This window comes from Natronomonas amylolytica (assembly GCF_037031205.1).
Taxonomy (GTDB): domain Archaea; phylum Halobacteriota; class Halobacteria; order Halobacteriales; family Haloarculaceae; genus Natronomonas; species Natronomonas amylolytica.
Window position 1 is genome coordinate 1 of sequence record NZ_JAYEZM010000013.1, and the last position, 57,671, is coordinate 57,671.

The following is a 57,671-nucleotide window of genomic DNA, read 5'->3' on the forward strand; positions in this document are numbered from 1 at the left end:
GTGAAGGTTTGCTGGAGGTGTTGGCCGAGTTCGTCGGGATGGTCGAAGTCCCAGTGGGGGTAATCAGAAGCGAACATCACCGACTCTGTCCCGAGGATATCGATCATCTCCGGCATCTGGGTAGGATCGTTGGGTTCGCCGAGCGGTTGGCTGGCAAAGTAGAACTGATCACGGATGTACTCTTCAGGACTCTTCTCAAGGAGTGGTGCTTCACTCCGCCGGATCGAGTATTCCTTGTTGAGTCGCCACATCATATAGGGCACCCACGAGATTCCGGCCTCGAGAAACACGAAGTTGAGGTCAGGGAACTTCTCGGGGACGCCTTCGACGACGAGACTTGTCAACGCGAGCGTCTGACTCCACAGATGCGTCAGCGTGTGCACCTCCAGGAACTGTTCGAGCCCTTGGTTCTGAATCGGGAACTGGTACTGGAACGAGGTAGCGGCACCCGCATGGAATGTGATGGCGAGATCGTTCTTTTCGGCAGCCTCGTATATGACGTCATAGGAGGAGTCGCCAAGCGGCGTGTCTGGCGTCGTCGCGTAGATGAACAGACCGACAATCTGGTCTTCGTCGCCCACCCGCTCGATTTCCTCGGCGGCCGCCTCAGGATCCTGAGTGGTGATGAGTGCACAGCCGTGGAAGTCGGTCGGATCGAGGAACTTCTCGATCAGGACATCATTGTAAGCCCGCATCAGCTCGACGGCTAAATCGGTGCTGGGAAGCCGACTGATACCGGAGATAGTATTGAGAATCGGGTAGTCGATATGAAATGGTTCGACTAGTTCCGTCTCGATTTGTTCCGGATGGGTGAGTCGACGGGTGTCGATTTTGCCGCCCATCATCGGATCCCAGTCGGCGCCGGCCGATGCTGGGTAGCAGTACTCACTTAGGACCCGACTCTCGTACGGCTCTTCAAGATGAGCTGCCAGCTCCTCCGGTGCGATGGAGAGGTGGACGTCGGCGTCGACGGTAGTTGTCTCTTCAAGGATCTGCGTGGTATTAGCTTGCGGTGACATGGTTCGTCACTTACTAACAAAACTTTCTACCCGTATTATATTTGCGGTAGAGGGTCTGTACCGGGCGGGTGACAACCGATTCATTTGAACGATACACATGGCTGCGTGCATCAACCCGTTACTGGTTTCGTGTCTGACCAGCGCTCGTAAGCGAAACCCACTCTTGTGCGCCCCTTAGATTTCAGTCGTGATTCTCACGAACCCAGATACGACGAAACAAGTAGAGACAGAGGTTAGAGATCAAGTCCGAACGCTTCGATAGCGTTCTCGTGCAACAACTTATTCCGGTCTTCTTCGGAGAACGTCTTCCGGAGGTGCTGATCAACGCCGTCTGGGTGATCGAAGTCCCAGTGTGGATAGTCAGTCGCGAAGATGATTGAATCGGTCCCCACGAGTTCAATCATTTTTTGTATCATCTCGGGGTCATCCGGTTCACCAATCGGCTGTGTGCCGAAGTAGAACTGGTCGCGGACGTACTTCTCGGGACTTTTCTTCAGTAGTGGCGCTTCGCTCCGCCGAATCGAATACTCCTTGTTGAGTCTCCACATGGTGTACGGTACCCACGAGACTCCCGACTCTAGGATGGTAAAGTTGAGATCCGGGAACTTTTCAGGAACACCGTTGACGAGCAGGCTGGTCAGGGTCATCATCGCACCCCAACTGTGGAACAGCGTGTGGGCCTCGAGAAACTGCTCGAAGCCCTGATTCTGCCGCGGGAACTCGATCGCACCGCCGTTCACCGAGCCATGATAGGCGACTTGGAGGTCGTTGTCTGCAGCGGCACGATAAATAACGTCGTAGCGCTCATCACCAATCGGTGGATTCGCACCGACGGTATCGAGCAATATACCGACGACCTGATCCTCGTCGCCCACCCGCTCGATTTCCTCGGCAGCCGCCTCTGGATCCTGAGGCGCGAGCGAGATAAGGCCGAAGAAGTCCTCGTTCTCGTCGAGGAACCGGTCCAAGAGCAGGTCGTTGAAACCCCGCATCAGGGCGTTCGCGAGATCGGTCTGTTGGATCCGTGCGAGCATTGGGAGCCCATTGACGATCGGGTGATCGACGTGAAAATCCTTACAGAGTGTGTCTTCGATGTCGGCTGGCGACTCGACCCGGTCGCTCTGTATCTTACCTCCCATCTCCCGGTTCCATCCGTCGAAGGGAACTGGTGTGTAGGTTGGATTCTCGATGAAGCTCTTATATGGCTCATCGATATACGCGGCCGCCTCACTCGGTGGGATGGTGAGGTGGACGTCCCCATCAATGACGAGCGTCTCTTCTAGTGCCTTTGGTGGCTGGCTCTGTGCCATATGCTATGTGTGCTAGAAACAGTCATCAAACTTTCGCCGCTCTCGGACGTCTATTGGTACGAATTCGGTTCTTACTCGAAGGGACTGGAGTTATTCACCGGTTGTTCAGGGGATACGATTTTACCGTCCCTTTACGATACAGATGGTTATGAGAATCGCAGTCATCGGTGCAGGTGCCCTCGGCTGTCTCTTTGGTGGACGACTAGCCGCCAGCGGACACGACGTCTGGCTGCTCCATCATCGTCAGAAGTACGTTGACCGTCTCCGTGCGGATGGAATTAATCTCTTCGACGACGGAGACGGCCCTCTCGAAATTGATGTCCCTGTAACAGCCGACGCAGAGGATGTCGCCCCCGTCGACCTTGCTCTCGTGCTTGTGAAGGCCCACCAGACGTCGCATGCCATGAAGCAGCATCGAGCCTGCCTCGACGAGCGGACGCGCATACTCACACTACAGAACGGGCTCCGGAACAGGGACCGGTTGATGTCGTTTGTCGATTCGAATCGGGTTCTGGCTGGCGTCACCTACGAAGGGGCGATGATCGAAGCGCCGGGCGATGTCTATCACACAGCTGCTGGAGGTTCCATCGTTGGAGGCCCTGATCGGACGTTCGCTGAGGAAGTGGCGGCTGTGTTCGACGATGCGGGCCTCGGCGTCACGGTGGTAGACGACCCGGAGCCCGTTATTTGGGACAAACAGCTCGTCAGTCTCGCAGTCAAACCGTTCGCTGCCCTGACTCGTCTGCCGAACGACGAATTGCTGAAGCGGGACGACCTCTGGTGGGCCATGTCGTGCGTGCTGGAGGAGGCCGTCGCAGTCGGAACTGCACGCGGTGTCGACTTTCCACATGACGAACCGCAAGCAGCTGCTCTAGAACGACTCGCCAAGATTCGCAAGCGCGCGGACGGCCACCGATCAAGTATGCTACAGGATGTTGAAAGCGGCCGTCGTACCGAGATAGATGAAATTAATGGAGCTATCGTCTCGTTCGCCGAGGATTGCAGTGTTGAGGTACCGTTCAATCGGGTACTGACTGCACTTGTCCGTGGGCTGGAATACGGATACAGTGCCCGCTGATTGGTTTTTCCCGGCTACTGACTACAGATTACTGTCCGTTCACAGGCGATTTCAAAACTGAGGAATATAGAACCGAAACGAGCCCCCGAGGTCGGTTTCCGTTCAGATGTTGATGCCGAAGGCTTCGGCAGGGGTATCACCCAGAATCTGCTGGCGTTCCTCAGCGGTGAAGGTTTGCTGGAGGTGTTGGCCGAGTTCGTCGGGATGGTCGAAGTCCCAGTGGGGGTAATCAGAAGCGAACATCACCGACTCTGTCCCGAGGATATCGATCATCTCCGGCATCTGGGTAGGATCGTTGGGTTCGCCGAGCGGTTGGCTGGCAAAGTAGAACTGATCACGGATGTACTCTTCAGGACTCTTTTCCAAGAGGGGAGCCTCGCTCCGCCGGATCGAGTATTCCTTGTTGAGTCGCCACATCATATAGGGCACCCACGAGATTCCGGCCTCGAGAAACACGAAGTTGAGGTCAGGGAACTTCTCGGGGACGCCTTCGACGATGAGACTCGTCAACGCCAGCGTCGACTGCCACAGATGCGCCAGCGTATGAATCTCCAAGAACTGTTCGAGGCCCTGGTTTTGAATCGGGAAGTCATACTTAAAGGTGGTGGCTGCGCCGCCATGGAAGGCGATTGTGAGATCGTTCTTTTCGGCGGCCTCGTACATGACGTCATAGGAGGAGTCACCAAGCGGGGGGTTTTGGGCGAAACTCTCTACGAAGAGGCCGATGATTTGGTCTTCGTCGCCGAGACGGTCGATTTCCTCGGCGGCCGCCTCGGGGTCTTGGGGTGCGATACAGGCGAGTCCGTAGAAGTCGCTGGGATCGAGGAATTTTTCGAGGATGACGCGGTTGTTCGCGCGCATCAGTTCGACGGCGAGGTCGGTGTTGGGTGATTTGGCCGCCCCAGAGATGGTATTGAGAATCGGATAATCAACGTGGAACCCATCGACCAGATCTTCTTGTACCGTCTCCGGACTGTCGAGCGCTCGCCCTTCTATTTTTTCTCCCATATATGGATCCCAGTCACTGCCGGTTGAGGCTGGATAGCAGTATTCGCTTAGGACCCGGCTCTCGTAGGGCTCGTCCATGTGGGACGCCACCTCGTCGACCGAAATCCCCCGCGAGAGGTGGACGTCAGCATCGACGATAGTCGTCTCTTCCAGTACGTTCGCACCGCTAATTTGCTGTGACATCTTCTAGCATGGGGTGGATTCTGGAGCACAATTATCATTGGGGTTCCAGAATTATGTGCCGTTACTAAGCACACATCGACCACGTTTTTTGCGTGAAAGTCAGCCTCTACCTGCCCACGCGTGTCCGAAACGGCACTGTCATACACCGTGTTACTAGTTCTTTGTAACTGGTTTAACCGGGCGTAGGAGCTGTCTCTAACCGGTTCCAGCTGTCGGTCAGAACATAAACGTGACCAACAAGTAGGTTATTCCGCTTATAATTAGGAGATAGACACCGACGACCCCGATCGGAAGCAGGCCAGCTTCACGCATCTCTCCCAATCGAATCTCGAACCCTAGTCCGGCGAAAGCAACTAGGAACAGTACATTTGAGGCCACCCCGATCGAGTCGAGGACAGTCGCGGAGAGTACGCCCGTGTTCGCGACTGCCGCGAGTGCGATAAAGCCGACGAGGAATTTCGGAAAGTCCGTCCAGAGCCGTTTCATTGAATGTGATGATTCCGTGTCGTCTTGATTTGTGTACCAGACCGAGAAGCCCAGAACAACAACCCCGATTAGTGCGTTCCGAGCGAGTTTCGTCATCGTCGCCCATTCACCTGCCGCCGCTGAATGAGCGAACCCGGCAGCGGCGACAGGTCCTGTAGAGAACATCGAAAGCCCGATCCAGATCCCGTAGAAGCGGGCCCCAAGGTCGAGAGAGCCTCCGACGATGGGGAAGGCGACCAGCGTGACCGCATCGAAAAGAAGAATCGTCGCGGCTGCATGCGCGATTTGGTGTTCACGAGCTTCACAGACCGGTGCTACCGCCGCAACAGCCGAGATGCCACAGATGCTCGATCCTGCCGCTAGAAGTGAGCCGGTTCGCTCGTCCAAATTAACGAGACGAGAAATGACAATGACCAACACGACCCCGAAGACAACCACGAAAAGAACGAGTGCCACGACCACGGGGCCCGCAGCGACGATAGAGTCCAAAGAGAGACTGGCACCTAAGAGGACGATTGCTGTCTCTAGAAAGAGCGAATGTTTCTCTATGCCCGGCTTCGCCCAGTTTGGGAGACCAGCCACATTGGCGATGACAGCTCCCAGCGCGACGGCGAGGATGAGCGGCGTCAAAAACGGGATAGCTGACCCGAGGAGTCGTGCGGCGGCAGCAACGACAGCGAGTAAGCCGAGGCCCGGGATGACTTTCCATATACCCGTTTTCATAGAGTGTAAACGAAGGTTCCAGCAATGATTACTGCTGCCAGCAGACAGGCCTGCCAGCCTCGTTCGAACGACCCGAAGTACGCTAGCAAATCGGACATCGGTTTAATACACCACAACCCTCACTATTTATATCATAGATAGGGGAATTCTATGCCGATAGCATAACTTTACTTTGCTCAGGGTATTTTGTCAGTTAAGGTGTTCTTCCCTAGTAGGCCCTTCTCCATTTACAAGGGAGTTCCAATTGGCGGAGTTCGAAATGCCGTAAACCACGCCGACCACCTGTACCAACCTAGTTAATTTCCGACCGCTTGGAACATACAGGTTCTGGAGGTCGTGGACGTATAGGGTCAGTCGGAGCGTCGGCTGATTTTGACGGTTCCGCTGGGTCGATACTGTTCGAACAGGGTGGCGAACAATCGGTAGTCGCGGGGATCGATACCCAGCAAACAAAGCAGGGTAACGAACACTGCCACTCCCACTGCGGCTCCGACGACCAGCAGGACGACCCCCTCCAACAGGGGACGAAAAGCGACCATCGCGGCGGCCATCCCGACTGCAGCCACCACCGGCTTGAGGTACTTGCGGGTAAATGGTTGGAGATCCTCTAAGTACCATAACTGTCCGAGGCGAAGGACGTTGATGAACGCTAACGACCCTGCCGTTCCGAGAGCGGCACCGACAAGGCCGAGTCTGAGGACGAGGTAGTAGCTCAACCCGATATTCAGAATCCCCAGTCCCCAAGAGTTCACCATCCGGAGGTACTGGTGATCAGTCATCAACAGCAGCCAGCCAGTCGCACCTACCGCCGCTGCAATCACCCGTCCGATGACGAACACCGCCACCACCATCGACCCGTGGGTGAAGGCGGACCCGAACACGCCGAGTAGCTCAACCCGATATATGAGCAAAATAAGAGCTATCGGAAGTGTTACGGTGACGATCCAGCGGGTAACCGCGCTATACATTGACTGGAGAACGGCGTATTCGCCGTCGGTGTAGAGATCTGAGGCGACCGCGGGAAGTAGAGAGTTGAACGCAATCAGCGGCAGGGTAATAAACCCCGTCAGGAATAAAGCGATATTGTATATGCCGGCGGCTTCTGCTGTCAGAAGCCAGCCGATCAGAAGGACGTCAACGCGGCTGCGAAGCACCAACCCCACTCGCGAGGCTGCACTCGGGACAGCGTGGTTGTAGAACTCCCAAGACTCCCCGAGTGTCGGCTGGCCGGCACGGAGATCGGTCTGTTGGAGGATCAGTCCGAAGGAAAGGGCCGCCAGCACAGTCGTCGTCAAGGTGATTGCACCCACGATACCAAACACTGAATAGCCGAGGACGAATGCGACCAAAACTGCGACAAGGCGGGCCGCCGGAATTCCCACCCGTAACAGCAGTGTCTGGTACTCAACGAGTTCGAGGGTTCGAAAGATATTGGCGAACAGTCGGATGAATGTAAACGCCGGCAGCATCAGCGCGAACAGCCGAATAACGCCGACAAAGGAGGGGTGTTCGAGGGTAACTGTGTTGATTATCGGCGCCAGCACGAACATTCCGGCTGCAATGAGGCCACTGACGACTCCCGCGGTTACGTAGGCGATGCCAATGATGTGGTTCCGCCGGGTAGAATCGTCGTACTCTGGGAGGAACCGGACGACTGACTGGTCGGAACCGAGTGGAGAGAATCGAGAGAGGAGGCGGATGATACGATCGCCCAACGAATAGACGCCGAACAGTGCTACGGGAAGACCTTGGGTGAGCGCAAAGTTCACTATGAACTGGAGCATCCGTTGTGTGAACACGCCGCCACCGTTGACGACGGCACCGTGGGTAACCGACTCAAGGGAGTCGAAGACGATTTCGTCGGTGTCGTCCGATGGCTCAGCCACTAAATATCACCTGCCGCCACTGGGACTGCCAGCACTTGGAGAGACTGCTGCTAGCGGGGAATTAATTCTATTGGTTCCAAGTTAGCTTGACTGCAGGTTGGTAACAAAAATACACATTTCTAAGTTGATTGTTCGGAGACGAACCGAATTCCTTAGGACTGGGCAGCAAACTCAAGTCGACGAACCAACACTAACAATGGAGTGATTGTTACAAATTGGCCGCCAATTGACTCACTGAAACAATAATTATTTGTGAGTGCTATACTCTAGCAAGAACTGGTGAACCTATGAGCTCTAAGCCATCCCCTGTCAACTCATCAGCAGTCAGTTGCTTCTCGGAATGCCCATATTTCGAAAGTGTTGAGGGATCATGCAGCCACGAGTTCGATCAAATGCTTATTCAACAATTTCTCGATAATCCCGATACGAGTTGTCCGGTGTATGCCGAATGGCGGGCAGAGCAGATGGCTGCGCTCGCCCGTCGACTTGAATCGGAGTGGTAGCTATTCCTGAAGCCTCCGCTCCGAAGTAATGACGAATATTATGGACGGTGTTACCCTCCGTCAGGTCTGTCCCCTACGGATGTGAAAACGTCCCCTCTACTATAGCCGGTAGCGAGGCGAAATCCCACCGTTAACGGATGGAATAATCTAACTGAGAATCTTCCCCGCTCATAGCCATAGTGGGGTTGGATGTTTGCGTAACATCTTTACGGGGAAATCTCTGTCTCTATTGAACCCTTTTGCCGTCATGTAGCTTTGTGTAGCTACGTATTTCTCTTTCTTCAGCTACGAATGGGCCGGAGAGGTACGCGACTGACTTGAGGAACTCATTGAGGACAAAGCCAACGAACTCGGGTTAGAGATACTGGAGTTGGCGATACACCTAATCACGTTCACTTGTTTATAACAGGCGACTTGACGCTCGCTCCTAACAAGGTAATGCAACAGATTAATAGATACTCTTTGCGCCAACTCAGCGAGGGGTTCGACTTCAACCTGTCCTCGCTGTGGACGCATTCGTACTTCGTCTCTAGCACAGGGGCCGTGTCCAGCGAGATTATCGAGGGGCACACCGCCACACAAACTGGTGAGTAGCCATGTAACGGAACGTCTTAACCACATTACGGACAAACTCCACCCGCTGACCAACGGAATATCGATCTGCTTGTGCGTGGGAAGGTGTCAGTACCTCAGTAAGAATTGCCGTCCCATCGTTGATGTCGGATCGATAGTTCTGTGGAGGCCCCGACAGCTGTCAGCAAAACCCTACAGCTGAACAGGGTGATTGTCTCACCACAACCGGTATCATCGATCGCCACCCAATCTGCTTGTAGAACCCGTAACGCTAGGAATTCCACGGCACCACGACATCGAAGTTGATGAGACGGCAGTCGAGATTACTACGGCAGACTATCCGATTGGAGATGGTTACCAGTTCGGAGCGTTTCAATTTTCTTGGCGATGGCGGCGACCACCCAAAGGATAGGGTGCCGAGAGCCAGTTTCTTCGTAGAGATATTCAGTAAATACGTCGATGTCGCTGTCAATGCTTGGCCGCAGTTGCTTGTCGATGAACTGCTGTCGGTCAACAAGAAGCTGCTGGCATCGTTCCTCCAGTTCTTCGAGCGTCGACCACGCCTCGATGCGCTGCTCTATCGGCATGCCGGAGTCCGTCGGCGGGCGTACCGATGTTAGCTGTGACTCGATAGCCTGGATTCGTTCCTTGGCTTCCCGAAGGTGTTCGCACTCATCATCAAGGGTTGCTGCGTAGCGACGGTTCTGCTCGACTCGATCGCCGGTCGTGACCAGCAGGTTCCGTCTCGTTAGCGGACGTAGCCCGCCACCCGAGGACAGTTTCTCGGCGAGGTTTGTGCCGAATTCCGCCTGCAGGCTCTCATCAATAGTTTCACCGTACTCCTTGTCGTAGTTTGGGGTGTCCATCACAGTCTCCTCGTAGCGCCGACGGAGCGTCTCGACCCGCGTTCTATTTCGCTCACTTTCAGCACCGGCTGTCGCTTGCGCTGTCGACGTGGTTGAGAGTCTAACCGCCTTTAGGAATGATTTCCACGCACGGCATTCCTGCCGAGCCAGCGATCGCTCTTCCTCAAGGCTTTCTATCGCTTGTTGTAATCGTTTGACATTATCTTTCATCTGCCAATCTGCTCGTGACCCCCTCAATTGTTCAGTTGTCTGTGTTGGTACTTAACACTACCCACTAACAAAACCAACTTCGTCAATTACGGCACCCGAAAACTCAGACCGAAGTAGTGCAGCGATACCCATTGTGCGGGTTCAGTCGGAGGAATGGTCCAGTATAACCCTCCTGAAACGGGGTTGTTCGTTCAACTCTTTGGGGCGGCTGTTGTTGGCGTTTAGAACGAGCAATGTGGCGAACTATGGCGCCGTCATTCGCCGCTTAGACGTTCACCAGAAGCAACTCGCTTCCCGACTGTAAGTGCCCCGCAGGATTCGATTCGACGACTCGTTGCCAGAAAAGCAGACCAGCGAGCCATCGCTGCGATGGTGGAGTGACCTCCAGATTGACGACTTTTATTTCAAATAGAACCACTTTTGGAAGTAATTCGTGTAGTTGAGAATCGTGGGCAATCTCATGAGCACCACCAGCTACCGGTTGCCCTCACCGTTACCGATGACTCTATTATCGACAGCGGAGAAGCGACCGGTAGTGGACCTTGTCGAACGGCTGTTCGGAGCCAATGCCGGCATGGTCAGCGACCGCGATTTCCGGCTGTTGCTCGCAGCGAGCGCTACCGGCGCGCTTGGCACCGCGCTCGTCTCACCAATTCTCGACTCGCTGACCGGTCCATTCGGCGTCTCGCCGTCAGTCATTGGCCTGATGGTGACGGCCGTTTCGGCACCTGCGGTTGTTCTTATTCCGGTTCTCGGATACGTTACGGACCGACTTGGTCGGAAGCCAGTCATAGTCGGCGGTCTGCTGTGTTTCGGAACTGGTGGTGTCGCTATCGCTTTCACGACTGACTTCCGATTGGTTCTTTCCCTGCGAGTCCTGCAGGGAATCGGCTTTTCGGGCATCATCCCGGTAATTATCACGGTACTCGGCGACCGCTATGCCGATAACGACGAAGCAACAGCCCAAGGCCTCCGCTTTGCGACCAGTGGCGTCTCACAGGCAGTTTTTCCAGCTATAGCCGGCATCGTCATTGCCTTCACTTGGCAGTTCCCGTTTTTGCTTTACGGGTTGGCGATCCCCGTCGCGGTCGCGGTCGCCGTCACGCTCGAAGATGTCCCCGGGCGAACGAACAGACTTAACGCACTTTCGGATAGCGGCTACCTCGGCAGACTCCGCCGGCTGGCGATGCGACGAAAAGTCCTCGCTTACGTGCTGGCTCGTGGCATCGTCGTCCTCCCCTTCGTCGCGTTTCTCACCTACAACTCTATCATCGTGGTCTCATTGCAGGACGGAACGGTTCGGCTGGCTGGTCTCTATGTCGCGCTGTTTAGCGTCGTCTACGCGATGGCCGCCACGCAGGTTGGGCGCGTCGTCAGCACCTTCGACCGGACCGCCGTCCCACTCATAACTGCGAATCTCCTGCTCGGAGGTGGCCTTGTTGCCTTTGCAATGGCTGGCTCGTCGTCGACTGCCCTCACCGCCGTCTTTATGATGGGCATCGGAGTCGGCTTTGCTCTCTCTCTTTACCGGACAATTATCACTGGGCTGGCTCCACGAGAACTCCGTGGCGGACTGGTCAGCCTCACCGAGTCGTTCGGCCGACTTATTGGGACTTTGACACCGTTGGCTATTGGTTTCGTTCTTTCCCGTTTCGAACCGGCAATCGGCTTTGATGTCGCCCTCAGAGGCGTCGTCATTGTTGCCGGCTTGCTCTCAGTGGTGGTCGGTACCGCGAGCGTGTTGGTCGCTCGCGTCTCTGCGGTGCCAACGCAGACGACCTGAACAACAGGTGATGGTCTTCGATTCAAACTATACCGTCAGGGCGCGACGACGTAATAGAGATACCGATTTAACGCCGCCTCTAACATTGTATAACAGTTGTGTAGAATGTTGGGTCGAGGAGCATAATCTAGCTGGATGAATAAAGGAGGTCTCCAGTGAACTGACAGAGTGCGTTTGATTTCACTGTGCCATGGTGCGCTTGGTGTTATAAATACACACATCAGAACGATTTTACGAAGTTCGCCGTACCACGCTTGGGCACTTAATTGTCGAGGATATCTACTTCAATGACCTCACTAGGTATCCACTCGTGTTCTGATTACCTTCCTCTTAATATGACCGGAATTCAAGAGGAAGATTCCTTGTAGTGGTTGACTAGCTCCTGCATGGACTCTTTGGCATCGCCGAACAGCATACTGGTGTCCTCGTCAGCGAACAGCGGGTTCGTGATGCCCGAGAATCCGGGGCTGAGGCTGCGCTTGTTGACGATGACCGAGCGCGCGTCGGTGACGTTCAGGACTGGCATGCCAGCGATGGGACTGGAGTCGTCCTCGTTGGCGCGGGGGTTCACCACGTCGTTGGCACCCGTCACGATGACCACATCCGTTTCGGAGAACGTCGGATTGACCGCTTCGAGTTCCCGCATTTTGTCGTAGGACACGTCAGCCTCGGCCAGTAGCGCGTTCATGTGGCCGGGCATTCGTCCAGCGACGGGGTGGATGCCGAACTCGACGTCGACGCCGTTTTCGCCGAGCAGGTCGGCCAACTCGGCGACGGCGTGCTGTGCCTGAGCGACAGCCATCCCGTAGCCCGGCACGATAACCACGCGGTCAGCCACGTCCAGCAGCATCTCCACCTCTTCAGGGGATGTTTCGGTAATGTTCCCCTCATAGATATCGTCCATATCCTCGCCGCCGCTGGCGTCCTCGCCGAATCCACCGAAGAGGACGTTCGTCAACGACCGGTTCATCGACTCGCACATGATGACCGTCAGAATCATCCCCGAGGCCCCGACGAGCGTCCCAGCGATGATCAACACCGTATTGTTCAGGACGAAGCCGGTCGTTGCGGCTGCTAATCCGGAATAGGAGTTCAGGAGTGCGATGACGACTGGCATGTCAGCCCCGCCGATGGGGATGACCAGAAGCACGCCGAGGACCGATGCCGCCGCAACCAGCGCCCAGTAGGAAGGAACCCAGTTTGCCGTCGGCACTGAACCGAACAGTTCCGGCTGAACGACGAGTACGAGGCCGCTGAAAACGGCCCCCAGCAGGAAGAGGACTTTGACGACGTGCTCGCCAGTATACCGGATGGCACCGCCGATTATCCCGTGTAGTTTTCCCGCGGCGACGAGGCTTCCCCAGAAGGTGACGGCCCCGATGATGCCGGCTATCGCTGCGGCAGCGGTCACGTCGACAGGGAGCGTCCTAGTTCCGTTGAATAGTTGGGTCAGTTCAGCGCCAGCAACTAGTGCCGAGGCACCGCCGCCGAATCCGTTGAACACCCCGACCAGTTGTGGCATCTCCGTCGTCTCGACGGTTAGTGCCAACCACGTCCCGATGACGGCGCCGACGAGTAGTCCGCCGAACAGGACCAGCGGTGACAGGATATCGAACCACAGGACCGTGATGCCGACGGCTAGGGCCATCCCCGCCGCGGAGGTGGCGTTTCCACGCGTCGCCGTTCGGGGATGGGTCATATCACGCAGTCCCTGAATGAACATCACCCCGGCCACGAGATACGCGAGCGATAGCACCCACTCCGGGAAGCCCCCGAGGACGGCACTCATCGGTCCGATCCTCCCGTGCTGAACTGGTCGAGCATCAGGTGACTGACGAGGTAGCCGCCAACGACGTTTACCGTCGCCATCACGACCGCCAGAAAGCCGAGGACGGTCGCGAGCGAGTCCGAGCCCGACCCGGCGACAACGACCGACCCGATCAGTGTGATACCCGAGATGGCGTTGGCGCCGGACATCAGCGGCGTATGGAGGTTCGTCGGAATCTTGGTGATGATCTCATAGCCGACGAACGCCGCGAGGACGAACAACGTCAGGTTCCCGACGAGTGTCATCGCGTCACCCCCTCCGGATTACGCATCGTCATCCGCCTCCGCTTCGGTTCCGTCCTCCGTGTCGGCATCCTCGCTTGCGTCCGCTGCGTCCTCGTCGTCGCGGTGTGGTGCTCGTACCGTTCCATCGTGTGTGAGTAGCGTCGAATCGATGACCTCGTCCTCGAAGTCGAAGTCAAGGTCGCCGTCAGTCACCAGGTTTTCGAGGAAGTTGGTGACGTTGTTGGCGAACTGATCGCTGGCGGTGTGGCTGACGGTCGCCGGCAGGTTCGTGTGGCCGAATATTTTGACCCCTTCGTAGGTGACCGTCTCGCCGGCGACGGTGGGTTCACAGTTGCCGCCGGTCTCGGCGGCGAGGTCGACGATAACGGACCCGGAATCCATCTCGGCGATCATCTCTTCGGTGACCAGTTCGGGCGCGGGTGCGCCCGGGATGGCCGCCGTCGTGATGACGACGTCCGACTCCGGGACCACGCGGTTCAGTTCCTCCCGCTGGGCGGCGTAGAACTCCTCGTCCATCTCGCGGGCGTAGCCCTCGTCGTCGCCGGAGTCGTCGGTCTCCAGGTCGAGTTCGACGAAATCCGCCCCGAGGCTTTCGACCTCCCGTTTGACCTCGAGTCGGATGTCGTAGGCGCGAACGGAGGCGCCGAGGCGTTCGGCAGTCGTGATGGCTTTCAGTCCGGCAACGCCGGCCCCGATGACGAAGACTTCCGCTGGTTGGACGGTGCCTGCTGCGGTCATCTCCATAGGGAACATTTTGGGCAACTCTTCGGCGGCCATCAGACTGGCCTTATATCCGCCGAGGCTGGCTTGCGAGGACAGCGCGTCCATGCTCTGGGCGCGGCTGATTCGCGGCATCAACTCGAGGGCGAACGTGCTGACGTTCCGGTCGGCTAACTCGGCAAGTGTCTCGTCTTGGATATCGTACGGTCCGAGTAGTCCGATAACAATCTGGCCTTCCTGATAGGGATCGATTCCGGCGTCAGTAGCGCCGAGCGCTTGAACCTGAAAGATGACATCGGCCGCCTCGAACACATCGTCGCGGTCAGCGACAACTGTACAGCCGGCAGTTTCGTATTGGTTATCGCTCCAGTCGGCTGCCTCTCCGGCACCAGCAGCGACGTACACGTCGTGGCCTTGCTTGATGAGTGACTCCGCGATAGAGGGGACTAGTGCAACGCGGTTCTCACCGCTCTCGGTTTCACTCGGAACGCCGATATTCACTAAGCTTTCCCCCCTCTATTTTCTTCCAAAATAATACGTATCGGGTCAGTATCCGGTTTTGACCAACGCTTTTTTTAGCGGTTCGGGTGTTCATATCTCTGGGATACCCTGTCATAGGAATATTACGATTATTATATAAATATCTGGGTGTTAACAATATTTCTAGGAGTTGCGCTACGGAGACTTAGATTAATAAAATTTTATTTTAAATAATAATTAAAATTTATGTAGTAAAATTTGTATGTACTTTCTGTCAAAAATGAACTATGTCATATAGCGTCTAGAGATTATCAGATTACCTTAGTAGGAGTCGGATTAAGACACTTTTAGGGCGTTAAATGTGAGAAGTCGCCGTGCTGTTCTTAACTAAAACCATTGGGAGGAACCGTGTATTGAAGCGAAACGTGACGACTATGCACCCCACTTCTATACCGCTCCGCGCTCCCGCCATTATATTGACCTCTCCATGCTCTGCACGCATTACGAGCCGTCTCCCAGAATCGTTGCGACTAGAATGTTCTCGTGGCGGCTCGGCCTCTGTCGTAACGGGGAGAGGGTTTTCGCCATCAATCAAATAACCGGATTACATCGCTTGCCGACCACGCCAGCAGAAACTCACCATGAAATCACCACCGTCGCTGATGTTAACGAGGCGATCACCACCGGAATACCTACTACCCACAACCAGAATGCTACTATGACCGAGCGGGGTTTTCGTCCTATGAGGGTTCACGTCAATCAAATCACTTACTGGAGGTCAGCGAGATCGTCCGGTCGATCAAGGTCGCGGAACGCGTAGTCGATTCCCTCGCTACTGATTGCCAATTTATGGGATTTCTTACCTATATCTTTACAGTGCTGTATATTATCATAAATGATATGGAGTATCACGACTCCGAGAAAGCAAAGGAGGTTGCGGGCCGCGTAGAAGATTTTATTGACGAGGTTGTCATCCCCCGCGAGCGCGAGGCACTCGCCACGAGCGAAGAGATATCCATGGACGAGATCCACGACATGTGGGAGATGGCTAAGGAGCGCGACCTGTTCGCACCTCAGGTCCCCGAGGAGTACGGCGGCCAGGGACTGGACTTCAGCGACATGCTCCCGTCGTTCGAACAGGTCGGGCGCTCGCTGATCGGCGCGCTCGCGATTCGGGCCAACGCGCCCCAGGAGGGCAACATGCACACCCTCGAGTTGGTCGGCACCGAGGAACAAAAAGAGGAGTACCTGCGCCCACTCGTACAGGGCGAGATTTCCTCGGCATTCGCGATGACCGAGCCAAAGATCGGCGCCGGCTCCGACCCGAAGATGCTCCAGAGTACCGCCGTCAAGGACGGCGACGAGTGGGTCATCAACGGCCACAAGTGGTGGACATCCGACGGACTGGACGCCGACTTCTACCTGGTGATGGTCCGGACCGACCTCGACGCCCACCCCTACGAGGGCACTTCAATCATCCTTGTGCCGCGTAACGCCGACGGCGTCGAAGTCCAGCGGAACATCCCTCACCTCGGCGGCCACGGCATCACCGAGCGCGAAGGCGGCCACGCCGAGGTGAAGTTCGACAACGTTCGCGTCCCCGTCGAGAACACGATCGGCGAGGAAGGCGAAGGATTCCGCATCGCCCAACTCCGTCTCGGCGGCGGCCGCCTTACCCACTGCATGCGCTACTCCGGGATGGCCGAGCGTTCGCTTGACATCGCGAAGGCCTACCTGCAGGAGCGCGAGGCCTTCGGCTCGAAACTCGAGGAGAAGCAGGCACTACGCCACCGCATAGCCGACGCCGAGACCCAACTCCACGCCGCGCGAACGATGGTACGCCACGCAGCGCGCGAACTCGACCACAGCGACGCCCGCATCGAGGTCGCGATGTCGAAGATGTGCACCGCAAACGTCACCAACGAGACGATCGACCTCGCCCTGCAGTGCTGTGGTGGCAACGGGATCGGGAAGGACCTGCCGATTGCGCACTTCTACGAAAGCGTCCGCGCGTTCCGCATCGTTGACGGGGCCGATGAGGTCCACCGCCGTTCAATCGCCCGCTGGTCCTTCGAGGACGTCGACGAGGCCGAAATCGAGAACACCCTGCAGTTCGACGAGGATCTGCGGATCGAAGAACTCGACGAGTAAGGCGGGGCGTCAGCTTCGGGGGTTCGAGTTTGTTTTTCGTCGAGACTAGCGTCGCCACTGGTCTCTTTTGTCTATCTGGTGAGCATCGACAGAAGTGGACGACTATCTTTCTATGACATACTGCCCTCACCAAACTCGTACTATCTTCTTGCCTGCTACGCTGAGATTGACTAGTCGTGTATCAGAATGTCCAACACTGTGGGCCCCTCTTCGTTCATGCCGGCTGTGATTGCGCTCTCAATATTCTCGGGGTCGTCCACGAGTTCAGCGCTTGCACCGTGGCCACGCGCTGTCATCGGAATGTTCACGGGCGGTTCGAAGTCCATGCCGACGAACTCGTAGTCGGATTCCTCGCCACCCATGATGCGCAGCGCGTTGTCCTTCAGAATACGGTAGTTGCGGTTGTCGGCAACGACGCAGGTGAGGTCCACGCCATACCGCGCCGCCGAGTAGACGGCGTTCGAGTAGTAGAGATAGGAACCATCACCGATGAACGCCAGCACGTCCCGCGGGTCGTCGGTCTCGGATTCGGCGATAGCCGATCCGATCGCGGCTGGCATCGCCCAGCCGAGACCGCCACCGCGGTTCTTGAAGAAGTCGCCCCAACCCAAGTCACGGGCCTCGAGAATGGGGGCGGTAGTCGTCGGCGCCTCAGCGACAATGCGCGCGTCCGGTGCCGAGGACTGTATTGCTGCTGCCAGTTCATCCGCAGATGCACGCGGGTCGTTCTGGTCGCGCTCAACACCCTCGGAATCTGCTTGGTCTCTGCGTATTGCCTGAACCCGCGCGTTTCGGTCCTCGATGGTGGCCTTGGAAAGACGACCGTCGATTTCTTCGGCAATCTGGTCGAGACAGCGGCCCGGATCACCAAGCAACGCGGTGTCAGCAACCTCGTTCTTCCCGAGTTCCCAGGAGTGATCTGAGACGTGGATACTAGTGACAGACTCAGGGACGAGATCAATTTCGAGAGGATTCGTCGTCGTGTTGGAGACGACACCAGCGAAAACCACCACGTCAGCATCAAGGAGACTCGCAGTGAGGTCTTGGTCGCGGGGGAGACCACCTGCCCATTGATCGTGACCGGTGGGAAAGCTGACTTCGCTGCCCTTGAGCTCGCCATGAACACGCGCACCGGTCGCTTCGGCGAATGCGACAGCTGAATCGACAGCGTCCTGCCCCGACCGGGGAATTCCATCACCGACCACAAGGACGACGTCTGTAGCGTCTACGATGTGGTTAGCGGCCGCGGCTGCCTCCCGGGGGTCGCCCAGACCACCATCCGGAATCGACCCCAGACGCTCTGGGGTCGCATCGGTCTCCGCGAGCATCGTGTCAATGGGCAGCGAAAGGAAGACCGGGCCGGTCGGCGGTGTCATGGCGACGCGGAACGCGCGCCGGAGCAGTGCCGGTAAGGCGTCCGCAGAGGGCACTTCCGCGCTCCATTTCGTGAACTGGTCTGCCATCTCCACGAGATCGGCGCCAAGATTCGGCTCCCGCAGCTGGTGTTCCTGTGGGTGATTGCCGGCAGTTACGACAAGGGGCGCACCCGTCCCGATGAGACTGGAGTTGAACATGTTGCCCAGCCCGTGCGCTAGGCCAGGCGCCACATGGAGGTTTACGAGCCCCACCGGGAGGCTGTCATCGTCCTGATAGCCGCGAGTCTTTGCGTAGCCGGCAGCCATGCCGACCGCCACGTCTTCATGTAGCCCCAGAACATAATCGAGGTCGCTGTCGCTCAATGCCTCCATCACCGGGAGCTCCGTCGTCCCCGGATTGCCGAACAGATGCGTCACGCCATACGTCTCCGCGACGTCAACGAACAACTCCGCGCCAGTCAGTGTCATACCCTCACCACCAAGTCCCGTTCCTTAGCTCTTTTGCGGCGCTTCAGAGGAAGGGTTCATCCCAGCTATTCTTACTTATCAGTGAGTTCATCGAAGTGTCACCGGTCGCCGACATGTAGTTCGTGCTTGTAGCCCTCGCTCAGCGCGTCGCGGATCTCGGCCGGTGTCCGTCTCGCGACCGGATTGATCCGACGAGGCCAACTGTAGCGTTACGCCGGCCACGGTCGCCGCGATATCCCGGAGGTCGTGTGGCCGACCAGCGAGGCGTCCCACATTCCGGACGAGAAGCTCAAGGACAGGTGTGATAGTGACCCCCGACGGCAACGCGTCGCGACGACCACGGGTGGCTATCCCGATTCACCGACGGCCGCTGACGGCAAGTGCCGGTCTTGTGGGTCGGCAGTCCCAGACGGGCAGACGAAATGCCGGTTCTGTCTCATCAACCATCTCGAGAGTGAAGCCACCAACACGGACGAGTCGGCGTCGACGACGTTCCTCGGCATCGTCCACCTGGTCGTCGAGTCGACTACGTTCTACGGCACCGTCGCGAAGGGCGGCGCCGCGGCGAACCTCCTCTCTGCCAACGAGGCGGAGCCGGCCGTCGACGAGTACACGCTCCTCTACGATCTCGACGAGGCGCCGGCACGCCAGCTGGCCGAACATTGGCCCTCACTCCCCGACGCGGTACAGGTGTCGTCAGAGGAGGGAGAGCGGCTTCTCAGTGCCGCCTAGGCCCGGACAGGCTGGAACGCAGGGGGCGTGTCGGAGCGCCGGGAGCAAGCCCCGACGCGGCTCTACAACCAGCGTGGGAACGGCATCTGTGATGAGTCGCGTCTCGGCGCGGTCCTCGACGACGCCGACGACGCGGTGTGGCTGGTTCCAGCGATGGCGCTGACCGAATCTACTGGCGAAGCTGGGACTGATCGCCAGGCGTCGTCGGTACCGACGACGCAGGAACTCGACTGTCAAAACTGTGGACGGGCGACCGACCATCGGTTCAAGACCCACGAGTCGGTCCCGGATGAGGCGTGGACGGGACAACCGATCTGGGAGTGCCAGGTGTGTGCCTCGGCTCGCTACGGACCCAGCCTCGAGTAGCCCCAGTGCTGGGCGTCGATTAACCAACACCCTGCGAGTACCGTCCAGGTTCGTTGGTTAAGACCGCGAGCTCCTGCAAGCCCGACGCCAGTCTCGATGGTGGGTCTTTCCGCGCCGGCGAGCGTTGAGGCGCTTCCGATGGAGCAAGAGTTCAAACAGGGCTACCGGATGCATCGTATACTCAGCAATCTCAACCGACTCGACGTCGACCGGTTGGACGACGCGGATCGAGAGCGAGTCGAGACCGCGAGAGACCTCCTAGAGGAGGTGAGCCTTCTCACGCGGTCGGGCGACGGATCCGGGGCGGACGCCCACGCAGATTCCTAACTGGAGTCGCCGGCCACGCCCGGGGAGGCAGCTCTCGCGTCGGTTTATCGCCCCCAAAAGGGGTGCGGGGGCGACCCCGTGAAGTCCAGACATGGCGACACTGCAAGCTGCGACGACGTCGACCGGCGCGATCGTATCGGATCCACAGGCAGTCCGCGAGCTCTGTGAGAGATACTGCTTCGGGACGCTCGACTGGGAGGTTACCGAAGACGGAGAGCTCACCATCTGGGGGTACGACGACTTCGAGGTGTACGAGGCGCGGGAGAACGGCCTCCCGGACTACGAGGGCGGCATCGTGACCCACGAATTCCTGCGAGAACTCGCCGACCACCTCGAAGCCGACGAAGAGTTCGATATCCAGACGGCAGGGTTCACCAAGTGCCGCTTCCCAGTCCTAGCCAAGCGGTACGTCGTTCGCGACGGAGAAATCCTCCACGCGGACCTCAGTTCCCCCGACCCGATCGACGAGTAGCGTTGTTCGTCCCCCAGGAGGGGTGCGGGGCGATCCAGTCGCGGTCGCCCCGTGAGGTGATTGCTCGATGGGACACCGCGCACTCGTTGCGTACGAACGCACAGACGGACAGTACACGCTCCACTACAGCCATTGGGGCGCAGCGAACCTGAAGCTCAAGCACCGAATCTCGGCTGAGTCGCCGTTCGGTGGCGAGGACACCGACTCCAAGTGGGCGAAACAGCTGCTGGCGGAACTGGCCGATGGTCTCGAGGTAGATGCGGTCGACGGCTGCCTCGCCGGCAAGGACCGACCGTCGACGGTCGTCGAGCCGAAGCCCCGCGCTACCGGGCTCACCCTCGACGAGATCGTCGCGGACCATCTCGACTACCTCCACCACGAGGCGTTCTTCGTGGTGTCGACGACGTTCGAGGTGACCGCCTATCGGACGCTGTGGTTCGGGCTCCAGTACGACTCGGAGACGGTCGAACAGGGAGAGACAGTCGGGAACGGCGCGCTCGCGACGGTGCGCTGGTACGACGGCGAGCCGGTCGGCGACGGCCACCTGCAGGGCCAGTTCGCGGCCCTCAAAGACGTCGTCGGCGATATGCTCGACAAGGGCGTCTTCACGCCATCGACGGCGAGACAGTACCTGAAACGGAAGCTGGCCGAGCGAGTCGGAGACCGACAGGAGCTGCTCATTCCGACCGGAGAATCACCCTTCGAGAAGGCGAGCCTGAACCACTCCTAGGTCGATCTGCTTCGTGGCAGCTGCTGTTTTTCAGGGGTCGGAATGGGTGAGCCCCGCCATAGGCTCGTGATTCGATGACCTCAGACGACGACCCGTTTCACGACTGCGAATTGGATCCCGAGGCGATCCTCGGAACACACACCTTCAAAGACGTCCTGTTCACCGACGAGACAGAAACCCCGGTGAACGTGCTGACCGGCGAGACACCGGCACATTCGCAAGCAACCGTCGAGGAAGCGAAAGAGTTCGCTGCGAGTATCGACACGGAAACGCCCCAAATCGCGCTCCCCGCATCCGTCGAGTCGCAGGTCGAAACACAGAGCAAGCCCTACACGGCGGCCGCGTTCTTCCACTTCAAGGCGACAGGCTCGCTCGAACGCCACCGTGCTTACCACGCCGCCTACGAGTCGGACGCGTTCGCGGTCGACTTCGAGGCAGACTACGCGTCGGGCGACCTGACCATCACTGTCGAACGAGCGGACGAGTCCTGAGAATCCGCCGTCACGAGGAGAGTTTTTCGAGCGCCGGCGATGGGTGCCGGCGCAGCTGGAGCGAGCAACGATTCCCGGTGCGTCGGTGTTTCGAGGTGTTCGAGATGCATATGGTGATTTACGCACTGGTAGAGGCATCGACGCACGACGACGCGCTGGCCACCGGAAAGACGGTGTTCGACCGCCTGGTCGGCGCGGACCCACACGCCGGCGCCGTCTTCGATTACTATGTGCCCTTCGACGAGGAGGACACGTCCGTTGCGGGGAAGGCGCGGTGGGGCGAGCTCCCGACTGCAGCTCCCGTCGACTCCGACGACGGCCAGGATCTCCTCGAGCGTGGGTGGGAGGCGACGAAGGAAGAGTTCGAGCGTAATCTCGACCGGGTGAAGGAGGCCATCGAGGAGCTCTCCGACGAGGAGATCATGCGCGACGAGGACCTCGCCCGGCACGCCTTCCACAAGGTCGGTGCGTACGACGGCCCGACGATCTTTCTGTACACCGAACACGGAACCGGCATTCGCCACCGTGGACAGTTGGACCGACTCCTCGAGGAGAGTGAAGAGCTCTGGATCGTGCCCGCTGACGTCCACTTCTGAATAATGCCTCCCATCACCAATTGGCGACGCGAGAGCCGCTCGCCGACACTCGCGTATCGGAACACCGAGACCGGTGCGCGAGCCGTGCTGCATCGTGCGCCGGACTCCTACCGGTACAAGTGGCGCGGGGTGATTCTCGTCGACGGCTACCCGGTCTGGTCGCGGGGATACGAGACGAAGGATGCGACATCGTTCCGTGACGAGCTCCGGGAGCGGCCCGCACCGGACCTCAACTGCCCGAAGTGTCCGAACGACGACGTTCGCGTCGGCGAGAAGGCGGCAGACGGGGCGAAAGTCCAGCGGTGGTATGACTGCCCCGATTGTGGGTACGAATCCCCCTCACGCATCGTCTACGGCGCCGAGCGGTGAGTGGGTGAGCGCTGGGCGCTGTTTTTCGGCCGGGCACGAGGTGGTGGCCCGGTACGACCGGGTGAGTCAACCAATGACCCTCGAAGTACTAGATCGACACAGTGAGGCACTGTTCGAGTTCCTCTGGTGTCCCGTCTGCGGGCAGGAGGTCTTCACTCACATCCCCTTCGAGGGGGTGTTCTGCAAGAACTGCAACACCCAGGTCGAACTCCAAGAATCCCGAGAAACACGCGGTTACGAGGAGGCCGTGCTCGCCTGCTTCGATACAACCACGACCTGGAACCTCCACGTCGACGAGAAACTGCGTCGCGACCTGCCTGATGGGTCGGCCCGCGTGAAGATCCTCGGCGCACCGGGCGCCTACAAGGTCGACTGGTGGAGTCCAGAGCCGGGTGAGGACTGGGAACCTGTCGAGCGCGGCGAGTTCGACGACGTCGAGGAACCATCAGAGGTGTCGCACCTGGCGTAGAGCACGCGTTAAGGCGGTGAATTTACGCCTGACACACGTCGCAGGACCCGCATCCACGAGGGGTTCGCTCGTCGAAGTAGAGACGGCGCCATCGAGCAAACTGATCCGCATACGTGTCCTTGCTGTACGGGAATTGGTACAGATTGACCCCGTCCGGCAGGTCTGTGATTTCGGGCGCGTCTACGCCGGGGAATCCGTTACGAAACACGAGATCTTCTGTTTTGGACACCAGCTCAGGAGCAACTGTGGATGGGTCCGAGGCCTTCAAGAAGTAGAGTGATGGGATGAACTCTTTCGGGTCGAAGAATCCGTTGGCGTGCAGAATCCACCCACAGAGCCACAGATACGCCTTCTCACTGGAGAAGAAGACTCCGTAGTGGTTGTCCGATTGCCGGCGTTTATACACGAATACGGGGAGGCCATAGCTGAAGCCGACCCGCGTTGGTTCTGCGTGGATATAGCAGTCCTCACGGTCGATGTAGTGGACCAACGGAGCTTGACACAGCTTGCCCGGGTGCTCACCAGTACCGATCTGCTCCCACAGCTCCGAAACGGAGGCCACGTCCGCGCTCTCGTCCTCGAGAGTCGTATCATCGATTGCACGATGGACGGGCGCAGCAGACTGAATCTCCTCGGGGAGATCGTCGCTGGACAGCTTCGCCGTCTCTCGGTCAGGGAGTGTCCGATAGAAGTGTTTATAGAAGCCCTCACGACGCCGCTTATCGGCGAGCGCTTCGCACCGGGCGCAGTCCTCGATGAACATCGCTGGCACCACCCGGTCTGGATTCTCGGCGGCCTCCTCGTACAGACTACGCTGCCGTTCGGCCCGCCTGGCAATCTCATCTGGATCGGGGAGTGGTGAGCCCCTCTCAGACTCCGATGACATACGCATACCTTTGGGCTGGAACAGCATCAGTTTCCGAGCAAGGGTCCCACCCGACTGCAGTCTTGCGAATTTCGGAATCCATTTTTAACCGGGTTTAAGTTATCCAGTGACAACCCTTCGTCGAGATTCCAGCGACTCCATTCGATCCAGGAGAGGTTGTTTCTGCGCCGGCGATGGGTGCCGGCGCACAGGCGTCGGCGGTGATCGATGTCGACACGAAGTCAACTCCGATTCATCCAACGGAGCGAGACCGCAGGCGAACAGTCCGATACCGACCGCATCGCACAAATCTACCGACACTCGGACGGGTATCCCGATAGCGTCCTCCGTGACCTTAATCAGCTGAAGCAGCTGCTCGACGAGACACGAACAGAGCGCGGGCCTGCGTACGCCGCTGCCCAGTTCCTGTTCCTCGACACACTCTCGACGATGACCCTCTACGTGGACGAAGGGCGTGATCGGAGCATCCACGCTGACCAACCCTCGGATCTCCTCGATCCGGACAATATGGAGCACCTCAACCAGCCGATGTTCCTGCTGGGACACGGTGTCGAGAACCCGGCTGACGGCATCCACGGCGACGAAGAGTACCTCTACGTCGTTGAACTCCCGACCCGGAACCCATTCGAGGAGCCGTCCGAGTGGACGGTCAAGGTGAGTGGTCATTCCGCGTTCCCCCAGTGGGATGGTCCGACCGAGGACGCCTTCGAGCGGGCCAGCTGGCAGTTCCACGGCCCGCTTGAGCACGCGCTCGAAGAGCTGGTCGCTGAGCCGGCATGAACGCTTAGCCCGCTCAGATGATGCCGCCGATGACGAGTAGTCCGACGACGACCAGCAGCGTCGCGACAACGCTTCCCCCGGCCAGCCACTTGTTTTCCATCACCTTCTCATGGATCGGCATCGCGGCGTACTCCTCGCGGAACGCTTCGAGGTTCTCCTCGTCGTAGAAGTACTTCGTCTTCAGCGCGAACCGTTCCGTCACGGCACAGCCCGAACAGATCGGCTCGCCTTCCAGCCGCTCCGTTTTGATGTGGCTGGAGCAGGCGATGGCCCCGCAGTTCGGACAGTAGGTGTACGTCTCGTCGCCGCCGCTCGTGTCACAATGAACGCAGCGGTGGATGCCGTCCTCGGCTGTCACTCTTGACGGGCCTGCCGCGTAGTACTCGTAGGGGTAGGTGTACTCCTGGATGTCGGTGGTGTGCCGAACTTCGGGGAGGTACACCGGCTCAATCGACTGGACGGAGATGTCCGAGCGGTTCGGCTCGCAAGTCTTGTTGTACGTGACGTTGTTGTCGCCGGTGTAGGTGACCGTCGTCGTGTGGTGTTGCTGGAGTCGCTCGACGGCCCACTCCTTGTACTCCGTTTGGGTCTGTCCGAACCGGCGCTCCTCGACGGCGTCGAACACCTCTCCGAACTGCTCGGCATCGAGGTCGACCGTCGCGTGAAGGTTCTCGGTGACCAGCGTCCCGACGTCCTCATCGACGACCTGCGGCTGCCCGCGTTCGGCGTGGGCGACGAATCGGGTCCGGTCGTTGATCCGGTGGATGACGCCCACCGACGTCTCGAAGACAGCGTTCGTGTCCGCGGTGACAGCGACCACCGGGCGGAACGTCACCGATGAGTGTGGGTCTGGAAGGTCGGCGGCTTCAATGTTCTCGATGTCGCGGAACGCCTCCGTGACGGCCGCGTCGACGTCGGCGGCCGGGTCGTACGGGCGGAGCGTCTCGTCGCAGAGTATCTCGATGCGCCCGTTGTAGAGGTCGAGGCCGATCTCGTCGGCGATCTCCCGGAGGTCCTCGCCGTCGAGCAGTTCGATTAGGTGTGGGTCGTCGTTCTGCTGGAGGCGGTCGGCGTACTCCTGAGCGGGATTCGTAAACCGGCCGGTTGTGACGACCATCCCGCGTTTGGGGCCGTCGAAGTCGAAGGTCGCGATCGCCGAGTGGAGCTTCTGGACGACCGGCCGCCCGACCGTCCCCGTGTGCTTGCACTCGACGATGATCGCACGCCGCGTGCCGTCGACGACCTCCTCCATGATGACGTCGCGACCCTCGTCAGCCGTGCGGTCGGCCTGGCGGACGTTCTCGTACCCGAGGTTGCGGAACACGTCCTCCATCACGTCCTCGAACTCGAACCCCGAGAGCACGTCCAGTACAGCCATCCTCAATTATGTGGACAGTACGTTGCAACTGCCAAATACGTTGCCGAACGCTACGCCGTCCTGTTTGTGGAACCCCTGAGAGGGGTGCGGGGGTCACCGAACCGCCCGCGAGCAACGAATGAATGGGAATGTACCTGTAGCAAGTTCGGAATCGGTTCCAGAAGCATCGCCCGCACAGTCCCACCGAGACACAGTCGAATACGTCGGCTTCCGCGTCGACGGCCAAGCCGTCGTCCTGAACCTCTCGGAGCATCGGCGACTCTCCCTCGAGCGCAGTCTGGGCCTGGTCAACCACAGTCCGAGCGGGTTCGAGTGGGGGTACACCGGTAGCGGGCCCGCCCAGCTCGCGTGCGCACTCCTGCTCGACTACTACGACGACGAGCAGTTCGCCCGTGAGCACTACATCGCGTTCCGGAATCAGGTGGTCTCACAGTTGGAGTGCGACGGTGCAGCGGCGTGCTGGCACCTCACCGGCGAGGAGATCGACACCGCGATGGCGACCCTTACCGACGACGTCGTCGCCCTCGCCGACGGTGGACGGCCGTCACCGACGCTCCCCGAGAACTGGCGAGCCGTCTCCCGCCCTGATCGAAGAGTGTTCCAGCGCGCTGATCGCGACCACTACATCGTGCTCGGGGATGGAAGCGACGAGTGGCTGGTCGTGCTCTGCAGCCAGGGTGACCGGGCATATCCTGCCCCGCTCGCACATCGGGTGGTTACCGAGGAGGCTGACGTAGAACGGGTGATCCAGGAACTCGCAGAAGAGAGCAACAACCTCATCGAGCCCCCAGAGGGGGAGCACTGATGGAGATGCTTCGACTGGCGCGAGCCACCCACCAGCTCCTCGAACGTGGTGTCGAGGCGCTCGAGAAAATCGGGCGCGAACTGGAGCGATACAACGACCGACAGGAGCGCACCGACGACACCGACTCGTGACCGAAACTCACTCTCCTGACCAAATACGGAGTACCGGCTTCCAGTATACGCCTACCCCCGAGGGGTGCTCGTGTCCCATCCATCGGGAGGGGCAGCCGGTCACGGCGCCGCTCGGTTTGCGGTTCGCAGAGCGCGTCCATATCGAATCGATTCCGCGCCATGTCGCCGGCGCGATCTACGGAGCACATCACTCCTATATGGACGATGTCCCCCGGACGAATCTCGTCCATCACAGACTCTGTTACCAGGACCAGCTACTAGGTGCGATTACGTGGCGCTATCCGCTGATTCGCTCGCTGGAGTACGACGGAACGCGATTCGAGGGTGACGAAATCGTCGAGGCAGCAAGGATTTGCATCGGCGTCGATTTCCCCAATCTCGCCTCTGCCGCCCTCGCCCGGTCGATGGAACGATTCGTGCGTCGGCACGGTCGGCGACGAGGGGTTCGGCTCCTGCTGACGTTCGTGCGAGCCGACTTCGACGGCTCGATGATCAAAGCGCTCAGAGACAAGGGCTGGCACTGTGCTGGTAAAACGGACCCCGGCCAAGCGGGAAATCGCCCCGATAAGCAGATCCGAGAGCAGCCAAAGTGGCGGTTTCTCTGCGAAGTTCCAGCTGAGTCCGACCGGGAACAGGCCTCACTCGGGAGGTGGTCCCCGTGACCACGAATGCCAGTCTCGATGAATTCGGAGCGGAGGCTGATTCGGACAGCCAGACAGATGACGGCCCATCGGTCGTCGACCAGCTTTTGAAACCGGTATCGCCGTCGCTCGGACTACGGCTCGTCCCCGGCAGGGGTGACCCAATATACCTCCAAAACAGGGGGACCGAACGCTACCTGTTCCGAGATGACCACGAGCGATGGTTCATCCTCCAGCCCTCAGCCAAGAAATCGGTCGACGACTTCGTTCGCTGGGTGTATCTCCCCGAGGACAAGCCAACCGAGATCGCCCGAACAGCGATGGGGCAACGGACGGTTCTCGGCTACAGGTACGTTACGCGGAGCGAGGCCCCCGAGCCGGTGGCGACGACGGTGACAGCGATGTTCGTCAGCGAGCCTTGGCCCGATGCCACCTACGAGTGTGGATCCTGTAGTAGAGAGTTCGACTCACCGCATAGTCACGCTCGGCATTGCTGGGAAGCACACCCCTGGGTTCCAAATCCTGAGCAGGTCCGGGTACGGAGAGACGAATCTGAGTAGTTCCGACATCTGATCCGAGCCGTGGACTGGATCTGAATTAACCAACACTTCCCGCAATTCAGAGACGGGCGTTGGTTAACGTGGTGTTGTTTTTGCGCCCGGGAGAGGGGCGCAGGGCGCGAGACGATGCAGTCGCACGTCGACGAGGATTCCTCAATTGAGGTGACTGAGATGAAAGATCCAGAGTCCAGAACCATCTTCGCTGGCGTCGATGGGCGTACCGACACCGAACTACCAGAGTGGTACCGAGAGCGACACGGGGATGCAGACCCTGTGACCTTCGCCGAGGCGATTCGCGATCTTCCGCGGGCCGTCGAGACGACCGTGGCGTACCAGAATCCGTACACCGACGAGTGGGTTGAGACGGAGCGGTTCAACGCGCTCGTCGAGCCAAGTCGCGCTCGGGAGCAGGCCCGAGATGGGGCCGCGGAGGAGGACCCACTGTTCCACGTGCCCACCGACTCGTACGCGATCATCAACCCGGTCGACGTCTACGGGCCGTTGGAGGAGGTCCTCCGCGAGGAGACCATCGACGGGACGCCGCTGGGTGAGGTGATGTTCGGCGAGATTCGGCGCTACCGGGGTGGCGGCGAGGTCCATATGGACATCATGTTCGATGGACTCGAGGTGCGCCTCCCTGGCCGGTCGGACCCGATCACGATGGGGGTCACATCGGGCTACGACTTCTTCGGCGAGCACGCCGTCTACGTGGAGGGGTTCGCCCAGGATGGCTACTGCTCGAACACGATGCGCTCGCTCACGGACAAGGAGGTTATCAAGCACGTCGGCGACGTCCGGAACTTCCGGACCTGGTGGGAGGAACTCCTCGCACAGGTCGAACTCGTCGCCGATGACCTCTTCGAGTTCATCCGGGACGCGCAGGACATCGACCTCGACTTCTCCGAACTACCGTTCACCGTCACGGAGTTCTACACCCTGCTGGGCTTCCCGGACTACCTGGCCGAGCGTGCCGCCGGCGATGCGGAAGCCAATGCGGCGTCGCCCTTCGAGATCGATATGTGGACGCTGCATTCCGGCGCGACGTACGCCCTCACCCACTTCTTCCAGGGGAAAGAGGGGGCATCCCTCGATCAGTACGTTCGGATCGCCAACGACATTCTGTTCAACCCGGAAGGTACGATCGAACGCGTCGAGCAGGCGTACGAGCAGCAGTTAGAGGCGGACGGTGACGACGGGTCGCAGGCCTCGCTGGCCGGCGAACGAGCGCTGGCGAGCATCGAGCGCGTCAGCGACGACCTGCAGGAGAAAGTCGAGCAGTTCGAAGAACGCGAGGACGCGCTGCGCGAGCGGTTCCAAGAGGCGATGGGCTAAGAGCAGTCGGAGAGAAGATTCGCCAGGCGTGCTTCCGTTCTAGCGGCTGGAATCCACTGCTGACAGTATTAAGTGAGTAGGGGCGTACCCAGAGACCATGTCTATTGAGCATAATCCGACTCTCGACGCGCGAGAGCCACAGCAGGGGGATATAGAGACTTTTGAAGAGTTGGAGCCTGGTGACTCGGTCAAATTCTTTGAATGGCCCGTCGAGCCGTTGACCGTCATCGGCTGGGAAGAAGACGATAACTCGGGAAGCGAGTGCGAGTTGAAGCAGAAGGCGACGAGTCGTTTCTCTACCAGGTAGACGGCCACCTCTGGCATTACGTCCCTGAGGACGAGTTCGCCGGCGAGAATAACCCGTACCCTGTTCAGAACCTCGTTTTGCTCGAATCCTCGGAAGCCTGATTGGGCTTCGAGACAGCGCGAATCCTGTCGTGAAGGCCTCTATTTTGATGGTCTCATTCGCAGTGGGTGTACCTTCCCAAGATCTACTGCTTCAATTCTCTGCTGTTGCTCGTGCCCTCGATAGGTGGAGGCATCCGTTATGGGTACTTCTACAGACGACTCAGAGGCGTCAGACGAATTTCCGCCTGAAAAGCGGCTTGAGGCACCGAACACGCGCCTGATCAAGGCAGGGATCGCGACGATTCCAGATATGGAAACCCTCCAAGAGTGTGTTGCCTACGAGAACGCCCACCAGAACCGAACGCAGATTCTGCGCCGGCTCAAGTGGAAGGCTGAAGAGCTGCGTGAGGGCGAAGAGTAAGCTCTGTTCTTAACCAACATACTCCGCGTGGGTTTCCTTATTGTTGGTTAACTGCCTGAGTCTCGGTTTTTCGGGCCCCTGAATGGGTGCGGGGCAGCCAGAATCGATAGGATGACGCATCACAGATACCAGAGCGGACATTCAAATACCGAGACGGGACCAATCTGAGTGACTCAATCCCCTCAGAAATCATGGGCAAGAAGCTGTACTCAGACGATAAACTACTAAATCGGCTCCAGAAGTTCGCTGAGGAACTCGGTCGTCCTCCCTCACAAAGTGAGATGGACGATTCAGGGCCTCATGCTTCGAAGACGTACGGGAATCGGTTCGGGTCGTGGAATAACGCACTCGAGGCTGCCGGACTTCAAACCGGAACAAACGACCCAAACGGACGATCACCGACGCCCGAAGAGGACCTCCTTACTGATCTCAAATCAGTTGTCGACATCGTAGGGGGAACTCCGTCAGAGCGCGAATACAGTAATCACGGCGAGTATTCGGTGAAGACATACTGTAAGCGATTCGGAGGGTGGAATGCAGCACTACGAGCGGCCGGTTTTGAACCGAATGTCGATATGAACCTCTCCGAGGAGACACTCATTACTGCCTTACAGGGGTTCGCTGAGAAACTAGGTCGAACACCCACGTCAGATGTAATGGACCAGAGTGGTCCCTATACCGCGAATTCGTACAAGCGGGCTTTTGGAACCTGGAATTGTGCTCTTCGACAGGCTGGGTTGGAAGTCCACTCCGTGTGGGATGTGAGCGAAGAGGATCTGATATCCGGACTCAACAGTCTCGCCGAAGAGCTAGGCCATGTCCCTCGAAAGGATGAGATGCGAGAACAGGGGAAATGGAGCGCGGCAGTCTATCAGGAGCGATTCGGTTCGTGGAATGAAGCTCTACGAATTGCCGGTTTCGAGCCGAATGAGCGGTGGCGAGTTCCACGGGATGAGTTATTAGCCGAATTGCGGGCTGTTACGGATGATCTGGGCCATCCACCGACAACGACGGAAATGAACGAACACGGGAATTTCACCATCGACCCGTATCAGCGTGAATTCGGAACGTGGCGAACGGCCCTTCAAGCGGCCGACTCGGACTATCTAGAAAACTATCGTCAGTCAGATACTGAGACAGTTCCGTTTGGCTCGAACTGGCTACAGATCCGTGAGGGGATCATCACCCGTGACAACGAGTCCTGCCTGCGCTGCGGAATGGGCCGCGAAGCTCACCGCGAGAAATTCGGACGTGATCTCCCGGTTCACCACCGGATTCCTCGGCGCCGGTTCTACGACGACCCAGACCAGTCGGTCGACGATGCAGATGTACCGAGTAACCTGCTGACTCTCTGTATCCCGTGCCATCGCCGCCTCGAACGGCTGCCAGTCCAACCAGTAGTTGACTAACAAGCGAAGTTCCACGTTCAGCACATAGAGGTCGCCGGCGAACAGAGCGTCTACCTCCCGCCGGCGTGATTTCGCGACCTGTTTTTCGTGCCCCCGAGAGGGCGAGGGCTCCTTCGAAAGCCCTCAGAGGTGACTTCCAGTGAGTCAACAACAGAGTCCCGACAACGTCTCGATCGACGAGATCCCGGTCGATGTCGACAACACGCAATCAGCGGAGGTCGATCCCGCCGACATCCCCGACGAAATCGAATCCATCACCCGTGGGCTCGCCGGTGAGCAGCCGCCGACGAATCCGCTGGTCGTGCTGAAAGCGGCCCGGTGGTGGTACATTCACGGCAAGGGCGGCACGGATCCCGCCTTCCAGTGGGCCATCGAGTGGGCGCGTCATCTTGCGACGGACACGCCCAGCGATGTGGAACGGTTCGACGAGTTCCTCGAGTACCTCGTCTCGGTCGGCTTCGCAGACGAACGCCACGAGCTCCGCTGACCGACAGCGCGGTTTTTGAACGCCCCTGAGGGGTGCGGCGCGGTCTGAGCAGACGCAGTTGCCGTGAACTCGATTCGGTGAACACAATGGCTACGACCAGAGACTCGTCGGTCTCCTTCGACCAGACCGACACGCGATCCGACGAGATGAACAGCACTATCGAACAGTGGATCGACGACCTCGTCGCCGGCGTCGACGACGCGCAGGCTAGCGCGGAGTTCCAGGAGTGGCTCGACGTCCAGAGTCGCTTCCACGACTACTCGTATCGGAACACGCTCCTCATCAAGCGGCAGTGTCCCGAGGCGAGCCGGGTTGCGGGCTACCGTACGTGGCAGGAGGAGTTCGACCGCCACGTCAAGGAGGGCGAGTCGGCCATCTGGATCTGGGCACCGATCATCTCCAAGCAGTGCCCGGAGTGCGAGAATTCGCCGAGCTACCACGAGGACAGTGACTGTGAGTACGACGAGACGCCGCCTGAAGAGTGGTCTAAGGGTCTAGTCGGGTTCAAGCCCGCGCCGGTGTTCGACGTCTCCCAGACCGAAGGCGATCCGCTTCCCGACCTGGACACGGAAGCGACCGGAGACGCCGGCGACCTCGTCGAACAGTTGACTGTCGCCGCTGACGACCTCGGCGTGACGGTGCGGCTCGTTCCAGCCGAGGAGTGGACCCACGGCGAGGCGAAGGGCATCTGCGAGCAGCTGAGTCTCGTCGATATGCAACCGCGGGTTGAGGTGCGTGATCGGGCGAACGAGGCCGACCTTGCGCGGACACTAATTCACGAGTACGCACACGCCCTGCTCCACTTCGACGTCGACGACGACACCGAGCGGGCGAAACGCGAAGTCGAGGCCGAAGCCGTCGCGTACGTTGTCGGGCGCTACTGCGGGCTCGACACTAGCGGATCGGCGTTCTACCTCGCTGCGTGGGAGTCGGACGATCCCGAGATCGTTCGCGACCGTCTCGACCGGATCAGTTCCACAGTAGAAGAGCTCATCGACGTGCTCGAAGACGGCGCTTGAATCCTTAACCAACGCACGGTTCCACACCCCGATCCTGTTGGTTAAGTCTGCTCATCTCCGCCGTCCGCGACAGTCGCAAGGCTAAAGCAGGCCCGTGTTGATACTCTATGTAAGAAACGCAGGTATGAGTACAATAGAACAAACGCAAAATATACGCCAGGGTCTCTCGACTCGAGAAAGTCGACTCCTTGCACGACTCGCTGGCGCGGGTCACCAAATCATCTCCGTCGACGACATCGAGACGACGCTGGAGGTCCCCCCAAATACCGCCCGCGAGATCGCCTCCCGACTCACCGAGAAGGGCTGGCTCGACCGGCTCTTCCCGGGCACGTATCTCATCATTCCACTCACAGCCGGCGAGGAAGCCGTGTACACCACCCACGAGTACCTCATCGCCGCCCACGTCGCCGAGCCAATGTACATCGGCTACTACAGCGCCCTCAGCCACCACGGGCTGACCGAACAGGTTCCCCGGACGGTGTACGTCGTCACGCCGACCCGAGCGCAAAGCCGAGAGATCCACGGTGTCCCGTACCGCGTCACGACAGTCACCGAGCGGAAGTTCTTCGGCTTTGAGCCGACATCCATCGAGGGTACGACCGTTCAGGTCAGCGACCTGGAGAAGACACTGGTCGACTGTGCGGACCACCCCGAGTTCTGTGGTGGTCTTCGGAAACTTGCGACCGCGATGCGCACCGCCGACGAACGGGGTTGCGACTGGGACACGGTCGGCGAGTACCTCGAGCGCCTCGACAACGGCGCGGCGACCAAGCGGATCGTCTACCTCGCCGACCAGCTCGGCATCGACCTCCCCGCCCGCGAGGAACTCGTCGCGTCGTTCACAAGTGGCTACTCGTTGCTGGACCCGACGCGACCCGACAACGGGTCAACCGACAGTACGTATCGCCTCCGAATCAACGTCGAGCCAGCCATGCTGGAGTCGACGGAGTCCTGATCGCGATGATCAGTCAGGACCGGCTCCGGATTCTCGCTCGTGAACTGGGCGTTCGGCAAGGGTACGCCGAGAAGAACTACGTTAATTCGTGGCTCCTCTGGGGCATCTTCACGAGCGGCTACGGCGACAACCTCCTGTTCAAAGGCGGGACCGCGCTGTCCAAGCTGTATTTCCCGCAATCGTGGCGATTCTCGGAGGACCTCGATTTTGGCGTCAAAGGGGAGTACCAGGGGTCTAAACAGGAGCTCCGAACGGTCCTCGATACGATTGCCGACCGCTCTGGCATCGAATTCGAGATTCGCGAGCACCACGAATCCCAGCAGGACCACTACCCGACCCACTACGTCGACATCAGCATTCAGTACCGCGCCGTCCTCAACCACCCCAACACGACCAGCATCGACGTGATGGTCGACGAGCACGTCGCCTTCGACCCCGTTCAGCACACGCACGCGTACGAAGATGTGCCCGAATTCGATCTCCAGGCGTACAGCGTCGAGGAGATCTTCGCCGAAAAGCTCCGAGCGATTTACCAGCGCGGAGCCGCCCGTGACTACTACGACCTCTATCAGCTGCTCGAAACCGGTTCGGTCGCGATCAACTTTGCCGACGTGGGGCCCGCCTTCGACGCGAAGTGTAAACACGATGGGCTCACCGTTGATCTGAACGACGGACTCCCGGACGAACAACAAGAAACGATCCGCCACCAGTGGGAGACCACGCTGCCGGATCTGACCGGTGATCCGCCGGCGTTCGAAATGGTCTGGGAACAGCTGGACACGGTGATCTCCCAACAGGAATCGTCGTAGGCAACGACCGATGTCGGTGTCGATGACCGATGGGTGTTGCATCCGGAGCTCTGGTGATTAACCAACAATTCGGGATATCTGGCTGGTGCGTTGGTTAAGTTTTTGAGCCCCCGCCGAGGGGTGGAGGCGCATTCCAGCCTCACCGAAATATGACAGAGCGACATCTCAGAGCCGTTCTGGCAGAAGCGGAGCGAGTCGCAGAGCAGTACAACCATATCGCCCAAACCACGAACTCCCCTACACACGAGTATCTCCGGTACGCTGTACTCCGACTCCTCGAAGGCGACGCCAACGCGATCCCCGAAGAGGTCCCGCAGATCGATGGCGTGACGGTCGGATACGGCCGAGATCAAGCGATGTACGACAGTTGGGGGTCCGACGTCGAGTGGTGGGACACAGTACCGCCACAGGACGACTGTACGCGCTTTCGAGTGTTCTACCCAGAGGACCAAACACCGGTTCCTCGGGTCATCCTCACCGTGATGGCCGCGTTGGGGGCATGGCGAGTCTGGGAAGGGAATGCCGCCACCTGTGGCTCCTACGATCATCGAGAGCGACGAGAAGTCCACTTTCTCTGGCCGGAGGGGAACCTTGCGGAAGCACTCTTGGAAAACCGGATTCAGGAGATTGGAAGCGCTGTCGCTCCAGACGGCGGACAGGCGGGAGACGTCCGCGACCGAATGCTCGTATCAGACGGCTCCACCTCAGGTGATGATCTCGAGCCCCGCACGAAGCGCGCTGTCGAGGAAGCGATGACCGTCTCCCTACTCGCCAAGGGTGGTCGCTACGAAGTCGAAGCGGCGTCCGGAAATCGATACGAAGTCGATATCATCGGGCAATCCTGTACCTGTCCTGATTGGCAGCAGCGCGCTCCAGACGGTGGCTGCAAACATATGCGTCGCGTCGATCACGAAATCAAACAGGGGCAGGTTCCACGTCCAGATGGTCAGCTTCCACCTCAAGCGTAAGATCCTGTCTTGCTTCTCAGTCGTTTCTGCTCGGTAGTTTACTTCAGAGTAAACTACGTTGGCGTACTCGATTGAACACACGAATATGGACGATGGCCTTGGGAACGGTGAGAACACGACACCACGGGAACTCATCCATTTCGTCACTCAGCAGACGCGGTTTACCCTGATCAACAACATCCTGCAGCACCCCGAACAGCTTCCTTCGATGTACGAACTCGAGGAGCTCAACCCCAGCGTGAGTGACGCCACTGTCTACAAGCACATCCAGAAGCTGATCGATGAGGGCATCGTGAAGGAGGTCGCCCTGGACGACGACCAGCGCCGACAGGGCTACCCCAGGAAGTTCTACGGACTCACCAAAGAGGGTAGGGAGTTCCTGGAGGAACACAACCTGCTCGCCGCTGAAGAGACGCTTCAGCAGATCTACGAGACCATCTCCGACAAGCCCGAGAAGATGGTCAAGTACGAGAACGCGCCCCGTCCCGACGACATCTAATGGAACGTTCTATTCCCGAATAGTTTGCTATTCATACTCTTCAGGCCGTGACGGGGCGATATCTTATTAACCAACAAATCTATGCCGATGCGGCCTTTGTTGGTTAACACGAGGCGACCGCTGATGTCCTACGAGCCACCGACGCCGCCGGCGGAACTCCCGACAGACCTCGTCAATACGCTCAACGAGTCCTCTTCTGAGCAGCTCCAGTACGTTGCCCGCTACGCTGAAGAGCTAGCTGAGCACAAAGCTCGCGAGGCACGTCTCGAAGAGGACTCAGATGAAAGCGAAATCGAAGAACGCCCCGACGATTTGCCGGACGACGTCCCGGCGAAGGCCACGATCACGATCAAGGAGATTAACGACAACCGCTACTACTACTGGCAGTGGCGAGAAGGCGAAAAAATTCGTTCCCAGTATAAAGGCCCCGTCAGTCCCGACGAATAGACGATAGTGAACCGTAGCTGGGTGTTTGTTCAGCGCAATTAGTAGCAGAAGACACACCCCAGAGTGTGAATGGATTCAACCCACCCCACACCCCTCAGTGTGAATGGGTCCGGTCAGTCTAGACAGGTAACACTCGGAGAGAAGATACCCACCCCACGTTTCCGTCGTAACTGGAGGTCGGTGGAGGGAACGCAGCCACGATCGGGGGGATCACACCCCCCACGTTTCCGTCGTTTCGTCACCCGGTGTAGGTCGATGGTCAGAGGAGTAAATGGCGACCTCGGATCACCCACCCCGTGTTTCCGTCGTTTCTCGATAACGATCTCATCAGTAGTGATAATACAGTTTGACTGTACGCGTCAACACCCCGTGTGCGAAGTGAATTGGGAGAGTGCTTGGCCCGATCGCAAAATTCGTGGTCAATTGAATGGTATTGAGAGGAGATACACACCCCTCGTCAAGAGTGAAAACTGCCAGAAAATGCGGGATTGAACAAGCAACAGGGGAGAAGGAATTCTTCGGATATATTGCATTCGCTCCGACCACACCACACCCCTCGTCACGAGTGTATTCGCTGATAAGTTCTAAATCTACATACCCCGTGTTCGAAGTGTAAATATGGTTTATTGTGGCGATTTTCCGCTCTTACGGCGGCTTTGGGGAACTGAAGCACTGCTCCGACAGCTGTGACTAATTATTGAGAGGAGTAAGCGGAAACAGATTGATATTCAATCAGAACAGCCACACAAGTTCATCTGAACTAAGCGGAAGTTCACCTCCGAAGTGAACTAGCAGACTGCGGTGGAATGCCACCCCCCGTGTGCGAAATGAATCCACTCGTCTCCTAAGGGGGACCCCGTGTGAGAGATGAATTGACTGATGAGTCGAAGGGGAGACACCCCGTGTGCGAAATGAAATCTTGCGTACTGTTGTCAGACATATCTAGTCATTCTAACAACACACTCCCCGAAACCACCCCCCGTGTGCGATATGAATTCGGTGGCGGCGTCGGGGACTCTTGGCGTCAGTTCCCTTCGAAGAAATCGTCTATCTGCGCGTTGACAACGGATTTGACGATATCCTCTTCGTGTTCAGCATCCTCGAGACGGAAGTCAGTCTGGAGGGTCTCGGCGACCACTTCCGGATCGTCAACAAAGGTGTATTCCTTGTGGACACCACTACCGTACCCCCGCCCCCGTTTCTCCGACGTGACGAAATTGTAGGTCTCAGCTTCATTCATATATCGCAGATAGGAGTCGCGCGATTTTTCATCGGCATCCAAGAGGTCGGTGAGGTACTGGTACACTCGGTAGGCAACCGTACTGGGGACAGCGTTCAGGTTGCGCTGCGAATAAACGGGGACGATCGCGGTTGCGTAGAGCGAGAGCTTCTTCTGCGTCGAGAGGCCCTGCATCTGGGTCAGCGTCCGGTCCCGTTCGGCTTCTTTCTGGGCGTCGCGTACGTGCTCTTCACGAACCGTATCTTTCCCACCTCGGTCGGCGATTTCACCCGCCTTCCGGAACAGATCGATCGCCTTCCGCGCATCGCCGTGATCTTGGGCAGCGAATGCCGCACTGAGCGGAATAATCCCATCCTCGAGAACGTCGTCTTGGTACGCGTCGCGACGGCGTTCGAGAATCGCCTGCAGTTGATTCGCGTCGTAGTCGGGGAAGACGACGTCCTGCGGATTGAACGAACTCTCCGCCCGGCCGTCGAGGTCTTCCATGAATCGGGGATCGTTCGTGAGCGCGGCGACGGACACGTGGCCCTCGATACGACCGAGCTGGGACGCTCGCGACAGCTGGTAGAGCAGTTTCGAATATGCCGGCTCGTCATTCGGATCGCGTTGCCGACCGACTAGGAGATCGACCTCGTCGAGGATGATGATGACCGAGTCGAAGTTGTTGCTCAAAATCTCGTAGAACCGATCGAGCTTTTGGTCGGTCGAGATCCCGCTCTCAGGGACTCCGACATCAACGCCGGCTTCTTCGGCCGCATTCTTCACGAGTCGATAGACAGCTCGGTCGTGCGATTTGATCGTCTGGCAGTTGACTTTGATGACGCCAAACCGATCTCCCTGCGAGTTCGCAAGTTCAAGAACCTGCTGGCAGACCGCATTGATAATGAGTGACTTCCCAGTCCCCGACGGGCCGTAGAGGAGCATATTGGGTGGTCGATTTCCCTGTAGTGCCGGTCGTAGGTAGGTGATGATATCGTCCAGCTGGTCATCACGACCGACAATTCGATCCTCGTCAATGACAGCATCTGGGTCGAGAAGTCCCTTATCTCGAAAAACAGAGTTCTGAACGCCCTCCTGAAGACGGCCTTTGATAGATTGTGAGAGGGATTGTTGATCGTCGCCGTCAGCCATATTTGCGAAGTTAGGTCGAAACTATAAATAAATATGGGTACCGTGTGCGAGGTTAAATCAGACGAATTCAGTTGATAGAGAGGGTTTAGAAGGAGGTGGTCGGTGAAACTCCGTAACCGCGGGCGAAATCAATTGGCCGTAATAGCCCCCCGTGTGCGATATGAATTCCCGGGAAGCTCATCGAACAGCCGTTGATGCCGAAGCGGGTCAGAAGACCTCGGCGGAGGCACCCCCCGTGTGCAAGATGAAACATCAGACGTGGTCTCGATCCGGACAGTACCGGGGATATCTCTCGACAATCTCGTGTGGGGACGAGATCTCGTCGGTATGTTACCCCCACACCCCGTGTGCGATATGAATTTGACTAGAGGGTAGGCGGGAACGAATCAATCAAGGAACACGGAATTTGTCCAGAGAGCCTACGAGAAGACGTAAAACAAACGATAACGTCCAGCTCACAAGGGAGCAACGCCACGGACGAGTTCGGATGTATCACGAAACGTACCGTTTCGTTTCGATCGACTCTAGTTCTAGTACAGCTTTGGTTGCCAGAGTAGCTATGTAAAGCTTTCCCTGAAACATAGCTCATTCCGATATCGTTATCTCTGCGTTCTCTCCTCCGTGATATTGTGGATTTCAGGTGTCTCGGGGTCTCTCTTCTCGACCACCCCCTCCCGCCGTTTTCCTGATTTCATCTCGCACACGGGGTGTGGGGGTTAGACCTCGTGGGGGCCGTGGTTAACCAACAAATCCACTCCAATCGGGTCTTGTGTTGGTTAATCGCTCTCCGTGTTCGCGAACGCCGTCAATTCCGGCATCAATCTGTGAGTATTTCTTCAGCAGCTGAATCGGTAGGTAAGTTATCGAAATTGAGCTGAACTAGTCAACCCGGTAGACAGCAAGCGCTTTCAGGAAATTGTTGGCACAGTAGCGAATCCGGCACCGTACGCAGCAGCCTCGATAAAGCTTGTGCGGACCCGGATCGATGAACACGCGTGCATCTTGGACTGGATTACGCGAGTAGACTGCGACGGCTTCTTCTCCACCGTTTTCACTTGCTGGTGTCTGGATGTAAACTTCGATCATCTCTCCACGACTGAAGTACTCACGAAGATCTCGCTCTTGTGCCTCGCGATGAGCCCGTTCCTTGGATCCTCGGCTTGTATCTGTGGACATAGTTGTGCTATTGGGCGTTAAGGTGACTCTGATAAGCCTGTTCTATGGCCTCGAGATCCTCTTCGAATAGCTCTTGAGCTGACTTTCGGCCAGCCTTGGCCGCATAGACATCCCGGACTTTACCCTGAACCGCCGAGAGCTTCTTAGCGCTCTGCTCAGCGACTTTTTTCTGCGCGAACTTCCGACGTCGTGATTCCCATCCATCGATTTCGAACGCTAAGTACCACCGGGTAGTTTGCCGGATGTCGGTGAACTCAACTGATGCCTCAACCGGACGAGGGCCGTCAACCTGACTCACAAGTAGTGTTGTCAAGAGGTTCTCGTCTACCGCACGATAGTCTTCTTCGTCCGGTTCGTCCCACGGGTCGAAGTCTACGAGGTCGCCAAGTCCCATATATACCCATTTGACGGGGTGTATAAACAACCCCCATGAGCGGCTTTACGCTTACTATAGCCATTTCGAATGAAGCTGAGCGAAGGATTTTAATATTTGGCTCTTGCGCCCGACCCCTCCAGCCAAGGTGCCAAAATCTCAAAGTATGAGTCCTTTAGAGAGGAGTCCAACCCGTGATATATTTTTTTCGATTATCTACTTCGAATTTGTGTTCGTGTAGGCCGTCAACTCCCGGACCCGCGTCTCCATGAGTTCTCGACGGATCTCCGTCTGATCCCAGCCAAGCGGTGCCAGCACACTCTGGACAGCTCTGACGAGTTGCGTCTCGTAGTACGACGCATCGTACGACTCTATCTCTTCGTGGGCCAACGCGACCCGCTCTCGCGAGCTCTTCTCGTCGTCGACAACTACGCACTCGATATCCTGTCCCGGGTGGACGGCGAGGTCCTGCTCTCGAGCTCGCTTCAATACGGACACGTTCTGAGTATTCTCTATGTTGCCCTTCGAGTGGTTTGAGGATGCGATTCCGATTACGAGTTGCTCGATGTCCCAATGTGGAGACGATTTATGACGTCTTGAGCTTGTCGAGTACTACGTCCGGCGACCGGGATGCGTCGAAATGTTCGAGATACATTAACTACATGTGAATCGCGTCTGTTCTGTGCGACAGCATGATTGATCTCGGTCAACAAATCTCATCGACGTCCTCTATGCACGGTATGGAGACGCCACAATGACTCAGGAATCTCGCGTAGACGAGCGCGATGATTCGTCGCGTCGGTTCAGTAAAAATGAACTACGCAAGCGATGGATCCAGCGATTGAATGATTCGCTCGGGAAGCTAACCGAGGTCAATCCGCGGACACAGGGCAATCGTATCGGCGAACTACTGCAACAGAGCGCGAGTAACGGGAATTCTGAGCGGGCACTCGCTGGCGACCACGAAACACGGGAACTTCTAGAGCTACTGCAGAATGCTCGCGATGCAATTCGAAAAGAGCGAACCGAAGGCAATGACTCCGACGGATCTGGAAGTGGTGGGGACGACCCGTTGAGTGGGAATGTACACATCAGCGTTCACGACACGGGCCTGCTGGTCGCAAATACGGGCGCTCCCTTCGACTTTCTGGACGAAGAGGTTGAAGAGGCCGTCTGCATGGTCGGCGAATCTTCAAAACAAGGGATCGACTACATCGGGAGCAAGGGAGTAGGACTTAAATCGATTCTCGCATCAGGTGAGGCCGTCGAGTTCTGGACAACGCTCGGAGAGGAAGATTCAGGAGAGCACGCGAATCTTCAGGCTGACACTGATGGAAGCGGAAGTGATAATTCATCGGCAGAACCGTTTCGTGTTCGACTAAGCCGCGCTTACACGACGACGGCGATCTACAAATCACTCGGGATTACGCCGGAGCACACAGAAGGCGTGTTTGATGACTGCCTGGCAGATTTGCGTGCTATGAACGATGCGATCGGTGCAACCGACGTAGGTACCGATGGCAGCCAGACACCCATCGATGAACTCTTAACCGATAGCGAAGGTCAAGATAGCTCTGAGCTTTTAGAACTGAGTGAAAAAGCGCGGAACCGAATTGCGAAGCAACCACTATTTTACTTTCCTATTGAGCTATCTGGAAAAAATACCTCTGATCCGCTCGCTCAACGAGCTCGAGCCCTCGTTTCGGGAGATGGTCCCGCCGCGAGCGAACTTGACGAAGAACTTCTTGGCGCATTTCGAACTGCAGTATTCATTGAGTACACCGACGAGGAATGGCGAAAACTCCTACCTGACCTGCCCGAAGAAACCCGCAGAGATATCTTCGTCGGTGACGGTTCCGTGGGAGAGAGCGACGCAACTGATTCCGAATCACGAGCTCGTTCGCACGAGATTGCCGAACAACTGTGGAATCAGCTGACGGGGAGTGAAGGACGGGAAGGAATTCGGCCTGAAACCCTTGTTCAACTCGGCGAAATCGACGAAATGACGGCTGATCGAATCCGGCTGGACGGGATTCCGAAAGCTAGAGAGTCGAAAGCTAAGCAAGCCGCGGCAACCACCCGAGTACGCTGGAAAATTGAGCCTCGGAGGGCCGATCGAGACCCAACCTACTTCGAGAATGATGTTCGTCACCAGCGATTGTGTGTCAATCGATATGAAATCACCAGTACAGCAGATAAAGAGGACGATACAGCGGTATTCGACGTTTTTAACCGGCCTGATGGATATAATCCCGAACCTGGTATTGATGATGAAAATAAGCCGGAACCACGGATTCTCGTTCCACTAAGGAGAGGTGAAACCGATCTTGAGCGACTGAGAACATATCCGCTAAATCTCTTTTACCCGATAGAGAATACCGCACAGCTCGGTCTGCCATTTTGTCTACATGGTCGATTTCGAGTCCAGACGAACCGGAAGGATCTGAGTCCGAGCGAGTCGGACCACAACGAGTGGGTACTCAGCGAGGCCGCCACCTTGGTGGGTGATATTGCTGAACTCACGGCCCAGAGCGAAATGTTCGGCTCCGTTTATCCGTGGGCCCTCCTTCCCCCACCGCCCAACTCGACGGCGGACCGCCAGCGAATGTCCAAGATCCTCACTGAGTTCATTGAGGAAGTCTATGGACAGATCCGTGCGTCGAACTGTTTCCCGCAGGTGACGGGAGCCCCGACGATGCCGACGGAGACCCTCTTCCATTGGGACCCCAAAATAAACGACGGCTTTCGAGCCTTCTACTATGTCTCTTCAGCTGCTGACGAAGAGGGATGGGTCTCCGACGCACCAGAACCCCTCCCTGCAGAAACACTACTGAATGGATTTCTGCGCTTTGACGACCAACTCGAGGACCGGGTGGAGGTACTCCTCGCCGATGGGAGCGATGGATCCGAGAATATCACGTGGACAGAATCGATTACCGACGACTGGCTGGAAATCCTGTCAAGAGCTTCGATAGATGACAGCATCCAGTGCGAGGCCGATATTGCGAGAACATTTTTCGGTGGACTCGTGCGATTACTCGTCCCCGACGAAAGCGTTGATGACGACGATATAACATCAACCCTAGGGAACCACGAGAGGCTCAGCGGATCGCCCCTTCTGCCCTGCCTCTTTGAGTTATCGTCAAAAAAGGAGGGTACGGAACGAGATAGTTCAACAGACCCGGAGCGCACACTCCAGCTGGTTTCAGTTGAATCCCACCAACAACGGAGGGAGCGTGCGTCGAGAACGGTTCTTTGGAACATCGACCAATCCGACGAGGCGACAGACCTAGAGACGCCGCCGGCAGGGGCGGGTTTTTCCGTCTACTTCTTCGATCCCCGTTCCGAGCGACTTCAGGGTACCACTCGGTTGCTCAAGAACGTCGGTCAGCTGTGGGGAATTCGTAATCATGACAATGACCCACAGAGTTACTATCGGTCGTTGGTCCAGAGTTTCGCCGCGGAGGATGGCTCTCAGACAATTAATCCCGATGCATTGTCATTTCTAGCGAACCAGGTCGAGAACATCACCGCCCAGGATCTTAATGCGCTTGAAGGAGGATTCATCCCGAAGCAGTACCTCAGAAAGTCCCTTGAAGCCGGGTCGTCGACGCAGCGGAGTAGACTCAGACGGCGCCTGGCGGTACGGAAGTCGAATCTCGGAATCGAAAGCTCTGTTTTACCGGGAGGGTCGATCCGCGAGTTCGCGTTCGACGATATCTGGCAGCAACGTCGGAAGGCTGGTGAGTTGCGTCCTGCTGATGACAACCCCGCTGACGATGATGAGAGCGAAGTGGGGGACGACGATTCATTCGTCGAATATGAAGCGTGGGGTGAATACACGTCTCCGTTCTCAAGTGTCCTCCCCGCCCCGTCGAATGAGACGTGGAACTCGGTGTATAATAATATAAATATAGAAGAGACGGAGCGACAACAACAGGTCCTCGCACAGACACTCTCTCTTCTAGGAGTCAGTATCTTCGCTGACCTCAACATCATTTGGCGGTTCGACGATGAGCACCCAGATACCGACGACAATTCGAACCCTCACTGGTCACCACTGGAGTGGATCAATACCGACGAGTCACCTTTCGATGAAGATCCCTCTGAGCGAATTACAACACTGAACTCGACGCTCGAATCGCATCCCGCCTATCTTGAAATCATTAGGGGACCTGGCTTCCACCCCGCGCAGACGGTCGATCATAGTTCGACATGTGACGGTTGGCTGGCGACCGGGAGTAGGGCCGGCGGTACCCTTGGCAGTTGGGTGTGGCTCGAGACAACCGACCCACTCGTAGACCGACCGCACGACGCAATCGAGGTTATCTGTCGTCACGACGAACAACTCACGTCTTCGGTACTCTGGACTGGCTGGACGTGTAACGGCGGGGCACACCAGCGATACACTTGGGAAGAGCCGGTTCCGACGCTATTGAACTGGCAGTTGCGGTCACTCCCGATTTGGGAATCGGAGTTGACGTCTCCTGTGGAACTTCCAGATGGGTGGGGAGCAGACAAACATACGCTTCGGTGGGCACTTCCTGAGACAGAGCATGATACGGCCACTGTCGAGGATCTTTTCCCAACTGTTCGTGCAGACTCGAACCTCTCTTCCGCACTTCGAGAGACGCTAGGAGTGAAGTCAATCGGAGATCTAACAGCGGTTGAAGCTGCGGATCGGCTCCAAAAACTGCTCGATGTATTTACTGACGAGTCGCTGGCCGAGAGCCGGGAGGACCACGTTCCATTGCAGGTTGGGTCGCACGACCAGCGGTGGCAATCCGCGTACTCGCAGTTAATCACGCGGCTCTTGCACCATTTCGAAGCAGTACAGAATGACGACGATTCGCCAGTCGACCCGGTGACTGAGCGTAATATTTTGACACACTTCCCGATGCATTACCGGGGTGACTGGGTTGCGGTGAACCTGGACAGACTTTCGAACTCGGGACGCGATGTCCGATGTTTCGAGACCCGGTCGCCTAAATTCTGGGAGAGAAATGAGGCACATAGGCGAAAGGTGTACGTCCTCAAGCGGACCCGTACAGGGCCGTTCAAGTCTCTCATGGAGTACTTCGATGCGGACGTGATCGACGCGCAACCACCCCAGGTAGATCGGGCCCACATTGTCACCGGCCCCGAGGACGCTGAGTTGCTCGAAGCGGTTCGGACGGAGCTCAAAGACCGCCGAGAACTGCTTATTGCCGCGATGGAACGAACGAATACGAAGGAAATCGACGATACGTACGAAGATCTCACCATCGGTTTTGAACAGTTAGCCGTCGCCGACTCAACTGCATTCGAGCGTTCCGGTCGATTACAAGATGGCACGGGCCAGCCTCACCGATCAGGGATTTACGAATTGGAGGGCTCGGAAAAGACCGGGATCGTTCTCAATCGAGGCATTCTGACAGGGGATGTAACGAACGCTGAATCATCTCCCTCTGCTGACCGGGAATTCAGTGCATCCGACACGGCGCGGGGAATCTCGCTACTCGTTCAGCGGCCTAGCAAGTTACGTGAATTCGAACATGCGCTCAGCTATGATCGAGGCGCTTTGCAGGCCGAATACGAAGAGCGATTCCCGCTCGAAAAAGTTCAAGGTGTCCTCGGCACGAAGCACGCTCGGGAATTCCGACAGCGGTACGCTGCATTGGACGCGCTACTCGACTCCCTGAGCATTGACGAGATACAGCCCAGTGACAACGCATTCGTGCCAACCAATACCGAGCAGACGGACGACTATATTCGCTATATTTCTGCCGTAATGTGTGGCGAGGAGGAAGCAGAAGAACCGGCCGGTATCACCGAAGAGATTCTTGATCAAGCGGTCGCAGTACGAGAACAGACACCAGAGTGGGCACGATTCGTCCTGAAGGGACTTTTCGACAGGAATGTATCCACGTCGTATGAGTGGTGGCGCGAGAGGCTCGAAGGAGTTGCATCCGATTCTGACCGCCACTCTCTCATTCGATGGCTCACCGACCGTGAGATGCAGTTTGATCTCTACCGGCTCTCAGCCGCGAAAACGCGTTGCGAAAATCTTGCAGAAGTAGCCGAAGTTGTCAGCAAATACGAACCTGAACAACGCTCGGAGGTTTCAGAGTGGCGGACACACATCGAGGAAGAGGACAAGCAGATCGTGTGGGATGAGCAAATTAAGCTGACTTCGCTCTGGGACCGCTCGCTAACTCCATCGGAGTGGTTCTTCTACGCAGGTGAGAACAAATTTGAGACGGAACTGCTGGATCCCCTCGTCCATACACTAATGGAGGCCGTAACCCCGGACGAGAAAGAGAGGGTCCAAGAACTCGTTGAGACATACGTCTTTGAAAACAAGTTGCCCCAGCGGGAAACTCGGACAGCCGTTAAGGAGCGCCAGAAGCGAGCGTTCGACACTTTGGGCGAGAACCTCGGTTCTGTGTGGGAGCGCATTGACACGGAGTGGACGGCCGATACGATGGATTGGGACGACTCACTCAACGTTACTCGCGGATCCTCGGTAACTGGCGGGTCGAGTGGCACCCCGACGGGGCGAGCACAGCAAGCAGAGGCGTTCACAATGGTCCACGTCCTCAGACGGTTGAGTGAGTGGGTCGACGGGGATCCAGACAGGGCAGAACAGCTCATTCGTGGCTTCCAGAAACTCCGAGACGAACAGTTTTCGCTCGACGACGAGGCACCGCCGTTCAAGTGGCACCTGCAAACCCAGTGGGACGAACTTGAGTCGAACCTCAACACATCGGGGAAAGACTTAGCGAGGTCACTTACACCCGAAAACCTGCAGGAGACGCCACTCTCAGACTTCTCGGTGACCGAACTGATCAATATCACGCAAGAACAAGGTCCTGGATTCGACGTCATCGACCCGTTCGGTCCGCTCAACGAGGACGCTCTCGACACCGACGGACGACTGCGAGCAATGCGATCTCCTGCGGAGGATGGTTCGACGTTCACTCCTGTCGAAGTGAAAGCGGTCAGCGGCGACCCGCCGTACGGCTTCCGACTAACGACTAACGAGATCCGACGGTGTCGGGCATTTTTGGATGCAAAGAATAGACTTGACGATGGCAGGGACGATACAATGTATCTCTCGACGGGGTCGGACTACGTTATCCGACTCGTGAAAGCCCCGAGTGCTGAATCTGAGTGGGAGTCATCGATCGCATTCGCGCGACCGGACATCGTGATGACCGAAGATCGACTCAAGGCGCTGTTTACTGATGATCCACTTGAGTTCAGCGTCAAGGGTGGGTACGTGAATATGCACATGGGTGATCAGGACTAAAGGTACAGACTGGACTGATTTGGAGCTTTTTAGCGAGAGGAGCTATCTGTGCCGGTGAGGGAGTTTAGAATCCAATCGATGAATGATGGATCCTTGCTGTCGAATACTTTGATTTGTATCTTACGTCTGCCTACTGGATTACTGATCAACGTCTTGCTTTGCGAGTTCGCGAATCTTTTCCTTCGTCTCTTCGCGGTGCTCGCCGAACGCCACTTCGAAAATCCCTCGGTAGAAGTGCTTGTTCTTCTCGAGCGTGACGTCCTCGCGCTTCAACTGTTTCTTCAGCCGCGTGAATGTGACCTCGATATCCTCGCTCTGTTCCGGTTCAACGTATATCGTGGCTGAGTCCCAGTCCTCCCGGATGTTCAATGGTTCATCATCCGTTTCTGTTGCCTCCTCAGTGGCAGACTTAGTATCCGCCGAGCCAGCACCCTTCTCCTGACCTGATTGCTCTTCTGTGGCGGCTGCAGGTTCACGGTCTTGTCTCTCTGTTTCCGATGTCGCCTCTGCCGTCTCATCGCCGCCGGCGACATCTTCGTCTTCTGCTTCCTCTGATGGATCCTCAAATCGCTCGTCCATTCCTCGGGGCATAGTTACACCTCCACCTGCGTTTTGTCGAACGCCCGTTCCATCGTCTCAGCAACCTCCAGGAAGAGGTCGCGCTCGACTTGCTGGTCGTTCGCGTCCTCCCATTCGAAAATATCGCAGCCGTTGTCCCACGCGCGCTGTATCGCTACCCGCATTGGAAGCTTGAAGATCGGCGCTAGTGACGCATATGACTCGTCAAATGCCTCCAGGAACTTCTGTGACTGACCATCGTCTCTGTACATGTTTGCCAGCAGTCCCACGATCGCAATCTCGATCTGTTGGTTGTCCTCGATGGATTCCAGCTGATCCCAGAGATCGTCTAGAGCATCCCGGGATGTCGCTTGGGTTTGCGCAGCCAGGAAGACGTTTTGCGCCGCGATGAACGCTGCATCTGTCAGGACCGAGAGATCAGGGGGGCAGTCGATTAAAATAAAATCGTAGTCGTAGCCGTCGTCGACCAACTCTTCGAGAGCAACTTTCAACGAGAGACGAGCGCCTGCGTCGTCCATCCAATCCCGGGCAAGCCCCATGTCCTTGTGGCTCGGTACGAGATCGAAATTCAGGTGTTCGTAATCGGCGCTGTGGATCATAATTTCTGAAAGAGTCGTGTCATCCGTGCGCGGATTGTCGACGAGGACGTCGAGAAGATTCGCGTCATCAGTCGCGAGCGTATTTGGAAGGTCGTTCTTCGGGCTTGATGGATCGTTGTCATCGCCCGGACCCAGTCCAAGCCCTTTCGTCATGTCGGCCTGTGGGTCCATATCGATCGCAAGAACATCGTGATCTCGCGAGGCTAGTGCTGCTGCACTGTTTATTGTCGCCGTTGTCTTGCCAGTCCCGCCCTTCTGATTGCCGAAGGCGATCGTGGGAATACCGGTCGATGGTGTGACGCCCCAGCCACGAGGTGACTCGGTCATAATACGATCATTGATTCAATGACTCATAAATCCACGTCAGACATCCAATGCCGCTTTTGAACTGATAAAGTGCCGTATCTCGTAGTATATGGCGCTAATAAGCGATCACAGTATTATATTTGCTGAAAATCAGTGAATCACTGATTCATTGACTCAACGCATTATGGAATTCTCGCTTTGCTGGTTCCTCGAGGAATGGAGCTTGCTACTGGCAGTTACTGAATCAGTGACTCTGTACTTCCCGTGGTAGTTGATTCATTGAATCCCTATCTCTTGGATTCACTGATTCATTGATTCAGTGCTTCAAATATTCGTTAGCTCTGTGGTTCTCTGTGATTCACTGACTCCTGGAATCAATTACTCAATAACTCTTTGCTTCACTGATTTACTGATTCACTAATTCAAGGACTATGTGATTCATGCGCTCTACGACTTAGTAATATAGACTACCTCGATCCCGTGGACCCTAGCAATACGGACGTAGATTGGGTCGAGAGCGGGTTTGGGGCGGAGTGGTCCTGGTCAACCCCCAGACACTAATGTCTCCTCGCCAATGTCGACGATAAATCAGTCAGGGATAGAGACAGTCAGCAAGATCTTCACCGGGACGAATGAAGGACACAATCTCCGCAGTGATATCGAACCGCGCCGGGAACGCGTCCGCCGCCGAGATCTCCTCATCAATTTCATCGATGTCTATTACTGGCTTTGATCGCTCAGTTTCGAATTCCAGCCCACCGTACGGTAACAGCAAGAAAACCGCATTATCCGCATCTATACCACCCCTTATGAGTTTCTTTGCTGAACAGTTCCCGGCCTCACCGATAATATGGGAGCCATTTTCGAAATACGCGATGTCGGCACGGCCGTTCGAGTACTGCCGTTCGAAGCACGTGTACACTACGTCCCGATCGATAACTCGCCACTCATTCTGCTCCCACTCCTCAAGCGGGCGAGCAACATCGTGCCCGAGCTGGTAGAGAAAATCCGCGAGTACAACCTTCAACCGTAGGTGCTCGAAACTCTCGTTTGAACGCTGCTCGTGGATTTGGATCCAGTGTTTCTGGGCCGTTGTTTCGTACTGAATTGCGTACGCCTCCAAATCACCGGACTCGAAGACTGCCGAGATATCGACGGTCTCCCGTCTGCTCCCCCGGTTGTGGGACGTGAAGGCGTTACTCGCTCGTTCTGGACTTAATCGGGTAAACGAGAAGTTCTCAGCTGACATCGTCCGCGGTCGTGGTTTGTTCGTCGATTTTCTCGAATGCGTCACTCGCGACTTCCGCCTGCTCGCTCGCCTCAATGTGACTGTACATTTTTGATGTAGTGGACGGATCTTCGTGGCGAAGCGCACGTTGAGCTGCTGAAGCACCCTCTGCCCGATAGAGGGCCTCGCCAGCACCGCGGCGCGCTCCGTGCGGTTTCAAGTACTCGTGCTCACCCTCAACGGGGATCTCACCCTCCTTGCAGAGGCGGCGGAAGATATTCCGAACGGTCTCAGTGGTGATCGATGGTGGGGAAATCTCATACCGACGTAGAACTACGTCTGGACCGTCTGCCTCGAGCTCGGCTTCCAAGCTATCTACGCGATTGCCAAGCTCCGTACGCGCACACTCGTATAACGACGGCGCGTGCTGTGTCGGGAACACCGGCCACTCCTCCGTCGGTGGGTCCAGAATGTTCCGATACTGCTCTACGGCCGAGCGGGCCTGACTTGGTAACTGTACCTCCTCACCGGCTGTTTGACTTTTCCCCAGTACCCGAATCACACCCGCTTCGGGATCCACGTCCGCCCATGTGACACCTGTCCGGCGCGAATCATTGGGATCACGGAGAAGTTCAGCGCTCCGTGCGCCAGAGTACGCGAATAGGTAGACGAGCGCTCGGTCCCGCGCTTCCTCTATAGCGTTGCTCCCTCGTTCGGAGATCGCGTCGTGCGCACGCTCATCCACGTACTGTACGAAGGCCGTTCGCTCCTGCGGACTCCAGAACTGCTGGCGATTACCGTTCGCGCCGAGCGACGCATCGGGCAATTCCTCCAGAGCCGGCTTGTGCTCGGCGGGGTTCTCTTCGCGGTATCCCCACTTTACGCAGTAGGTGAAAAACGCGCGGACAAGAGCGTAATATTGCTGGGCAGTCCGTCCTGTGATACCTGACTCATCGTCCTGATCCGCGACGCGTGCGTCGGTTCGACGGTGAAGGTATTCGGCGTACTGCATCATTGTTCGTCGCGAGATGTCGCGTACGGTCTCGACGGAGTCGGGCGTCCAGTCGATGAACGCCGTGAGGACACGGTCGGCTTCGCGGGCGTAGTTCCCGCCGCCACCAGGCTTGGCTTTCTTCTGTACCCACTCCTCAACGGCTTTTTCCAGGGGTTTGTGGGCCTCTGTATCGGTTGACCGGCGTTCGGGCATTGGGATGGCTGACCCGAGGGCGCCGACCCACTAAAATCCACTTGTGCTTATTCGAGTAAGCACAAGTGGAACTTGGCCTATGCTGAAGCTGTGATATTGGTGGTATTAGGGCTGCTACGCTTAGAATATGGAATCATACATAATATGTAAATCGTATATTGCTATATGAATTTCTTGACCTGCTTGCGGCACAATCGGGTTCGTCGGTAATCTAGAGCGACGGATCTGGCTCCGAGGTGGATGATTGTGTTTCTTTGAGGGATATCAAAACACGACTGTAAACACAGAGTTGGTGAGTAGTGAGTGCTTCAAAAGGCTGTGTGGATGAAGAGACAGAATCGTTCAGAGGTGGGTGCCCGTTAGAACTGGTTCAGGTCCTGCTGGGCACCGTTCATGCCACCGAACTGGTTCTGTCCCGCCTGCTCGAGCTTCCCGCCGATCAGCGGCTGCTGCTCGACGCCGTAGTCCGTGAGGGACCGCTGGCCTGAGCCGTTGAGCTGGTGGCCGTCAGTCTGGTTGATCTTCTGGCCGCTCTTGTCGTACGTGTAGCTGTCGAAGCCGTACGACCCGTCGTTGTGGAAGTGCGGCTCGCTGAACTCCGTGACTGTGTTCGAGGGGGAGTCAGCCGCCCACGATGCTTTGTTGTCTGCGCCGATGTTCTGCTCGCCGAAGGGTTCGATGTTGTCGAACATTGTCTTTTGTTCTGGGTTCATTGGTTGTCACACGATGCAGCCGGTGTGTGTCGTTCAGTTCTCTGTGGTCACCTCGGTTCTACCAATATCTTAGAGGTGGAGGGGTATGGAGCTGCGTCAGGAACAGATCTTGAGTCAGTCTTGGACGTCAAGATTCAGTCTTGACAGACTAATGAATCGCGTTCGCTATCGGTATTGTTAAGAAAACAACTTGAGAAGCGCGTTCGATTGCTGCCAGAGTGTTTGCTGTCTGGCTAAACGTCCCTTTATCCACCTGAGGAGTCGTCTGCTGCTGAGTCTTCGTTGTCAGGGTTGTCCGCCGCGTCGGTATCAGCGTTCGCTTCGTCGCTGAGGTGTTCAAGTCGGGCTCGGATTCGTGAGTCGACCAGGTTCTCGAATAACTCCTCAGCGTCTTCAGGATCGTGTTGCGGGAAGAGGGCATCACGAACGAGCATCCGATAGACCATCGCAGACCGGGTGCCGAACTCGTGGAACTCCTCGGCTACGATTTCCAGAGGTGGCTCAAGAGCCTCGTTGAATTCTTCGGCGTCATCTCGAAGAACGATATTTGCCGTTACCGCGGGCAAAAACGCTGGTCCCTCTTCTGAGGATTCTTCTTCCGGAGTCTCCGCATCTGTATCCTCATCGGTCGGATCTGCATTCGCTGTCGCTTCGTCCGTTGTGGTCTTCGTTTTTGCGTCTGGGTCTGTCGCGGCGTTCGACGATGTCGAGTCAGGTTCTGTCTGGTCTTCGGCTGTGTCGGAACTGGCTGACTGTTCTGATTCGCCCCAAATTTCATCGTCCGTGACTGGGGCCTCGCGTGGCGTGATATCATCGCCATCAGGGTCACCCCCGGCGCCAGCTGCAGCTGCGCCACTCAGTCCGGCATCAGTCTCCTCGACTTCACGATAGATCGAATCGCCCCGGGTGTCGTACTCTTCCGATTCGGTCTTTGGTTCTGGCGTCGACGGCGAGTCGAATGCATCATCGTATGCAGTGAGTAATGCATCCCGGGTTGCTTCATGATCGTCGATTGTCCCGAATGCGCTGAGATCGAGTTCATCGAATGCCGTTTTGAGTGTTGTTCGCAGCTGTTCGACTTCGGTGTCTGTTCGAGCGGTCTCCCACACTGTACGGGGGTCTCCGACTGTGAGATCCAGAATTTGCTGGGCTGTCTCGTGGTCGACGCCGCGGTTATCGAGGATCTCGAGCCAGTCTGTGTAGAGAGAAGTGTACGATACCGTCATTGTTCCTCCGTGTAGCGCGTCCAGAGCGGCCCGAGCTGGAAGTCGAACGTCAGGGCTTGTTTGTCGTCTGGGACGCTGAATGTTGGCGGCTCTGATTCCAGTATCAATTCTTGCTTCTTGATAAGGTACGGACCTTTCGGCTGCTGGTGAACATCTTCAGAACGTTGGTCTTCGTTCTGAAGAGTTTCATTATCTGTTGTGACGGGGGCAGGTGCGTAGTCATCGTCCTCTGTAGCATTGGCTTTAGCTGCCTTCTGATTGTAGCAGCCTGCAAGTGCGAAGAGATAGATTACGGATCGAGCAACTCGTTCAGCGTGGTCGCGGTCAATGATCTCGAACTCGGAGCCACTGAGCGTGCCAGAGATTTTGAGCCCCTCGTAGGATGGGGGGTGTTCTGTCCCTTCGCTGTCTATTTTCTGCATTGTGACCGAGGCGGATGGGGCTTGTGCTGTGACTGCGTCGGCGGCTGCCACTTTTGCCCACAGAATAGCTTCTTTGGGGTCTGGGACGGTGGGTGCGTCGAGGTGTGCGATGATGTACGATAGGAGTTCTGTGGCTTCACGAGCTTGTCGCTTGGTTAATTCCTCCTGGGTGGCACTATGTTCTGAGATGTAGTCGTCGTCGGTTGGTGCCATGCTGGGTGTGCCATCCCATTGTTTAAGCCATCGGAAGATGGGGGCGACGAGTAATCGATTGGAATGTGTTGTGTGGTCGATCTTCTGTACGAGCGCGATCAATCCATAGCGGGGGAAGAGCTTCCAGATATTGTTGCTATTGAGTTTCTTTGTGGTTGTGTCGGCCCAGTCAGCGACTTGTTGGGCGGCGACGACTTGGTGGTCGGGGAATTTGTCGAGGAGTGTATTTAGGACGTGTCCGCGTTTGTCGTTGTAGTAGATATTCTCATTGAACCCATCTCGATACTTTGTGAATGTGTCCCAATCAGTGCTCATACTAGTTCGAACAGTGAGTTTGTATCTTGTTACGGTCTTGGTAGTACCGGTACATGTTATCTGGTTTCCACATAGTGTTGTTAACATTACGGGTCGAACACCCACAGCTAGATACGTCTGAGAGGTCCATGACTTGCTGTCCAGATCGAATCTTCACTATACTCAGTCGCCCTCCAGATCCAATCTTCTATCCCACAGCCCCGTCCAGAGCCACACTGAACAAGACTCCATACACCATCCCTCCCAAAGTACAGATGTCACCTGCCAGCGACCAACGGTGGGTGATAACGGAGGAGAAAACCCATGGAACACGAGCAATACGACGAACAGTTCAGTCACTCCGAACTCGGCCGCTCAGGGAACGAGATCGTGAACATCCACCGCGACACTCGAGAACCCCACGACCCCAATCCGTCCCACTGGGACGTGACCGAGCAGAACGAATTCGGACAGATCGAGCGGTTCCACGTCATGGACGAGCAGCAGTCCTGGCTCAACGACTTCTGAACCGCATACCCAACCACTTGGCTTTTTTAGGCAGATGATAGACCACGTGTTCGTACCACCCTGAGAGATACAGCTAAACAACTAATGCCATAACTGAATATCATGCAGCTACTCTGTATCGGTGACCTGCATCTTGGTCGAGACGAATGGCAGCCAACGATACCTCCCGCCTGGCATACCTATGATTGTATCCTCCTCGTTGGTGATATCGCAGATAGCCACGCGACTGCCACCGATGAGATATACGCATTCTATGAATCACTCGGCGAACTCGACCCACCTGTGATTACAATTCCCGGCAATCATGATTATCAGACTCAGCCACAGACCATCGCTGACATTCCAGGCATTAGCAACGGTCACGCCACTCGGGTCACCGGCACCGACGCAGCGATTGCTGGCCTTGGTAGCACAGTCTTCGATGAAGGGCCCGAGATACGCGGGCCACAGCTAACCAACGCACCTACGGCGGCATCGCTCGTAGACCAACTCGCTGACGCGACAGAATCCGGTAGATCAGCGGCTGGAGCTTCAACTCCATTCAGCGATGATGCACTCACGTGGTATCAAGACCGATTAGAAGCGTTGCGGCAGTTACAGCTTGAGGAAGGAGACCAGCCGCGGATCCTGCTCACGCATGTCCCACCTTATGGAACACAGGGCGCCAAACTCAATTCCCACCCACACTACGAATCTAGTGTGTCTTGGGGATCACTCGCACTCCGCCGATACTTGGACACAACCCCGATTGAACTCAATCTCTGTGGCCATATCCACGAGCAAGCTGGCCACGATATAGTTGAGGGCACGGTGACGCTGAATGCTGGCTATCGACAGGCCTTCGCGATTACTGTGTCTGCGTCTGGTGTTCAATCAATTGACGAGGTCTCAGTCGAATCGCAGGCTTAGATGAGTGACCCCACTATCCTTATTACGTCATGTTTAGTACATTAACTCAGTTATGGCGTTCTGTGTGGTGACCTCACGTGCGTGATCTTGAGAACATCCGCCACATGCATCGAACGAACCAACCAGCACGGTTAGAAGGATACGAACCGGTCTTGGAAGTTGAAATTCCAGGCGAGCCGACGATCCACGAGGCCGGAAACGATCTCCTGGTCGATTTTGAACGCGAAACAGGAGCTGACGGCCGCATCACCGCACTCGGAGACGCCCGCTACCGCGGGGCCGTGAAACAGCAGTTACTGGAGGATTCAATGCTCCAGCGTCTGCTTATTAATTCACATCACCAGACAAACATTCACGTCCCCTCCGTCGATCTCGCAACTCGATCCGTCATTGATCCGTCAACGACACTCTTGACAAATCATCCCCTCATCGAGTCCCTCCCAGACAAATATCAGCGTGCTGGGTCCCTCCTGCTCGAGTATATTCTTAAATATCATGAAATCGGGACTCGTGATGCCTCAGGCGGTCACTTTACCTCAATCATTGACCCAGAGACGCTGGTGCTTGGCGAACAACTCCCTTGGTCGGATATGCGGAATATCATTCGGGGCCGCGGAACACATACACGAGCGCTCCCATGGCGCTATCACGAGGTCAGAGCTGTCCTTCAGGAGCGACAAATCCTGGATTCCCTCATCGATGATGAACAGAGTATCATCGAAGCGCTCCGTTCAGAGACTGATCGAGAAACAGAGGAGCTCGAAGCGGCCCTCAAATCAGTCAAGCTCGAACGGCTCGGTGAACTGCTTGCTGACTGGGAGTCATACTTCGATACGCATCGCAATGAAGCGATTACGAGGATTGCAGATGCCCTCGAGGCAGAGACGACGCGTGATCAGGCACTTGACCTGCT

The 57,671-nt window shown here is 57.1% G+C and carries 51 protein-coding genes and 4 pseudogenes (1 of these 55 running past the window's edge); 33 read left to right on the plus strand and 22 right to left on the minus strand.

The features are described 5' to 3' along the window. Positions 1 to 1,019: amidohydrolase family protein (locus U5914_RS15725; protein WP_336136692.1), on the minus strand; the 1,019-nt coding region annotated here is incomplete at its 3' end. 233 nt (positions 1,020 to 1,252) lie between these two features. After that, positions 1,253 to 2,329, minus strand: coding sequence for an amidohydrolase family protein (locus tag U5914_RS15730; protein WP_336136693.1), 1,077 nt, complete (start codon positions 2,327 to 2,329; stop codon positions 1,253 to 1,255). Positions 2,330 to 2,477: 148 nt separating this feature from the next. Here U5914_RS15730 and U5914_RS15735 point away from each other — a divergent pair, with 148 nt between their 5' ends. Further along, entirely contained in the window at positions 2,478 to 3,407 is a 930-nt protein-coding gene (locus U5914_RS15735) for a ketopantoate reductase family protein (RefSeq protein ID WP_336136694.1), read from the plus strand. Between the two features lie 102 nt (positions 3,408 to 3,509). On the opposite strand, the gene U5914_RS15740 is transcribed toward U5914_RS15735, so the two are convergent. From U5914_RS15740 to U5914_RS15750, 3 genes are all read right to left on the minus strand, one after another. Next, positions 3,510 to 4,598: an amidohydrolase family protein gene (locus tag U5914_RS15740; RefSeq protein ID WP_336136695.1), complete on the minus strand. Its 1,089-nt coding sequence runs from the start codon at positions 4,596 to 4,598 to the stop codon at positions 3,510 to 3,512. A gap of 216 nt (positions 4,599 to 4,814) precedes the next feature. Then, positions 4,815 to 5,807 (minus strand): YeiH family protein, encoded by a 993-nt coding sequence (locus U5914_RS15745; RefSeq protein ID WP_336136696.1) that lies wholly within the window; start codon positions 5,805 to 5,807, stop codon positions 4,815 to 4,817. 350 nt (positions 5,808 to 6,157) lie between these two features. After that, positions 6,158 to 7,693 carry a lipopolysaccharide biosynthesis protein gene (locus U5914_RS15750; protein WP_336136697.1) on the minus strand — a complete coding sequence of 512 codons (1,536 nt, stop codon included), beginning with the start codon at positions 7,691 to 7,693 and terminating at the stop codon, positions 6,158 to 6,160. Positions 7,694 to 8,494: 801 nt separating this feature from the next. On the opposite strand from U5914_RS15750, the pseudogene tnpA reads away from it, so the two are divergent. Next, positions 8,495 to 8,790 (plus strand): annotated as a pseudogene (gene tnpA / locus U5914_RS15755) (IS200/IS605 family transposase); the annotation flags it as partial. Between the two features lie 305 nt (positions 8,791 to 9,095). On the opposite strand, the gene U5914_RS15760 reads toward tnpA, so the two are convergent. Beyond that, the gene (locus tag U5914_RS15760; protein WP_418766785.1) at positions 9,096 to 9,845 is read right to left on the minus strand and encodes a DUF7260 family protein; all 750 of its coding nucleotides are present in this window, start codon (positions 9,843 to 9,845) and stop codon (positions 9,096 to 9,098) included. A 535-nt stretch (positions 9,846 to 10,380) separates the two neighbouring features. Here U5914_RS15760 and U5914_RS15765 point away from each other — a divergent pair. Next, positions 10,381 to 11,628, plus strand: a complete 1,248-nt coding sequence (locus U5914_RS15765) for an MFS transporter (protein WP_336136699.1) — start codon at positions 10,381 to 10,383, stop codon at positions 11,626 to 11,628. Between the two features lie 346 nt (positions 11,629 to 11,974). Here U5914_RS15765 and U5914_RS15770 read toward each other — a convergent pair whose 3' ends face one another. From U5914_RS15770 to U5914_RS15780, 3 genes are read right to left on the minus strand one after another with little or no spacing between them, the layout of a single operon-like run. After that, positions 11,975 to 13,417: an NAD(P)(+) transhydrogenase (Re/Si-specific) subunit beta gene (locus U5914_RS15770; protein WP_336136700.1), complete on the minus strand. Its 1,443-nt coding sequence runs from the start codon at positions 13,415 to 13,417 to the stop codon at positions 11,975 to 11,977. Continuing rightward, positions 13,414 to 13,701, minus strand: coding sequence for an NAD(P) transhydrogenase subunit alpha part 2 (locus tag U5914_RS15775; protein WP_336136701.1), 288 nt, complete (start codon positions 13,699 to 13,701; stop codon positions 13,414 to 13,416). The genes U5914_RS15770 and U5914_RS15775 overlap by 4 nt, the downstream gene beginning before the upstream one ends. 18 nt (positions 13,702 to 13,719) lie before the next feature. Further along, on the minus strand, positions 13,720 to 14,922 hold the full coding sequence (locus U5914_RS15780) for a Re/Si-specific NAD(P)(+) transhydrogenase subunit alpha (RefSeq protein ID WP_336136702.1): 1,203 nt from the start codon (positions 14,920 to 14,922) through the stop codon (positions 13,720 to 13,722). Positions 14,923 to 15,801: 879 nt separating this feature from the next. Here U5914_RS15780 and U5914_RS15785 point away from each other — a divergent pair. Next, the gene (locus U5914_RS15785) at positions 15,802 to 17,052 is read left to right on the plus strand and encodes an acyl-CoA dehydrogenase family protein (protein WP_336136703.1); all 1,251 of its coding nucleotides are present in this window, start codon (positions 15,802 to 15,804) and stop codon (positions 17,050 to 17,052) included. 170 nt (positions 17,053 to 17,222) lie between these two features. Here the strand turns inward: U5914_RS15785 and U5914_RS15790 are convergent, their stop codons facing one another. Next, complete coding sequence (locus U5914_RS15790) at positions 17,223 to 18,896, minus strand: thiamine pyrophosphate-binding protein (RefSeq protein WP_336136704.1); 1,674 nt, start codon at positions 18,894 to 18,896, stop codon at positions 17,223 to 17,225. Positions 18,897 to 19,130: 234 nt separating this feature from the next. Here U5914_RS15790 and U5914_RS16925 point away from each other — a divergent pair. From U5914_RS16925 to U5914_RS15835, 8 genes and pseudogenes are all read left to right on the plus strand, one after another. After that, positions 19,131 to 19,994: pseudogene (locus U5914_RS16925) on the plus strand (biosurfactant protein 1). 138 nt (positions 19,995 to 20,132) lie between these two features. Beyond that, on the plus strand, positions 20,133 to 20,321 hold the full coding sequence (locus U5914_RS15805) for a DUF8012 family protein (RefSeq protein ID WP_336136767.1): 189 nt from the start codon (positions 20,133 to 20,135) through the stop codon (positions 20,319 to 20,321). 91 nt (positions 20,322 to 20,412) lie between these two features. Beyond that, entirely contained in the window at positions 20,413 to 20,793 is a 381-nt protein-coding gene (locus U5914_RS15810; protein WP_336136707.1) for a hypothetical protein, read from the plus strand. A gap of 67 nt (positions 20,794 to 20,860) precedes the next feature. Next, entirely contained in the window at positions 20,861 to 21,523 is a 663-nt protein-coding gene (locus U5914_RS15815; protein WP_336136708.1) for a DUF6735 family protein, read from the plus strand. Positions 21,524 to 21,597: 74 nt separating this feature from the next. After that, positions 21,598 to 22,014: a DUF8025 family protein gene (locus tag U5914_RS15820; protein ID WP_336136709.1), complete on the plus strand. Its 417-nt coding sequence runs from the start codon at positions 21,598 to 21,600 to the stop codon at positions 22,012 to 22,014. 104 nt (positions 22,015 to 22,118) lie between these two features. Beyond that, positions 22,119 to 22,610, plus strand: a complete 492-nt coding sequence (locus U5914_RS15825) for a DUF7995 family protein (protein WP_336136768.1) — start codon at positions 22,119 to 22,121, stop codon at positions 22,608 to 22,610. A gap of 3 nt (positions 22,611 to 22,613) precedes the next feature. Next, positions 22,614 to 22,979 (plus strand): DUF7568 family protein, encoded by a 366-nt coding sequence (locus U5914_RS15830; RefSeq protein WP_336136710.1) that lies wholly within the window; start codon positions 22,614 to 22,616, stop codon positions 22,977 to 22,979. A gap of 73 nt (positions 22,980 to 23,052) precedes the next feature. After that, positions 23,053 to 23,448 (plus strand): DUF7567 family protein, encoded by a 396-nt coding sequence (locus tag U5914_RS15835; protein WP_251344673.1) that lies wholly within the window; start codon positions 23,053 to 23,055, stop codon positions 23,446 to 23,448. Positions 23,449 to 23,470: 22 nt separating this feature from the next. On the opposite strand, the gene U5914_RS15840 is transcribed toward U5914_RS15835, so the two are convergent. Beyond that, positions 23,471 to 24,334, minus strand: coding sequence for a hypothetical protein (locus U5914_RS15840; RefSeq protein ID WP_336136711.1), 864 nt, complete (start codon positions 24,332 to 24,334; stop codon positions 23,471 to 23,473). Positions 24,335 to 24,541: 207 nt separating this feature from the next. Here U5914_RS15840 and U5914_RS15845 point away from each other — a divergent pair, with 207 nt between their 5' ends. Continuing rightward, complete coding sequence (locus U5914_RS15845; protein ID WP_336136712.1) at positions 24,542 to 25,114, plus strand: hypothetical protein; 573 nt, start codon at positions 24,542 to 24,544, stop codon at positions 25,112 to 25,114. Between the two features lie 13 nt (positions 25,115 to 25,127). Here U5914_RS15845 and U5914_RS15850 read toward each other — a convergent pair whose 3' ends face one another. Continuing rightward, the gene (locus U5914_RS15850; RefSeq protein WP_336136713.1) at positions 25,128 to 26,492 is read right to left on the minus strand and encodes a restriction endonuclease; all 1,365 of its coding nucleotides are present in this window, start codon (positions 26,490 to 26,492) and stop codon (positions 25,128 to 25,130) included. Positions 26,493 to 26,610: 118 nt separating this feature from the next. Here U5914_RS15850 and U5914_RS15855 point away from each other — a divergent pair, with 118 nt between their 5' ends. The 16 genes and pseudogenes from U5914_RS15855 (at position 26,611) to U5914_RS15925 (ending at position 37,323) form a co-directional block, all read left to right on the plus strand. After that, positions 26,611 to 27,297: a DUF6166 domain-containing protein gene (locus U5914_RS15855; protein WP_336136714.1), complete on the plus strand. Its 687-nt coding sequence runs from the start codon at positions 26,611 to 26,613 to the stop codon at positions 27,295 to 27,297. Next, positions 27,297 to 27,428, plus strand: a complete 132-nt coding sequence (locus tag U5914_RS15860) for a hypothetical protein (RefSeq protein WP_336136715.1) — start codon at positions 27,297 to 27,299, stop codon at positions 27,426 to 27,428. Before U5914_RS15855 ends, U5914_RS15860 begins: the two co-directional genes overlap by 1 nt. Further along, positions 27,425 to 28,090: a hypothetical protein gene (locus tag U5914_RS15865; protein ID WP_418766786.1), complete on the plus strand. Its 666-nt coding sequence runs from the start codon at positions 27,425 to 27,427 to the stop codon at positions 28,088 to 28,090. Before U5914_RS15860 ends, U5914_RS15865 begins: the two co-directional genes overlap by 4 nt. Then, positions 28,087 to 28,629 carry a hypothetical protein gene (locus tag U5914_RS15870; RefSeq protein ID WP_336136717.1) on the plus strand — a complete coding sequence of 181 codons (543 nt, stop codon included), beginning with the start codon at positions 28,087 to 28,089 and terminating at the stop codon, positions 28,627 to 28,629. The genes U5914_RS15865 and U5914_RS15870 overlap by 4 nt, the downstream gene beginning before the upstream one ends. A gap of 126 nt (positions 28,630 to 28,755) precedes the next feature. Continuing rightward, positions 28,756 to 29,961, plus strand: a complete 1,206-nt coding sequence (locus tag U5914_RS15875; RefSeq protein WP_336136718.1) for a hypothetical protein — start codon at positions 28,756 to 28,758, stop codon at positions 29,959 to 29,961. 97 nt (positions 29,962 to 30,058) lie between these two features. Continuing rightward, positions 30,059 to 30,268 carry a hypothetical protein gene (locus U5914_RS15880; protein ID WP_336136719.1) on the plus strand — a complete coding sequence of 70 codons (210 nt, stop codon included), beginning with the start codon at positions 30,059 to 30,061 and terminating at the stop codon, positions 30,266 to 30,268. Positions 30,269 to 30,508: 240 nt separating this feature from the next. Further along, positions 30,509 to 30,730, plus strand: a complete 222-nt coding sequence (locus tag U5914_RS15885; protein WP_008580598.1) for a DUF8129 domain-containing protein — start codon at positions 30,509 to 30,511, stop codon at positions 30,728 to 30,730. A 191-nt stretch (positions 30,731 to 30,921) separates the two neighbouring features. Further along, positions 30,922 to 31,461 (plus strand): annotated as a pseudogene (locus U5914_RS16930) (homing endonuclease associated repeat-containing protein); the annotation flags it as partial. Positions 31,462 to 31,491: 30 nt separating this feature from the next. Next, positions 31,492 to 32,139 carry a homing endonuclease associated repeat-containing protein gene (locus U5914_RS15890; protein ID WP_336136720.1) on the plus strand — a complete coding sequence of 216 codons (648 nt, stop codon included), beginning with the start codon at positions 31,492 to 31,494 and terminating at the stop codon, positions 32,137 to 32,139. 139 nt (positions 32,140 to 32,278) lie between these two features. Beyond that, positions 32,279 to 32,626, plus strand: a complete 348-nt coding sequence (locus U5914_RS15895) for a DUF8013 domain-containing protein (RefSeq protein WP_336136721.1) — start codon at positions 32,279 to 32,281, stop codon at positions 32,624 to 32,626. 86 nt (positions 32,627 to 32,712) lie between these two features. After that, the gene (locus tag U5914_RS15900) at positions 32,713 to 33,645 is read left to right on the plus strand and encodes an ArdC-like ssDNA-binding domain-containing protein (protein ID WP_336136722.1); all 933 of its coding nucleotides are present in this window, start codon (positions 32,713 to 32,715) and stop codon (positions 33,643 to 33,645) included. 124 nt (positions 33,646 to 33,769) lie between these two features. Continuing rightward, complete coding sequence (locus U5914_RS15905) at positions 33,770 to 34,600, plus strand: type IV toxin-antitoxin system AbiEi family antitoxin domain-containing protein (protein ID WP_336136723.1); 831 nt, start codon at positions 33,770 to 33,772, stop codon at positions 34,598 to 34,600. A gap of 5 nt (positions 34,601 to 34,605) precedes the next feature. Next, positions 34,606 to 35,409, plus strand: a complete 804-nt coding sequence (locus U5914_RS15910; RefSeq protein ID WP_336136724.1) for a nucleotidyl transferase AbiEii/AbiGii toxin family protein — start codon at positions 34,606 to 34,608, stop codon at positions 35,407 to 35,409. A gap of 149 nt (positions 35,410 to 35,558) precedes the next feature. Next, the gene (locus tag U5914_RS15915) at positions 35,559 to 36,377 is read left to right on the plus strand and encodes a hypothetical protein (RefSeq protein WP_336136725.1); all 819 of its coding nucleotides are present in this window, start codon (positions 35,559 to 35,561) and stop codon (positions 36,375 to 36,377) included. A gap of 85 nt (positions 36,378 to 36,462) precedes the next feature. Beyond that, positions 36,463 to 36,876, plus strand: a complete 414-nt coding sequence (locus tag U5914_RS15920; protein ID WP_336136726.1) for a PadR family transcriptional regulator — start codon at positions 36,463 to 36,465, stop codon at positions 36,874 to 36,876. 123 nt (positions 36,877 to 36,999) lie between these two features. Further along, positions 37,000 to 37,323 (plus strand): DUF6788 family protein, encoded by a 324-nt coding sequence (locus tag U5914_RS15925; RefSeq protein ID WP_336136727.1) that lies wholly within the window; start codon positions 37,000 to 37,002, stop codon positions 37,321 to 37,323. A gap of 1,024 nt (positions 37,324 to 38,347) precedes the next feature. Here the strand turns inward: U5914_RS15925 and U5914_RS15930 are convergent. The 3 genes and pseudogenes from U5914_RS15930 to U5914_RS16935 all read right to left on the minus strand — a co-directional run. Further along, complete coding sequence (locus U5914_RS15930; protein ID WP_336136728.1) at positions 38,348 to 39,694, minus strand: orc1/cdc6 family replication initiation protein; 1,347 nt, start codon at positions 39,692 to 39,694, stop codon at positions 38,348 to 38,350. A 1,183-nt stretch (positions 39,695 to 40,877) separates the two neighbouring features. Then, positions 40,878 to 41,264: a hypothetical protein gene (locus U5914_RS15935; RefSeq protein ID WP_336136729.1), complete on the minus strand. Its 387-nt coding sequence runs from the start codon at positions 41,262 to 41,264 to the stop codon at positions 40,878 to 40,880. A 195-nt stretch (positions 41,265 to 41,459) separates the two neighbouring features. Then, a pseudogene (locus tag U5914_RS16935) lies at positions 41,460 to 41,892 on the minus strand (type B DNA-directed DNA polymerase); the annotation flags it as partial. A 105-nt stretch (positions 41,893 to 41,997) separates the two neighbouring features. On the opposite strand from U5914_RS16935, the gene U5914_RS15945 reads away from it, so the two are divergent. Continuing rightward, entirely contained in the window at positions 41,998 to 48,534 is a 6,537-nt protein-coding gene (locus U5914_RS15945) for a sacsin N-terminal ATP-binding-like domain-containing protein (protein ID WP_336136731.1), read from the plus strand. 138 nt (positions 48,535 to 48,672) lie between these two features. Here U5914_RS15945 and U5914_RS15950 read toward each other — a convergent pair whose 3' ends face one another. The 7 genes from U5914_RS15950 to U5914_RS15980 form a co-directional block, all read right to left on the minus strand. Next, the gene (locus tag U5914_RS15950) at positions 48,673 to 49,113 is read right to left on the minus strand and encodes a DUF8160 family protein (protein WP_418766788.1); all 441 of its coding nucleotides are present in this window, start codon (positions 49,111 to 49,113) and stop codon (positions 48,673 to 48,675) included. 14 nt (positions 49,114 to 49,127) lie between these two features. Continuing rightward, entirely contained in the window at positions 49,128 to 50,039 is a 912-nt protein-coding gene (locus U5914_RS15955) for a ParA family protein (RefSeq protein WP_336136733.1), read from the minus strand. A 571-nt stretch (positions 50,040 to 50,610) separates the two neighbouring features. Further along, positions 50,611 to 51,267: a hypothetical protein gene (locus U5914_RS15960; RefSeq protein ID WP_336136734.1), complete on the minus strand. Its 657-nt coding sequence runs from the start codon at positions 51,265 to 51,267 to the stop codon at positions 50,611 to 50,613. Beyond that, a complete protein-coding gene (locus U5914_RS15965) occupies positions 51,257 to 52,453 on the minus strand; it encodes a site-specific integrase (protein WP_336136735.1) in 1,197 nt (398 codons plus the stop codon). Before U5914_RS15965 ends, U5914_RS15960 begins: the two co-directional genes overlap by 11 nt. A gap of 359 nt (positions 52,454 to 52,812) precedes the next feature. Then, complete coding sequence (locus U5914_RS15970) at positions 52,813 to 53,145, minus strand: hypothetical protein (RefSeq protein WP_336136736.1); 333 nt, start codon at positions 53,143 to 53,145, stop codon at positions 52,813 to 52,815. A gap of 266 nt (positions 53,146 to 53,411) precedes the next feature. Then, positions 53,412 to 54,392: a hypothetical protein gene (locus U5914_RS15975; protein WP_336136737.1), complete on the minus strand. Its 981-nt coding sequence runs from the start codon at positions 54,390 to 54,392 to the stop codon at positions 53,412 to 53,414. Continuing rightward, positions 54,389 to 55,342: a hypothetical protein gene (locus U5914_RS15980; protein WP_336136738.1), complete on the minus strand. Its 954-nt coding sequence runs from the start codon at positions 55,340 to 55,342 to the stop codon at positions 54,389 to 54,391. Before U5914_RS15980 ends, U5914_RS15975 begins: the two co-directional genes overlap by 4 nt. 303 nt (positions 55,343 to 55,645) lie before the next feature. Between U5914_RS15980 and U5914_RS15985 the strand changes: the two genes are divergently transcribed. The 3 genes from U5914_RS15985 to U5914_RS15995 all read left to right on the plus strand — a co-directional run. Continuing rightward, a complete protein-coding gene (locus U5914_RS15985; protein ID WP_336136739.1) occupies positions 55,646 to 55,849 on the plus strand; it encodes a hypothetical protein in 204 nt (67 codons plus the stop codon). Between the two features lie 102 nt (positions 55,850 to 55,951). After that, a complete protein-coding gene (locus U5914_RS15990) occupies positions 55,952 to 56,758 on the plus strand; it encodes a metallophosphoesterase family protein (RefSeq protein WP_336136740.1) in 807 nt (268 codons plus the stop codon). A 77-nt stretch (positions 56,759 to 56,835) separates the two neighbouring features. Next, positions 56,836 to 57,671, plus strand: the 5' portion of a protein-coding gene (locus U5914_RS15995) for a hypothetical protein (RefSeq protein ID WP_336136741.1). 643 nt of this gene lie beyond the right edge of the window; 836 of the gene's 1,479 nt are visible here — the first part of the coding sequence; it begins with the start codon at positions 56,836 to 56,838; the stop codon falls past the right edge of the window.

Coding starts and splice junctions, on each gene's coding strand:
- U5914_RS15875 (WP_336136718.1), top strand. CDS start 28,756: ATGCAGTCGCACGTCGACGAGGATTCCTCAATTGAGGTGACTGAGATG.
- U5914_RS15770 (WP_336136700.1), bottom strand. CDS start 13,417: ATGAGTGCCGTCCTCGGGGGCTTCCCGGAGTGGGTGCTATCGCTCGCG.
- U5914_RS15900 (WP_336136722.1), top strand. CDS start 32,713: ATGGCTACGACCAGAGACTCGTCGGTCTCCTTCGACCAGACCGACACG.
- U5914_RS15830 (WP_336136710.1), top strand. CDS start 22,614: ATGCCTCCCATCACCAATTGGCGACGCGAGAGCCGCTCGCCGACACTC.
- U5914_RS15825 (WP_336136768.1), top strand. CDS start 22,119: ATGCATATGGTGATTTACGCACTGGTAGAGGCATCGACGCACGACGAC.
- U5914_RS15745 (WP_336136696.1), bottom strand. CDS start 5,807: ATGAAAACGGGTATATGGAAAGTCATCCCGGGCCTCGGCTTACTCGCT.
- U5914_RS15835 (WP_251344673.1), top strand. CDS start 23,053: ATGACCCTCGAAGTACTAGATCGACACAGTGAGGCACTGTTCGAGTTC.
- U5914_RS15975 (WP_336136737.1), bottom strand. CDS start 54,392: ATGACGGTATCGTACACTTCTCTCTACACAGACTGGCTCGAGATCCTC.
- U5914_RS15740 (WP_336136695.1), bottom strand. CDS start 4,598: ATGTCACAGCAAATTAGCGGTGCGAACGTACTGGAAGAGACGACTATC.
- U5914_RS15905 (WP_336136723.1), top strand. CDS start 33,770: ATGAGTACAATAGAACAAACGCAAAATATACGCCAGGGTCTCTCGACT.
- U5914_RS15985 (WP_336136739.1), top strand. CDS start 55,646: ATGGAACACGAGCAATACGACGAACAGTTCAGTCACTCCGAACTCGGC.
- U5914_RS15840 (WP_336136711.1), bottom strand. CDS start 24,334: ATGTCATCGGAGTCTGAGAGGGGCTCACCACTCCCCGATCCAGATGAG.
- U5914_RS15945 (WP_336136731.1), top strand. CDS start 41,998: ATGACTCAGGAATCTCGCGTAGACGAGCGCGATGATTCGTCGCGTCGG.
- U5914_RS15920 (WP_336136726.1), top strand. CDS start 36,463: ATGGACGATGGCCTTGGGAACGGTGAGAACACGACACCACGGGAACTC.
- U5914_RS15885 (WP_008580598.1), top strand. CDS start 30,509: ATGGGTACTTCTACAGACGACTCAGAGGCGTCAGACGAATTTCCGCCT.
- U5914_RS15820 (WP_336136709.1), top strand. CDS start 21,598: ATGACCTCAGACGACGACCCGTTTCACGACTGCGAATTGGATCCCGAG.
- U5914_RS15855 (WP_336136714.1), top strand. CDS start 26,611: ATGAATGGGAATGTACCTGTAGCAAGTTCGGAATCGGTTCCAGAAGCA.
- U5914_RS15860 (WP_336136715.1), top strand. CDS start 27,297: ATGGAGATGCTTCGACTGGCGCGAGCCACCCACCAGCTCCTCGAACGT.
- U5914_RS15910 (WP_336136724.1), top strand. CDS start 34,606: ATGATCAGTCAGGACCGGCTCCGGATTCTCGCTCGTGAACTGGGCGTT.
- U5914_RS15970 (WP_336136736.1), bottom strand. CDS start 53,145: ATGTTCGACAACATCGAACCCTTCGGCGAGCAGAACATCGGCGCAGAC.
- U5914_RS15990 (WP_336136740.1), top strand. CDS start 55,952: ATGCAGCTACTCTGTATCGGTGACCTGCATCTTGGTCGAGACGAATGG.
- U5914_RS15730 (WP_336136693.1), bottom strand. CDS start 2,329: ATGGCACAGAGCCAGCCACCAAAGGCACTAGAAGAGACGCTCGTCATT.
- U5914_RS15850 (WP_336136713.1), bottom strand. CDS start 26,492: ATGGCTGTACTGGACGTGCTCTCGGGGTTCGAGTTCGAGGACGTGATG.
- U5914_RS15925 (WP_336136727.1), top strand. CDS start 37,000: ATGTCCTACGAGCCACCGACGCCGCCGGCGGAACTCCCGACAGACCTC.
- U5914_RS15955 (WP_336136733.1), bottom strand. CDS start 50,039: ATGACCGAGTCACCTCGTGGCTGGGGCGTCACACCATCGACCGGTATT.
- U5914_RS15775 (WP_336136701.1), bottom strand. CDS start 13,701: ATGACACTCGTCGGGAACCTGACGTTGTTCGTCCTCGCGGCGTTCGTC.
- U5914_RS15805 (WP_336136767.1), top strand. CDS start 20,133: ATGGAGCAAGAGTTCAAACAGGGCTACCGGATGCATCGTATACTCAGC.
- U5914_RS15965 (WP_336136735.1), bottom strand. CDS start 52,453: ATGCCCGAACGCCGGTCAACCGATACAGAGGCCCACAAACCCCTGGAA.
- U5914_RS15915 (WP_336136725.1), top strand. CDS start 35,559: ATGACAGAGCGACATCTCAGAGCCGTTCTGGCAGAAGCGGAGCGAGTC.
- U5914_RS15935 (WP_336136729.1), bottom strand. CDS start 41,264: ATGGGACTTGGCGACCTCGTAGACTTCGACCCGTGGGACGAACCGGAC.
- U5914_RS15845 (WP_336136712.1), top strand. CDS start 24,542: ATGTCGACACGAAGTCAACTCCGATTCATCCAACGGAGCGAGACCGCA.
- U5914_RS15790 (WP_336136704.1), bottom strand. CDS start 18,896: ATGACACTGACTGGCGCGGAGTTGTTCGTTGACGTCGCGGAGACGTAT.
- U5914_RS15810 (WP_336136707.1), top strand. CDS start 20,413: ATGGCGACACTGCAAGCTGCGACGACGTCGACCGGCGCGATCGTATCG.
- U5914_RS15980 (WP_336136738.1), bottom strand. CDS start 55,342: ATGAGCACTGATTGGGACACATTCACAAAGTATCGAGATGGGTTCAAT.
- U5914_RS15785 (WP_336136703.1), top strand. CDS start 15,802: ATGGAGTATCACGACTCCGAGAAAGCAAAGGAGGTTGCGGGCCGCGTA.
- U5914_RS15815 (WP_336136708.1), top strand. CDS start 20,861: ATGGGACACCGCGCACTCGTTGCGTACGAACGCACAGACGGACAGTAC.
- U5914_RS15930 (WP_336136728.1), bottom strand. CDS start 39,694: ATGGCTGACGGCGACGATCAACAATCCCTCTCACAATCTATCAAAGGC.
- U5914_RS15735 (WP_336136694.1), top strand. CDS start 2,478: ATGAGAATCGCAGTCATCGGTGCAGGTGCCCTCGGCTGTCTCTTTGGT.
- U5914_RS15880 (WP_336136719.1), top strand. CDS start 30,059: ATGTCTATTGAGCATAATCCGACTCTCGACGCGCGAGAGCCACAGCAG.
- U5914_RS15950 (WP_418766788.1), bottom strand. CDS start 49,113: ATGGACGAGCGATTTGAGGATCCATCAGAGGAAGCAGAAGACGAAGAT.
- U5914_RS15760 (WP_418766785.1), bottom strand. CDS start 9,845: ATGAAAGATAATGTCAAACGATTACAACAAGCGATAGAAAGCCTTGAG.
- U5914_RS15960 (WP_336136734.1), bottom strand. CDS start 51,267: ATGTCAGCTGAGAACTTCTCGTTTACCCGATTAAGTCCAGAACGAGCG.